This window comes from Streptomyces sp. NPDC058307 (genome assembly GCF_042880295.1).
In the GTDB taxonomy this organism is placed as follows: domain Bacteria; phylum Actinomycetota; class Actinomycetes; order Streptomycetales; family Streptomycetaceae; genus Streptomyces.
Genome location: NZ_JBHVYZ010000031.1, coordinates 1 through 56,905 on the forward strand (window position 1 = coordinate 1; position 56,905 = coordinate 56,905).

The 56,905-nt window shown below is 70.6% G+C and carries 51 protein-coding genes and 1 rRNA gene (1 of these 52 cut by a window edge); 23 read left to right on the forward strand and 29 right to left on the reverse strand.

Features of this window, described 5'->3' with window-relative positions; translation table 11 throughout:
* Positions 1-94 precede the first annotated feature (94 nt).
* Positions 95-211 (forward strand): 5S ribosomal RNA (gene rrf / locus ACFVYN_RS22320).
* A gap of 84 nt (positions 212-295) precedes the next feature.
* Complete coding sequence (locus tag ACFVYN_RS22325) at positions 296-841, forward strand: GNAT family N-acetyltransferase (RefSeq protein ID WP_390001154.1); 546 nt, start codon at positions 296-298, stop codon at positions 839-841.
* Between the two features lie 36 nt (positions 842-877).
* Here ACFVYN_RS22325 and ACFVYN_RS22330 read toward each other — a convergent pair whose 3' ends face one another.
* From ACFVYN_RS22330 to ACFVYN_RS22365, 8 genes are all read right to left on the reverse strand, one after another.
* Entirely contained in the window at positions 878-2,416 is a 1,539-nt protein-coding gene (locus tag ACFVYN_RS22330; protein WP_390001155.1) for a type IV secretory system conjugative DNA transfer family protein, read from the reverse strand.
* 14 nt (positions 2,417-2,430) lie between these two features.
* Positions 2,431-3,840 (reverse strand): ATP-binding protein, encoded by a 1,410-nt coding sequence (locus ACFVYN_RS22335; protein WP_390001156.1) that lies wholly within the window; start codon positions 3,838-3,840, stop codon positions 2,431-2,433.
* Positions 3,841-3,850: 10 nt separating this feature from the next.
* Positions 3,851-5,410 carry an SCO6880 family protein gene (locus ACFVYN_RS22340; protein WP_352391645.1) on the reverse strand — a complete coding sequence of 520 codons (1,560 nt, stop codon included), beginning with the start codon at positions 5,408-5,410 and terminating at the stop codon, positions 3,851-3,853.
* Complete coding sequence (locus ACFVYN_RS22345) at positions 5,407-6,735, reverse strand: hypothetical protein (protein ID WP_390001158.1); 1,329 nt, start codon at positions 6,733-6,735, stop codon at positions 5,407-5,409. The genes ACFVYN_RS22340 and ACFVYN_RS22345 overlap by 4 nt, the downstream gene beginning before the upstream one ends.
* Positions 6,725-7,558 (reverse strand): hypothetical protein, encoded by an 834-nt coding sequence (locus ACFVYN_RS22350; RefSeq protein WP_390001160.1) that lies wholly within the window; start codon positions 7,556-7,558, stop codon positions 6,725-6,727. Before ACFVYN_RS22350 ends, ACFVYN_RS22345 begins: the two co-directional genes overlap by 11 nt.
* A gap of 253 nt (positions 7,559-7,811) precedes the next feature.
* Complete coding sequence (locus tag ACFVYN_RS22355) at positions 7,812-8,120, reverse strand: hypothetical protein (RefSeq protein WP_007383036.1); 309 nt, start codon at positions 8,118-8,120, stop codon at positions 7,812-7,814.
* A gap of 479 nt (positions 8,121-8,599) precedes the next feature.
* On the reverse strand, positions 8,600-9,943 hold the full coding sequence (locus ACFVYN_RS22360) for a peptidase S8 (RefSeq protein WP_390001162.1): 1,344 nt from the start codon (positions 9,941-9,943) through the stop codon (positions 8,600-8,602).
* Positions 9,944-10,251: 308 nt separating this feature from the next.
* On the reverse strand, positions 10,252-10,866 hold the full coding sequence (locus tag ACFVYN_RS22365) for a TetR/AcrR family transcriptional regulator (RefSeq protein WP_390001164.1): 615 nt from the start codon (positions 10,864-10,866) through the stop codon (positions 10,252-10,254).
* Between the two features lie 90 nt (positions 10,867-10,956).
* Between ACFVYN_RS22365 and ACFVYN_RS22370 the strand changes: the two genes are divergently transcribed.
* Positions 10,957-11,874 carry an oxidoreductase gene (locus ACFVYN_RS22370; RefSeq protein ID WP_390001166.1) on the forward strand — a complete coding sequence of 306 codons (918 nt, stop codon included), beginning with the start codon at positions 10,957-10,959 and terminating at the stop codon, positions 11,872-11,874.
* Between the two features lie 78 nt (positions 11,875-11,952).
* Here ACFVYN_RS22370 and ACFVYN_RS22375 read toward each other — a convergent pair whose 3' ends face one another.
* A complete protein-coding gene (locus tag ACFVYN_RS22375; RefSeq protein ID WP_390001168.1) occupies positions 11,953-12,852 on the reverse strand; it encodes an alpha/beta fold hydrolase in 900 nt (299 codons plus the stop codon).
* Between the two features lie 129 nt (positions 12,853-12,981).
* On the opposite strand from ACFVYN_RS22375, the gene ACFVYN_RS22380 reads away from it, so the two are divergent.
* The 3 genes from ACFVYN_RS22380 (at position 12,982) to ACFVYN_RS22390 (ending at position 15,718) form a co-directional block, all read left to right on the forward strand.
* On the forward strand, positions 12,982-13,692 hold the full coding sequence (locus ACFVYN_RS22380) for a trypsin-like serine peptidase (RefSeq protein ID WP_390001170.1): 711 nt from the start codon (positions 12,982-12,984) through the stop codon (positions 13,690-13,692).
* Positions 13,693-13,842: 150 nt separating this feature from the next.
* Positions 13,843-14,850: an NlpC/P60 family protein gene (locus tag ACFVYN_RS22385; RefSeq protein WP_390001171.1), complete on the forward strand. Its 1,008-nt coding sequence runs from the start codon at positions 13,843-13,845 to the stop codon at positions 14,848-14,850.
* 169 nt (positions 14,851-15,019) lie between these two features.
* Positions 15,020-15,718, forward strand: a complete 699-nt coding sequence (locus ACFVYN_RS22390) for a phosphatase PAP2 family protein (RefSeq protein WP_390001172.1) — start codon at positions 15,020-15,022, stop codon at positions 15,716-15,718.
* Positions 15,719-15,746: 28 nt separating this feature from the next.
* Here ACFVYN_RS22390 and ACFVYN_RS22395 read toward each other — a convergent pair whose 3' ends face one another.
* Positions 15,747-17,303, reverse strand: coding sequence for an FAD-binding oxidoreductase (locus ACFVYN_RS22395; RefSeq protein WP_390001173.1), 1,557 nt, complete (start codon positions 17,301-17,303; stop codon positions 15,747-15,749).
* Between the two features lie 306 nt (positions 17,304-17,609).
* On the opposite strand from ACFVYN_RS22395, the gene pstS reads away from it, so the two are divergent.
* The 4 genes from pstS to pstB all read left to right on the forward strand — a co-directional run bounded on the left by pstS (position 17,610) and on the right by pstB (position 21,728).
* Positions 17,610-18,734 carry a phosphate ABC transporter substrate-binding protein PstS gene (gene pstS / locus ACFVYN_RS22400; RefSeq protein ID WP_390001175.1) on the forward strand — a complete coding sequence of 375 codons (1,125 nt, stop codon included), beginning with the start codon at positions 17,610-17,612 and terminating at the stop codon, positions 18,732-18,734.
* A 116-nt stretch (positions 18,735-18,850) separates the two neighbouring features.
* Entirely contained in the window at positions 18,851-19,855 is a 1,005-nt protein-coding gene (gene pstC, locus ACFVYN_RS22405) for a phosphate ABC transporter permease subunit PstC (RefSeq protein WP_390001176.1), read from the forward strand.
* Entirely contained in the window at positions 19,852-20,913 is a 1,062-nt protein-coding gene (gene pstA, locus ACFVYN_RS22410; protein ID WP_390001178.1) for a phosphate ABC transporter permease PstA, read from the forward strand. Before pstC ends, pstA begins: the two co-directional genes overlap by 4 nt.
* Before the next feature lie 38 nt (positions 20,914-20,951).
* Positions 20,952-21,728 (forward strand): phosphate ABC transporter ATP-binding protein PstB, encoded by a 777-nt coding sequence (pstB, locus tag ACFVYN_RS22415; RefSeq protein WP_355744575.1) that lies wholly within the window; start codon positions 20,952-20,954, stop codon positions 21,726-21,728.
* Positions 21,729-21,841: 113 nt separating this feature from the next.
* Here the strand turns inward: pstB and ACFVYN_RS22420 are convergent, their stop codons facing one another.
* The gene (locus ACFVYN_RS22420) at positions 21,842-22,840 is read right to left on the reverse strand and encodes an anion permease (RefSeq protein ID WP_390001180.1); all 999 of its coding nucleotides are present in this window, start codon (positions 22,838-22,840) and stop codon (positions 21,842-21,844) included.
* A gap of 8 nt (positions 22,841-22,848) precedes the next feature.
* Positions 22,849-23,469, reverse strand: a complete 621-nt coding sequence (locus ACFVYN_RS22425) for a DUF47 domain-containing protein (RefSeq protein ID WP_390001182.1) — start codon at positions 23,467-23,469, stop codon at positions 22,849-22,851.
* Positions 23,470-23,668: 199 nt separating this feature from the next.
* Here ACFVYN_RS22425 and ACFVYN_RS22430 point away from each other — a divergent pair, with 199 nt between their 5' ends.
* Positions 23,669-24,007, forward strand: a complete 339-nt coding sequence (locus tag ACFVYN_RS22430) for a metal-sensitive transcriptional regulator (RefSeq protein ID WP_390001184.1) — start codon at positions 23,669-23,671, stop codon at positions 24,005-24,007.
* A 37-nt stretch (positions 24,008-24,044) separates the two neighbouring features.
* Here ACFVYN_RS22430 and ACFVYN_RS22435 read toward each other — a convergent pair whose 3' ends face one another.
* The 8 genes from ACFVYN_RS22435 to ACFVYN_RS22470 form a co-directional block, all read right to left on the reverse strand.
* Positions 24,045-24,221 (reverse strand): hypothetical protein, encoded by a 177-nt coding sequence (locus ACFVYN_RS22435; RefSeq protein ID WP_390001186.1) that lies wholly within the window; start codon positions 24,219-24,221, stop codon positions 24,045-24,047.
* A 98-nt stretch (positions 24,222-24,319) separates the two neighbouring features.
* Positions 24,320-25,156 carry a hypothetical protein gene (locus ACFVYN_RS22440; protein WP_390001187.1) on the reverse strand — a complete coding sequence of 279 codons (837 nt, stop codon included), beginning with the start codon at positions 25,154-25,156 and terminating at the stop codon, positions 24,320-24,322.
* 297 nt (positions 25,157-25,453) lie between these two features.
* Complete coding sequence (locus ACFVYN_RS22445) at positions 25,454-25,888, reverse strand: NUDIX hydrolase (RefSeq protein ID WP_390001189.1); 435 nt, start codon at positions 25,886-25,888, stop codon at positions 25,454-25,456.
* A 31-nt stretch (positions 25,889-25,919) separates the two neighbouring features.
* A complete protein-coding gene (locus ACFVYN_RS22450) occupies positions 25,920-27,005 on the reverse strand; it encodes a CHAD domain-containing protein (protein WP_390001190.1) in 1,086 nt (361 codons plus the stop codon).
* The gene (locus tag ACFVYN_RS22455; protein WP_390001192.1) at positions 26,986-29,355 is read right to left on the reverse strand and encodes an RNA degradosome polyphosphate kinase; all 2,370 of its coding nucleotides are present in this window, start codon (positions 29,353-29,355) and stop codon (positions 26,986-26,988) included. The genes ACFVYN_RS22450 and ACFVYN_RS22455 overlap by 20 nt, the downstream gene beginning before the upstream one ends.
* A gap of 333 nt (positions 29,356-29,688) precedes the next feature.
* Entirely contained in the window at positions 29,689-30,660 is a 972-nt protein-coding gene (locus tag ACFVYN_RS22460; protein ID WP_390001194.1) for a hypothetical protein, read from the reverse strand.
* Positions 30,657-31,574, reverse strand: a complete 918-nt coding sequence (locus ACFVYN_RS22465) for an ABC transporter ATP-binding protein (RefSeq protein ID WP_390001195.1) — start codon at positions 31,572-31,574, stop codon at positions 30,657-30,659. The genes ACFVYN_RS22460 and ACFVYN_RS22465 overlap by 4 nt, the downstream gene beginning before the upstream one ends.
* Positions 31,571-31,963, reverse strand: coding sequence for a GntR family transcriptional regulator (locus ACFVYN_RS22470; protein ID WP_390001303.1), 393 nt, complete (start codon positions 31,961-31,963; stop codon positions 31,571-31,573). Before ACFVYN_RS22470 ends, ACFVYN_RS22465 begins: the two co-directional genes overlap by 4 nt.
* A 122-nt stretch (positions 31,964-32,085) precedes the next feature.
* On the opposite strand from ACFVYN_RS22470, the gene ACFVYN_RS22475 reads away from it, so the two are divergent.
* From ACFVYN_RS22475 to ACFVYN_RS22520, 10 genes are all read left to right on the forward strand, one after another.
* Entirely contained in the window at positions 32,086-32,628 is a 543-nt protein-coding gene (locus ACFVYN_RS22475; protein ID WP_390001197.1) for an RNA polymerase sigma factor, read from the forward strand.
* A gap of 58 nt (positions 32,629-32,686) precedes the next feature.
* Positions 32,687-33,514 (forward strand): zf-HC2 domain-containing protein, encoded by an 828-nt coding sequence (locus ACFVYN_RS22480; protein ID WP_390001199.1) that lies wholly within the window; start codon positions 32,687-32,689, stop codon positions 33,512-33,514.
* Complete coding sequence (locus ACFVYN_RS22485) at positions 33,511-34,374, forward strand: ABC transporter ATP-binding protein (RefSeq protein WP_390001201.1); 864 nt, start codon at positions 33,511-33,513, stop codon at positions 34,372-34,374. Before ACFVYN_RS22480 ends, ACFVYN_RS22485 begins: the two co-directional genes overlap by 4 nt.
* Positions 34,371-35,918, forward strand: a complete 1,548-nt coding sequence (locus ACFVYN_RS22490; protein ID WP_390001202.1) for an ABC transporter permease — start codon at positions 34,371-34,373, stop codon at positions 35,916-35,918. Before ACFVYN_RS22485 ends, ACFVYN_RS22490 begins: the two co-directional genes overlap by 4 nt.
* Positions 35,905-36,621 (forward strand): ABC transporter, encoded by a 717-nt coding sequence (locus ACFVYN_RS22495; protein ID WP_390001204.1) that lies wholly within the window; start codon positions 35,905-35,907, stop codon positions 36,619-36,621. The genes ACFVYN_RS22490 and ACFVYN_RS22495 overlap by 14 nt, the downstream gene beginning before the upstream one ends.
* A 93-nt stretch (positions 36,622-36,714) precedes the next feature.
* Positions 36,715-37,191: a hypothetical protein gene (locus ACFVYN_RS22500; RefSeq protein WP_390001205.1), complete on the forward strand. Its 477-nt coding sequence runs from the start codon at positions 36,715-36,717 to the stop codon at positions 37,189-37,191.
* Entirely contained in the window at positions 37,188-37,796 is a 609-nt protein-coding gene (locus ACFVYN_RS22505; protein WP_390001207.1) for a hypothetical protein, read from the forward strand. Before ACFVYN_RS22500 ends, ACFVYN_RS22505 begins: the two co-directional genes overlap by 4 nt.
* Positions 37,796-39,565 (forward strand): WXG100 family type VII secretion target, encoded by a 1,770-nt coding sequence (locus ACFVYN_RS22510; protein ID WP_390001209.1) that lies wholly within the window; start codon positions 37,796-37,798, stop codon positions 39,563-39,565. The genes ACFVYN_RS22505 and ACFVYN_RS22510 overlap by 1 nt, the downstream gene beginning before the upstream one ends.
* Positions 39,562-39,969, forward strand: a complete 408-nt coding sequence (locus ACFVYN_RS22515; protein ID WP_390001210.1) for a hypothetical protein — start codon at positions 39,562-39,564, stop codon at positions 39,967-39,969. Before ACFVYN_RS22510 ends, ACFVYN_RS22515 begins: the two co-directional genes overlap by 4 nt.
* Positions 39,966-42,362, forward strand: coding sequence for a type VII secretion system-associated protein (locus tag ACFVYN_RS22520; protein ID WP_390001211.1), 2,397 nt, complete (start codon positions 39,966-39,968; stop codon positions 42,360-42,362). Before ACFVYN_RS22515 ends, ACFVYN_RS22520 begins: the two co-directional genes overlap by 4 nt.
* A gap of 4 nt (positions 42,363-42,366) precedes the next feature.
* Here the strand turns inward: ACFVYN_RS22520 and mshD are convergent, their stop codons facing one another.
* Positions 42,367-43,293, reverse strand: a complete 927-nt coding sequence (mshD, locus tag ACFVYN_RS22525) for a mycothiol synthase (protein ID WP_390001213.1) — start codon at positions 43,291-43,293, stop codon at positions 42,367-42,369.
* Between the two features lie 146 nt (positions 43,294-43,439).
* On the opposite strand from mshD, the gene ACFVYN_RS22530 reads away from it, so the two are divergent.
* Complete coding sequence (locus ACFVYN_RS22530) at positions 43,440-45,254, forward strand: bifunctional metallophosphatase/5'-nucleotidase (protein ID WP_390001215.1); 1,815 nt, start codon at positions 43,440-43,442, stop codon at positions 45,252-45,254.
* 544 nt (positions 45,255-45,798) lie between these two features.
* Entirely contained in the window at positions 45,799-47,583 is a 1,785-nt protein-coding gene (locus tag ACFVYN_RS22535; RefSeq protein ID WP_390001217.1) for an ABC transporter ATP-binding protein, read from the forward strand.
* Positions 47,584-47,599: 16 nt separating this feature from the next.
* Here the strand turns inward: ACFVYN_RS22535 and ACFVYN_RS22540 are convergent, their stop codons facing one another.
* The 8 genes from ACFVYN_RS22540 to ACFVYN_RS22575 form a co-directional block, all read right to left on the reverse strand.
* On the reverse strand, positions 47,600-48,247 hold the full coding sequence (locus ACFVYN_RS22540) for a Uma2 family endonuclease (RefSeq protein ID WP_390001218.1): 648 nt from the start codon (positions 48,245-48,247) through the stop codon (positions 47,600-47,602).
* Positions 48,248-48,384: 137 nt separating this feature from the next.
* The gene (locus tag ACFVYN_RS22545; RefSeq protein ID WP_390001220.1) at positions 48,385-50,148 is read right to left on the reverse strand and encodes an immunity 49 family protein; all 1,764 of its coding nucleotides are present in this window, start codon (positions 50,146-50,148) and stop codon (positions 48,385-48,387) included.
* Between the two features lie 77 nt (positions 50,149-50,225).
* Positions 50,226-52,271 (reverse strand): pectinesterase family protein, encoded by a 2,046-nt coding sequence (locus ACFVYN_RS22550; RefSeq protein ID WP_390001222.1) that lies wholly within the window; start codon positions 52,269-52,271, stop codon positions 50,226-50,228.
* An 80-nt stretch (positions 52,272-52,351) separates the two neighbouring features.
* Positions 52,352-53,209, reverse strand: coding sequence for a hypothetical protein (locus ACFVYN_RS22555; protein WP_390001224.1), 858 nt, complete (start codon positions 53,207-53,209; stop codon positions 52,352-52,354).
* 133 nt (positions 53,210-53,342) lie between these two features.
* A complete protein-coding gene (locus tag ACFVYN_RS22560; protein ID WP_390001225.1) occupies positions 53,343-54,806 on the reverse strand; it encodes a sensor histidine kinase in 1,464 nt (487 codons plus the stop codon).
* Positions 54,803-55,540: a response regulator transcription factor gene (locus tag ACFVYN_RS22565; protein WP_390001227.1), complete on the reverse strand. Its 738-nt coding sequence runs from the start codon at positions 55,538-55,540 to the stop codon at positions 54,803-54,805. The genes ACFVYN_RS22560 and ACFVYN_RS22565 overlap by 4 nt, the downstream gene beginning before the upstream one ends.
* 108 nt (positions 55,541-55,648) lie before the next feature.
* Positions 55,649-55,843: a hypothetical protein gene (locus ACFVYN_RS22570; RefSeq protein WP_390001229.1), complete on the reverse strand. Its 195-nt coding sequence runs from the start codon at positions 55,841-55,843 to the stop codon at positions 55,649-55,651.
* A gap of 29 nt (positions 55,844-55,872) precedes the next feature.
* Positions 55,873-56,905 carry the 3' portion of a S1C family serine protease gene (locus ACFVYN_RS22575; RefSeq protein ID WP_390001230.1) on the reverse strand. Its footprint extends 176 nt past the window's final position, so 1,033 of the gene's 1,209 nt are visible here — the last part of the coding sequence; its start codon lies beyond the right edge, outside the window — the gene reads right to left on this strand; it ends in the stop codon at positions 55,873-55,875.

The following is a 56,905-nucleotide window of genomic DNA, read 5'->3' on the forward strand; positions in this document are numbered from 1 at the left end:
CTAATAGGCCGAGGGCTTGTCCTCAGTTGCTCGCGTCCACTGTGTTAGTTCTGAGGCAACGACTGTGCTTTTTCCGGTCGTAACTTCATAGTGTTTCGGTGGTCATAGCGTGAGGGAAACGCCCGGTTACATTTCGAACCCGGAAGCTAAGCCTTACAGCGCCGATGGTACTGCAGGGGGGACCCTGTGGGAGAGTAGGACACCGCCGAACAATTTGTGAGAAAACCCCCGTGCCATTCGGCACGGGGGTTTTCTGCGTTTCACGTGATACCCGGCCGGCATTACTGTGGCCCGTATGAGCTATGTGATCCGGTCCGTCCGCGCCGATGAGTGGTCCGCCGCGAAGGAGCTCCGGCTTGCGGCACTTCAGGATCCGGTCGCGCCCCTCGCCTTCCTGGAGACCTATGAGGAGGCCGTCGCACGGCCCGATTCCTTCTGGCAGGAGCGGACGGCCAAGGGTTCCGAGGGGGCGGAAGGGGCTCAGACGGTCATCGCCGAGGCACCGGACGGGCAGTGGGTCGGGACGGTGACGGTGCTGATGGAGGAGCCCGGGACCACGGACTGGGCAGGGTTTCCGGTCGAGCGGAAGCAGGGGCATCTCGTCGGGGTGTTCGTACGGCCCGAGGAGCGCGGGAGTGGGCTCACCGATGTGCTGTTCGACGCCGCTGTGGAGTGGGCGTGGGCACATGGTGCCGAGCGGGTGCGGCTGATCGTGCACGAGGACAACGGGCGGGCGCAGCGGTTCTATCGCAAGGCCGGGTTCGAGCCCACCGGTGTGGTCGTGCCGCTGGGGTCGGCTCCGGAGGAGTCGGAGCTGGAGTTCGCGCTGGAGCGAGTCTGACGTCAGTGCGGTCGGTCAGGAATCAGCACCTGAGCCCTACGCCGGGAACTCCGCGTCCGGCCATCGGGTGCGTGCCTGTTCGCGGGACCGGAGCAGGGCCAGGGTCGGTAGTCCCCGGTCCGCTCCGGCGGCCAGCAGCTCCGGCAGGTGGGGAAGGGGAGCCACGGCTGCGACGTCGTCCAGGACCAGCGTCAGTGGTGGGTCGAGGCGACCGGAGGATGACCGTTCGGCCATGCGCCGGCCACGCTCGACCACGCTTGAGGTGAGGGCTGTCAGAAGGGGCATCGCACCCGGATGGGTCCTGGGGTCCTCGATGGATTCACCCACCACATAAAGCGTGCCCCCTTCGTCGACGAAGGAATCCAAGGCGAGGGCATCATTTCGGTTGGGAGTGCATGCCTCGCGGATGTTGACCGTGAAGAGGGCCGAGAGGGCTCGGCCGGCCAACTCCTGCGCGATGTCACGGCGTTCCGGGTGCGCGGTGAGAGCGGCCTCGAGTTCGCCCGCGGAGCCCGGAGCGGCCTTGGGGTGGGTGCGAAGGGTCCGCACCGCGTCCTGGATCTGGGTGCCCTGGCACCAGCGGTGGACGTGACGGATGGTGCGGGCCTCTATGGCCGCCGCGTGGAGGTAGCTGCGCAGGAGCGTTTCGGCTACGTCGGCCACGGCCTGGTCGATCTTCGCGGTGGGGCGGACCGGGGCGAGGAGGGCGGCGGCTCTGGCCTTCGCCGTCTCCTTGGTCTCACAGCCTGCGGTGGGGGACCAGTGGAGGCGGGCCGGGGTGTCGCAGAGGTGGGTGGGGTCGTAGACGTGGACCGGACCCAGTTTGGCTCGGGCGTCCTTGGTGTCCTGCCAGACGGCTGGGTTCGAGGTGACGACAAGGGCGGGGCCTTCGGCGTCCCTGATGGCCTGGGTCGCGGTGGGGTGGCGGGTCGCGGGCGGGCCGTAGTGCACCACGCCCTCGGCGCGAGGGGTCTCCCAGCCGCTCACCGGTGCGCCATGCGTCACCGGGTGCGGGTTCCGCTCGGTGGGCCGGCTCACCGTGACCGGCAAAGGCTGCGGCGACGGCAAGGGCTGGGTTTGCGGTTGTGGTTCCGGCGTCGGTCTCGGGATCGCCACCTCGTGAGCCGGTACCTCGTGGACCGGTGTCTCCCGGGCAGGTTCCGGTTCCGGACGTCGTTCCCGTGCCGCCAGTTTCTCCGCTCGCGTCTTCGCGCGGACCGCCCTCCAGCGGGCCAGTGTCCCCATCACGAAGATCGTCAGGACGATGAGGATCAGCAGCTGGCCGATGAACAGGCCCCAGACCAGGCCGTAGCCGGAGAGTTGGCCGGAGGGGGTGTCTGGCCAGGCGCCGGGGATGTCCTGGGGGTGGCCGATGAGGTGGCGCATGGCCGGCGGGGTGCGGGTGAAGGTGACGCCGCTCGGCCAGTCCCCGTGGGCGAACAGCCCCGCGAGGCCCGTCGCCGTCCACACCAGCAGGGTCATGCCGAGGAGGAAGGCGAGTATGCCCACCAACAGCCCGTCAGGGACGCCTCCCTGGCCTCCCTGACCGCCCCGGTGGCGATCGTCCGGTCTCACCACTGCCCGCCCTCCTACGCCACCGTCGACTCGGAGTCGCCCATGTGCTGTTCCACGAAGGCCGCCGCCCGCTCCTCCGCCTCCAGCTCGGCGGCGCGCAGGGCGTCGTCGGCGAGATCGCTGGAGGACTCCGTCATCGCGCGGTCGGTGAAGACCAGCGGGCGTTCGGTCTCGGTGACCAGGTGTTTGACCACCTGGACATTGCCGTTGACGTCCCAGACGGCGATGCCGGGGGTGAGGGACGGGATGATCTCGACCGCCCAGCGCGGCAGGCCCAGGACGCGGCCCGTCGCTCGGGCCTCGTCGGCCTTCTGGGCGTAGATCGTGCGGGTCGAGGCCATCTTCAGGATGGCCGCGGCCTCCTTCGCCGCCGCTCCGTCCACCACGTCGGACAGGTGGTGGACCACCGCCACGAAGGACAGGCCGAGCCGTCGGCCGAACTTCAGCAGCCGCTGGAAGAGCTGGGCCACGAAGGGGCTGGCGATGATGTGCCAGGCCTCCTCGACCAGGAAGATGCGCTTCTTCCGGTCGGGGCGGATCCAGGTGTGTTCCAGCCAGACCCCGACGATCGCCATCAGGATGGGCATGGCGATGGAGTTGCGGTCGATGTGGGACAAATCGAAGACGATCAGCGGCGCGTCCAGGTCGATGCCGACCGTGGTCGGGCCGTCGAACATGCCCCGCAGGTCACCGTCGACCAGGCGGTCGATGACCAGGGCGACATCGAGGCCCCACGCGCGGACGTCCTCTATGTCGACGTTCATCGCCTCGGCCGACTCGGGCTCGGGGTGCCGTAGCTGCTCCACGATGTCCGTGAGGATCGGCTGGCGTTCGACGATCGTCTCGTTGACGTAGGCGTGCGCGACCTTCAGCGCGAAGCCGGAGCGCTCGTCGAGGCCGTGGCCCATCGCGACCTCGATGATGGTCCGCAGCAGGGCCAGCTGGCCGGTCGTGGTGATCGCCGGGTCGAGCGGGTTGAGCCGGATCCCCATGTCCAGGGCGGCCATCGGGTCCAGGCGGATGGGAGTTATCCCCAGCTCCTGCGCGATGAGGTTCCATTCGCCGACGCCGTCCTCGCCCTGGGCGTCGAGGACGACGACCTGGCGGTCCCGGAAGCGCAACTGGCGCAGCACATACGTCTTCTCGAGGGCGGACTTGCCGTTTCCGGATTCGCCCAGGACCAGCCAGTGCGGTGCCGGGAGCTGCTGGCCGTAGAGCTGGAAGGGGTCGTAGATGTAGCCCTTGCCGGAGTACACCTCGCGGCCGATGATCACGCCGGAGTCGCCGAGGCCGGGCGCGGCGGTCGGGAGGTAGACCGCCTGCGCCTGGCCGGTGGAGGTGCGGACCGGCAGGCGGGTCGTCTCGACCTTTCCGAACAGGAAGGACGTGAAGGCGTCGCTGAGGACGGACAGCGGATCCCGCATGCTTGGTCCCCTACTTTCGGATGCCGGTGGCGAACGGAAGCGTGTTCACGAAGGCGCGATGGTGCTCGCGGTCGCACCACTCCAGTTTCAGATACGACTTTCCGGCCGAGGCCCGGATGGTCCGCTTGTCGCGGGCCAGGGCCTCGGGGTTGCGGGAGGACACGGTGATGTAGCCGACGAGGTTGACGCCGGCCGCGCCGCTCGCGAGGTCCTCGCCGCGCTGGTCCAGGCGGTTGTGGGAGGCGACGTCGCGAGGGTCGACGGTGCGGTTCATCTTGGCGGCGCGGGAGGCCTCGGCCTCGTCGTTGGTCTTTTCGGTCAACATGCGTTCGATGGCTACCTCGGTGGGCTCGAGGTCCATCGTCACGGCGACCGTTCGGATGACGTCCGGGGTGTGGACGAGCAGGGGTGCCAGGAAGTTGACGCCCACCGGGGTCATCGGCCATTCCTTCACCCAGGCCGTGGCATGGCACCAGGGCGCGCGGGTGGACGACTCCCTCGTCTTCGCCTGGAGGTACGTCGGCTCCATCGCGTCCAGCTCGGCCGGCCAGGCGTTGCGCTTGGTCATGGCCTGGATGTGGTCGATGGGGTGGTCCGGGTCGTACATGGAGTGGATCAGGGAGGCGAGCCGGCCCTGGCCGAGGGGCTGGCGTACCCGGATGTCGGCCTCCTGGAGGCGCGAGCAGATGTCGGTCAGCTCGCGGGCCATGACGACCGCGAGGCCGGCGTCCTTGTCCAGCTTGCGGCCGGACTGGGGGCGGGCGGCGCGGGCCATCGCATGGGCCTCGGCGGCCAGTTCACGGGTGTAGTGCATGCAGGCGACGAGATAGGCGCGGTGCTGCTCGCTGCTGGTCGACACCATCGACTGGAGCTGGTCGTACGACGACTGCAGCCACGGCAGGGCCCGGTCGTCCCCGCGCATGGCGACGTCCTTGGCGTGGGCGTCCGGGTCGGCGGGGAGGGTGCGGGCGAGCATCTGGATGCGGGTGACGAAGCCGTCGCCGTTGGCCACGTGCTTGAGGAGGGTGCCGAAGCGGTCGACGAGGGCTTCCTGGTCCTCGGAGTCGCGCAGGCCGACGCCGGGGCCCTCGATCTCGATGGCGGCGGTGACGGTACGGCGGTCCGCGTGGAGCAGTACGGCGATCTCGTCGGGCCCGAACGGGGCGGCGAGCCAGTTGATCCGGCCGATGCCGGGGGGCGGGCCGACCTCGACCTCGCGGCCGTCGACGTGGGTGCCGGCCTCCATCACGGAGGAGCGGTAGGTGGTGCCCTGGCGCAGGGTGCGCTTGTAACTGCGGTTGATCTCGAACCACTTGTAGAAGGTGCGGCGCTTGTAGGGCACGTAGACCGCGGCCAGCGCGAGCAGGGGGAAGCCCATCAGCAGGACGATGCGCAGGGACAGGACCGGGACGAGGAGCCCGCACATCATGCCGAGGAACGCGCCCACGATGATGAGCGCGATCTCGCCCGACTCACGGTTGCGGCCGACGATCGCGTTCGGCCGGGCGCGGCCGATCAGATATGTACGGCGGGGCGTGACCGTATGCGACACGTGGGACTCGGTCGTCAACGCCCGTCACCTCCTGTGCTGTTGCTGCCTGCGTTGCGGTTGCCGGCGTGCGGGGTGTTCACCGCGTTGCCCGCGCGGGGAGCGGGAGCGGCGGAGGGGACAGATCCGCCGCCTCCGTTCGGGGTGCGCGAGCTGTGGGCGGCGACTCCGCCGGACACCGGGTTGCTCGGGCGGGCGCCCGAGCCTCCGGAGGCCTGACCGTTGTTGTCGGCCCGGGAGCTGTGGGTCTTGATGCCCTGGGCGACCAGGGTGGCCGGGGAGCTGATGACCGCGGCGGCCTTGCCCTCGGCGTTCTGCATGATGCGGTTGTTGCGGGAGCCGGCGATCTCGTCGCCGAAGCCGGGGACGAAACGGTAGATCATCGCACTGGCGAAGATGGCGAGCAGGATGATGGCGAGCCCGGAGACGACGGCGGAGAAGGCGTCGGGGCCGTCGTCGGAGGAGAGCGCGCCGGCGAGGCCGAGGACGATGACGATCACCGGTTTGACCAGGATGACGGCGATCATGATGCCGGCCCAGCGGCGGACGTGGCCCCAGAGGTTCTTGTCGACGAGGCCGGCGTAGACGACGGTGCCGAGGAGGGCGCCGACGTAGAGCAGGGCGGCGCGGATGACGAGCTCCAGCCAGAGGACTCCGGCGGCGAGGATGCTGACCAGGGAGACGACGATCAGCATGATGGGGCCGCCGCCGATGTCGTTGCCCTTCTCCAGGGCGCCGGAGAAGGTGCCGAAGAACGTGTCGGTCTGGTCGCCGGTGGCCTTCGCGAGGACCTCTGAGACGCCGTCCGTGGCGGAGACGACGGTGTAGAGGATGAGGGGGGTGAAGGCGGACGCGAGCACGGTCAGCCACAGGAAGCCGATCGCCTCACTGATGGCGGTGGTGAGGGGGACGCCTCGCACCGCGCGCTTGGTGACCGCGAGCAGCCACAGGACGAGGGTGAGGATGGTCGACGCGGCGAAGACGACGGCGTACTGCTGGAGGAACTTCTGGTTGGTGAAGTCGACGTTCGCGGTCTCCTTCACGGCCTCGCTGAGCTTGCCGATGGTCCAGGCAGCGGCTTTGGCGCAGCTTCTGGCGAGGGAGGACATGGGGTCGAGGGTGGAGGTGGGGTCGTCGTTGATCGACCCGCCGCGCTGCTTGCTGTTGCGGTCGCTCTCGCACAGCTGCCGTGCGGCGCCGGGGATCAGGCTGCAGGCATCGTCACTCGTGGAGGGAGACGGTGTGGGTGTCGGAGCCGCGAAGGCCCGGGCCGCCAGGAGCACGGTCGCGGTCTGTACGGCTGTGACCGCAGCGGCGGTCTTGAGTACGTAGCGATTACCGCGCATAGGTGAACCCTCCGTACTCGTCGACGGCCTTGGCCATCTCGTCGGCGCTGGAGGCCGGGTCGTCGCCTGGGACGGGCGTCGGGCCTTCCTTCTGGGACTGCGTGACGACCTTCCAGTCGCCGGCCGCCCACTCGAGCTTCATGGTGATGGTGAACCAGCTGTTGGTGACGGGGTTCGTGGAGTTCTCGCCCGCCATGCCGAGCAGGCCGCTGCACCAGACCTCGACGGTCATGTTGTTCTGGCTGGACTCGGTGACCTTGGTGCCGACGGGATTCGTACGGGACACGAAGGTGTAGCCGGCCGGTGTGGAGCCGTCGTCGTTCAGGCCGACGGCCTTGTTGAAGGCAGGGGTGTAGGCGCTGTCCAGGGTCGACTGGAACTCGGCCACGCGCGAAGGGACGACGATGGCCTGGAGAGTGGCGTCGCGCTGGGTCTTGTCGAACATGCCGGTCGAGCCCAGCGCCACCGCGTAGTTCGCCGCCGCGCTCTGCGCCCCCTGGGCGTCGTGCGCGTACCCCGTGGGGATGGTGCCCGGGGTGGACTGCACCGGCTTGGTGCCGCTGGGGGCTGTGGTGGTGGCGTTCGGCTGGCCGCCCGTGCCCTGCGCGGAGGATGAGGAACCGTCACCTCCGCGGTTCGCGAAGGCGATCGCGGCGATCAGGAGGACGACGACGCCGACCACGGTGACCAGGCTTCTGGAGGACGAGCGGCCGGAGCGGCGGGCGCCGCCGTACACGTCCGTGGTGCCGCCCGGCAGGTGTGTGCGGGTCTGGCCGGTGCCGCCGTAACCGCCGGAGCCCTCCTGGTCGTCTCCGAGACTCATACCGCTTACGCCCCCTCGACGTGGTGCGGAACAGCGCGGGAAAACGCGTAGGAGTACGACGGTAGCCGTGCTGGTTCCCGCGCGGGCGCGGTGTGGTGACTCGGCATCAGAGTCATCGGAGTCATCGAGGAGATCGGAGACATCGGAGACATCGGGGGAACGCAACCTCAGCCGGTGGGCACTGCGGACGGGTGGGGTAGGGGATACCGGGCGCGCCCGGCCGGGCCGGAGGTGCGTCGACCGGACGCGGCGGCTATACGGCCATGCCGTACACGATGGTGAAGAGCGTGCCCAGGGAGCCGATGATGAAGACACCGGTCAGCCCCGCGATGATGAGGCCCTTGCCCTGTTCCGCGCTGAAGGTGTCCCGCAGGGCGGTGGCGCCGATGCGCTGTTTGGCGGCACCCCAGATGGCGATGCCCAGGCAGAGCAGGATGGCGACCGCCATGACGACCTGGATCATCGTCTTCGCCTCGGTCCCCAGCGCCCCGAAGGGGCCCCAGTCCGGCGCGATCCCGCCGATGATGGTGTTGATGTCTCCCTTGTCGGCCGCAAAGAGCATGTAAGTCACCGCCCCTGGTGGGTAGTTCCGTCTCCCCTGCGGGTGCGCAGAGGTCAGGCCTCATTGTCGCCGACAATTCCGCCGTCGTATGTCGACTTGGCGTCATCGGTTGGCGGGTTTCGTACGAATGACTGTCTGGTCACTCTGTGTATCACGGCAGGTAACGCCGGGCAATGAGGCCTGAGCGGAACCTGGCGTGTGGTTCCGTCGTTGACCCCTCTTACGGCCTGCGGCGCTTCTGGCACCGATGTTCTGCGGGTGAAGGCTAACCCGGAGGGCCACCGGCATGACGAACGGGCCGCGGCAGGGGCGGTCGGCGGCCCGTTCGTTGACGGAGAGTCAGCCGGTGAAGGGCATGGCGAACGGGCCGCGACCGGATGTCGCGGCCCGTTGCCGTGGTGCCGCCGAGGGGACCCCACGTCCCCCTCTCGAGGGCGGCGTCCCCGTGACCCGACGGGGAGGACTCGGGAGGTGTCGGTTCAGCCGGTGAAGGCGGCCAGGCCCTGCGGAGTGCCCAGGCCGGTCGGCCCGTCGTAGCCCGACTTGGCGGTGCAGAAGTAGCTCGTCGAGCAGCTGCCGTTGTTGCCCGAGGTCACGTCGTTGAGGGCGGAGGTGTGCGCGTAGGGGAAGGAGGACGGGTAGGAGCCGCTGGACGGCGTACCGGCCAGGGCGTACACCGACGCGATGATCGGGGAGGAGGCGCTGGTGCCGCCGTAGGTGTTCCAGCCGGTGCCGTCGGAGCCGTAGGAGTCGTAGACGGAGACGCCGGTGGCGGGGTCGGCGACGGCGGAGACGTCGGCGATCATGCGCTTGGTGCAGCCGGTGTCGGTCTGCCAGGTGGGCTTGGCGTCGTACGCCGAGCAGCCGGAGCCGGTGCCCTCGGTGGAGCTGGTCTTCCAGACGGTCTCGGTCCAGCCGCGGCTGGTGGAGGAGGTCTTCAGGGCGGTGCCGCCGACCGCGGTGACGTACTTGGAGGCGGCCGGGTATTCGGCGCCGTAGCCCGCGTCGCCGGCGGAGACGGTGATGGCGACGCCGGGGTGGTTGAAGTACGAGGAGTCGTAGGAGGTGTCCGAGGAGGACTCGGAGCCGCCGTAGGAGTTGGAGACGAACTTGGCGCCCAGGGTGACGGCCTCGTTCACCGCCTTGCCCAGGTTGGCCATGGACGACGAACTCGCCTCCACCAGCAGGATCTTCGCGTTCGGGGCGATGGCGGAGACCATGTCGAGGTCGAGGGAGATCTCACCGGCCCAGCCGCTGTCGGCGGTGGGGAGGGAGGTCGTGGAGCCGGTCTGGCTGACCTTCTTGAAGCAGCCGTTGGCCGTGGTGCAGGCCGGCAGGCCGTAGTACGAGCGGTAGGTCGCCAGGTCGGCCGCGGCGTTCGGGTCGTCGTAGGCGTCCACGATGGCGACGGTCTGGCCGGAGCCGTTGTTCGCGGCCGCGGAGGTCAGGCCGTACGCGGACTGGAGGTCGCTCGGGCCGTAGCCGGTGGGTGTGGCGGAGGAGGCGTTCGGCTTGAGCGTCCTGGCGGTCACGCCCTTCAGCGCGGCCTGCTTCTCCATGTACGCGGTGGTGCCGCCGGTGACGCGCAGGGCGTTGCAGGCGGCGTAGCCCTTCTTGGGGGTGGCGTCGCACGCGCTCTCGTACTGCACGTGTGCCTTGGCGACGGCGGTGGCGACGGCCTTGGCGCTCACGTGGTCGGGGGTGGCGGCGGTCGCGTGGACGGCGGTGCCGAGTCCGGCGAACACGAGGGCGGAGGTGGCCACGGCGGTGGAGCCGGCCCGGCGCCATCTGCCGGATATGCGGGGGGAACGGGAGGTACGCAACGTACAGCCTCCTGGGAGTGGTTGCAGAGGCCTGCGGTGGGGGACCACCGGTGAGGTTCCCGGTGGGGGCGGCGACCCGCGAAGACCATCCCCTTGTTGAGTACGTGACAACAAGACAGGCGGTGGAATCCTGACTTCCGCCTTACTCAAGGGCGTTGGGGGATTGCTGATCAATGGCCGGCGGATGGGCGGGGGATGGTCACGGCTTGACCATCTACACGCGTCGCACACAACTCCCGGGTGGCTGGAGGCTGTTAGCGTCTCCGGGTCTCCGGGTCTCCGCGTCTCCGCGTCTCCGGGTCGGTGGGTCAGCGGGGCTCGAGGCCGTGCATCAGGTGGTGGACCAGTTCCGGCACGGTCTCCATGGCGGCCTCGGTGGTGTACATGCCGGTGACGGCGAAGGACGCCAGGCCCTGGAGGGCGGTGCCCACGACGAGGGTGAGCTGCTCGGGGTCGCCGTCGACGATCTCGCCGTGCTGCTGGGCGGCGGCGACGGCCCGTGCCAGGGCGCCCACCGTGCGGTCGACCCCGGCGGCCATCTGTTCGGCGGTGGCGGGGTCGTGCTTGCGGGCGTACATCAGCGCCAGGAGCTCGGCGTTGTCGATGGCGAAGCCCAGATAGGCCCGGGCGAGGACGGTGAGGCGGCCCCGCAGGGCGAGGCCCGGTTCGTCGGCGGCCTCGAGGGCCTCGGCCATGCGGTCGTAGCCGACCAGGGCGAGCGCGTTGAGCAGGGCCTGCTTGTCCTTGAAGTGCCGGCCGGGGGCGGCGTGGCTGACGCCGAGGTCGCGGGCGAGTTCCCGCAGGGAGAGGGAGGCGCTGCCCTTGTCGCGCAGGGTGCGCTCGGCGGCGACGAGGAGGGCGGAGCGCAGGTCTCCGTGGTGGTAGGGGCGGGTCTCGGGCTTCTCGGCTGGCATGGGCGCCATCGTATCCGGATGTAGGCGATGGCAGCATTGTGGACATTGCCATCATTGTTGTCATTGACAGCATTGTTGGCGGCGTCTACATTCGGGTGTATGGCTACGGACAAGCGGCAGAAGTGGAACGCGACCCGGATCCCCGACCAGACCGGCCGCACGGCGGTGGTCACGGGGGCGAACAGCGGGATCGGACTCCGGGCCGCGCAGGCCCTGGCCGAGGCGGGCGCGCACGTCGTGTTCGCCGTACGGGACGCTGAGCGCGGTGAGGCGGCCGCGAGGACCGTGAACGGCAGCACCGAGGTCCGGCGGCTGGATCTGGCGGACCTGTCGTCGGTGCGGGAGTTCGCGGCGGACTGGGACCGTCCGCTGGATCTGCTGATCAACAACGCGGGCGTGATGATGATCCCGCAGCAGCGGACTGCGGACGGCTTCGAGATGCAGTTCGGTACGAACCATCTGGGCCACTTCGCGCTGACGAACCTTCTGTTGCCGTATGTCACCGACCGGGTCGTGACGGTGGCCTCGGGCGCGCACCGCTGGGGCGACCAGCGGATCCAGTTCGACGACCTGAACAGGACGTCGAACTACGACCCGAGGGGCGTCTACGGCCAGTCGAAACTCGCGAACCTGCTGTTCGTGCTGGAACTCCAGCGGCGGTTGACGGAGTCCGGCTCCAAGGTCCGCGCTCTGGCCGCCCACCCCGGCTACTCGGCCACGAACCTCCAGAGCCACGCGGCCAGTCCGGCGGCCCGGGTGTTCATGCAGTTCGGCAACAGGTTCCTGGCGCAGGACGACCGCGCGGGCGCCCTGCCCACGCTGTACGCGGCGACGCAGGAGCTGCCGGGGGCGAGTTACGTCGGACCGGACGGGCTCGGCGAGATGAAGGGTGCGCCGACTCTGGTGGGCCGGAGCACGGCGGCGAGCGACCCTGCCGTGGCCCGGCGCCTGTGGACGGTGTCGGAGGAGCTGACGGGGACGCGTTTTCCCCAGGGTGTGCAGACGCGGGCCACCTGATCGGAAACACGCGCCGGTGACGCAGCCGGCGTTCGCCCAGACGCGTGGCTGAGCCGTTCGCTCGTGCCCCCGACGACGTCAGGACTGCTCGGTCCCGGTCAGGTGTCCGGCATTCGCCCAGAACGCGCACAGCGCGCCTACGAGCTCTTCCGGGGCCTCCTCGGCCATGTGGTGGCCGGAGTCGATCGGGGCGCCCTCCAGGTGGGCGCCCGCCCAGTCGCGCCAGACGGCCAGTACGTCGCCGTAGAGGTCGGTCATGTCGTCCCGCGTGGCCCACAGGACCTGGAGCGGGCGGTCGATGCGCCGGCCGGCCCGCCGGTCGGCGTCGTCGTGGTCGCGGTCGACGCCGAGGCCGGCCCGGTAGTCCTCGCACATGGCGTGCACGGTGGCCGGGTCGTGGATGGCCTGCCGGTAGTCCTCGTACGCCTCGGCGCCCATCGGCTCGGGCTTCGCCGTGTACCAGGCGTCGGGGTCGGCGTTGATGACGCGTTCGGCGGGCTTGTCCGTCTGGCCGAGGAAGAACCAGTGCCACCAGCTCGCGGCGAAGCCGGCGTCGCAGCGGCGCAGGGCCTCCCCGATGGGGACGGCGTCCAGCACGCTGACGGCGGACACCGCCTCGGGGTGGTCCAGGGCGAGGCGGGTCGCCACGTACGCGCCCCGGTCGTGCCCGACGACCGCGAACCGCTCGTGTCCCAGCCGGCGCATCACCGCGAGGCAGTCACCGGCCATCGCCCGTTTGGAGTAGGGACGGTGGTCCGGGTCGGTGGCGGGCTTGTCGGAGCGGCCATAGCCGCGCAGATCGGGGCAGACGACGGTGTGGCCCGTCGCGGCCAGCAGCGGGGCGACACGGTGCCAGGTGGCATGCGTACGGGGATGCCCGTGCAGGAGCAGTACGGCGGGGCCGCTGCCGCCGTGCCGCACGCGCAGCCGGACGCCGTCGTCGCCCTCGCACCGCGTCAGTTCGAATCCGTCGAACACGCCGGCCTCCCGGGTCCCCGCCGTCGAGGCTCGGCTGCCCCGGGGCGCGGGGATCCACACCGTCGACCAGGGCTGTCCCGAAACCTGCGCTTGATGCGTTTCTCATCTTCGTGCGGAATGCTTTCTTCCGTGAAGCGCACGCCACGTCTCGCCCTCCACGCCGCCGCTGTCCTGCTCACCGTCACCTCCGCCTCCGAGGCGGCCGCCGACGACGGGGCGGGGCCCTTCGGGGTGACGACGGTCGCCGCGGCGAACTCGCCGGCCGCCCGCGTGGGACCGCTGTTCAACGGCCGAAAGCACCACTGCACCGCCTCCGTCGTCCGCAGCCCGCACCGGGATCTCCTCGTCACCGCCGCGCACTGTCTCGACGGCGACGACGACCTCGTGTTCGTGCCCGGATACCGGGACGGCGTGGCGCCGTACGGGATGTGGAAGGTGACGAAGCGGTACCTGCCCGAGGGGTGGGCCGAGGGGCAGGACGAGGACAGCGACGTCGCCTTCGCCACGGTGGAGGGGAAGGTCCAGGACCTCGTCGGCGGGAACGGTTTCGCGGTCCGCACCGCCACCGGGGCGACCGCCGTCACCGTCATCGGGTACCCCTCCTCCCGTGACGTGCCGATCAGCTGCACCAACAAGCCGACCGCGCACAGCCGCACGCAGCAGCGAATAGCGTGCCCCGACTTCACGGGGGGTACCAGCGGCAGTCCCTGGGTGAACGGGGACGGACGGGTCGTGGGGGTGGTCGGCGGGCACGAGCAGGGCGGGCTGACGCCCGACGTGTCGTACAGCGTGGTGTTCGGGGCGGAGGCCGCCGCGCTCCACCGGGACGCGGTCCGCTGAACTCTGCGCCCCCGCACGCGATTGCGCCCCCGCAGCGCGATCCTTGCGCCCCCGCACCGCGATCTTTGCGCCGACCCGGCCGAGTACCCCGGCTTCCTCCGGGGAAGCTCCTAGACTGGCGCGGGCGGACTCCCGGTCGGCGAGGGGCGGTTGACGGTGCGTAAGGCGTGGCTCGTTGCGGGCGCCGTTCTCGGGGCGGGGCTCAGCTTCGTGATGCTGCTCGTCGTGGGGGTCTACGTCGTCGCCGGCAACCTGGCGGGCGGGGTCGGCGGGGCCACCAGGGCGCTGGCCGAGGGGGCTGTGCCGACCGCCTATCGGAAACTCGTGCAGGAGTCGGGCAACCTCTGCCCCGCCATCAACCCGGCCCTGCTCGCCGCCCAGCTCTACCAGGAGAGCGGGTTCAACCCGAGGGCCCAGAGCGCCGCGGCGGCGCAGGGAATAGCGCAGTTCATCCCGGGGACCTGGGCCACGCACGGGGTCGACGGGGACGGCGACGGCGACAAGGACGTCTGGGACCCCAACGACGCGATTCCCTCGGCGGCCTCCTACGACTGCTCGCTCGCGTCCTATGTGAAAAACGTCCCGGGGAACATCACCGAGAACATGCTCGCCTCCTACAACGCGGGCGCCTACGCGGTCATCAAGTACGGGGGCGTGCCGCCGTACAAGGAAACCCAGAACTACGTGAAGACCATCCTGACACTGGAGAAGAGCTTCGCGGCGCCCACGACCCGGGTCGACCCTTCCAGGCAGGCCGCCGGTGCCATCTACTACGCGCAGAAGAAGCTCGGGACGCCTTATCTGTGGGGCGGGACCGGTACCGCCGAGCAGGGCGGGCGCTTCGACTGTTCGGGGCTGACACAGGCCTCGTACGCGAGTGTGGGCGTCACGCTGCCGCGCGTCGCGAACGACCAGTACAACGCGGGCCCGCATCCGGCCAGAAGTGAACTGCTGCCGGGGGACCTGGTGTTCTTCTCCAAGGACCTCAGCAATTCGCGCGCCATCCACCATGTCGGGATTTATGTGGGCGGCGGATACATGATCGACGCACCGAGAACAGGTGCTGTGATCCGGTTCGACCCGATCGACAACTCTGAGTACTTCGGCGCCACCCGCGTCACCGAAGATGGCGCGAAAGCGTTGCCCACCACGGTGTGACCGAGCGTGAAACCCACCCCCTGAGCTGCGGCGATGTGTCTCTCTTCGATAACGTCTGCGTGATCATTCAGTGGAGTGTGGAACGTATTAACGGGAGCCGTGCGTTCCTGGGGGCGTAGCCGAGCGCACATGGGTACGCCGGGAAAGACGACGAAGGGGCCGCAGCACCATGGCTGTTCTCGCCGAATCCGGGTCGAACCCCGACGTCGACCTGCTCTACGACATCAACGGCCTGGCCAAGCACGCCCCGCACTGGTTCGACCGGGCCATGGAGTACGTCGGGGAGTACGGCATCCTGCTCGGGATGGTGCTGCTCGTCCTGTGGTGCTGGTGGCTGGGCCGCCGGCGCGCGGGTGAGGACGCCGCCTCCTCGGTGGCCGCGCTGCTGTGGGCGCCGCTCGCCGCCGCGCTGGCCGTGCTGGTGAACGTGCCCATAAGGGGGTTCGTCGAGCGGCCCCGGCCGTTCCGGACCCATGAGGGGCTCGAGGTCCTGGTGGCCGGGAAGACCGACTACTCCTTCGTGAGCGACCACGCGACGATCACCATGGCGATGGCTGTCGCGCTGTTCGTCGCCAACCGGAAGTTCGGGCTCGTCGGGATCGTGCTGGCGCTGCTCGAAGGGTTCTGCCGGGTGTACATGGGGGTGCACTACCCGACGGACGTCATCGGCGGGTTCGCGCTCGGCACGGCGGTGGCTCTGTTGCTGTCGCCGCTCGCGATGGCTCTTCTCACCCCCTTGATGAAGGCCGTCGAGCGCTCGTCGAAGGGGGCGTGGATCGTGCGCGCGCGAGACGGTGGACGGGGTGCCTCGGTGATTTCCGGAGCCCGCCAGGAGACCCCGGCCTCCCAGCGGGACCTGGCCGCGTAGCCGACGAAGACTACGGCTACGGCTACGGCTACAGCGACTGCGGGTAGCTGAAGAAGCCCTGCGGGTCGTACTGCTTCTTCACCTTGGCGAGCTTGGTCACCGCGTCGCCGTAATACGCCTTCCGCCAGTCCTTCAGCGTCGGGTCCGGGTAGTTCTGGTAGGCCGCTCCCGAGGCGTACGGCTTCATCGCGCCGTGGGCTCCCGTCAGCCAGGACTGGGCCGTCGTACCCGTCGTGCCCGACCTCCAGGACGCTATGTACTGGGCCAGCATGCGAGAGCGGCGGTGGACGAAGGCCGTGGCCGTGGGGGAGACGCGGTTGACCGCTCCGCCGAGGGCGGTCAGGGCGATGCTGCCCGAGCCGCCCCGGGCCGAGGCGATCTGCCGCAGCAGCGCCTGGATGCCGGCCGCCGGGAGGGAGCGGTCGAAGAAGTCCGAGCGGGCCGCGTAGGTCTCGCGGCCGAGGGCGCCGTGCGGGTCGCGGTTCGGGGTGGAGCCGGGCAGGTGGCACTTGGCGTCCGTGGAGAAGGACGAGCAGCCCGCGTACGCCTCCATCGCGCTCTCGTAGGAGTGCCGCCGCAGTGAGACGCTGCGGGCCGGTGCGCCGACCCGGTCGGCCAGGCGGTCGAGGGCGTTCTGGAGCTCGCCGTAGGTGCCCAGGGAGAACGCCGCGACGGCCACGGACGGCGAGCCGCCGTTCTCCAGATGGCAGGAGGACCAGATCTCGTCGGGCTGGCCGGGACCCCACTCCTGCCAGGCCCGCACCACGGCGGCGGCCCTGGACCACGGCCAGGTCGCGTACGCGGTCACGCCCTGGGGAGCCGGGTGGGTCCTGAAGTGCAGTTCGCTCACCACGCCGAAGTTGCCGTTGCCCGCGCCGCGCAGCGCCCAGAAGAGGTCCTTGTCGGTGGACGCGTCGGCGGTAAGTTCCCTGCCGTCGGCCGTGATCAGCGTCGCCCGGGTGAGGCTGTCGCAGGTCAGGCCGTAGGCCCGGGAGGCCACGCCGTGGCCGCCGCCCAGCACCAGGCCGGAGATGCCGACGGTCGGGCAGGAGCCCCCCGGGATCGTCACGCCCTTCGCGGTCAGGGCCCGGTAGACGTCGATCAGCTTGGCGCCGGCGCCGACCACGGCGGTGCCGCCCGAGGCGCGGACGCGGTTCAGCCGGGAGACATCGACGATCAGCCGGTTGTCTCCCGAGGACCAGCCGGCGTAGGAGTGGCCGCCGTTGCGGATCGCCACCCGGACGCCGTGGGCGCGGGCGTAGGCGAGCGTGGTGCGGATGTCGTCGGTGTGCGCCACGTACGCCACCGCCGCGGGCTTCAGCGAGTCGAAGCGGGTGTTGTAGAGCTGCCGGGCGGTCGCCCAGTCCGCGTCGCCGGGGCGGACCAGGGTGCCGTCCAGGTCGCGGCCGAGGGCGGTCCAGTTCGCGGCGGTCACGGCCGCCGTGGCGGGCGTACGGGCGGAGAGGGAGCGGCCGACGGTGCTGGGTGCGGTGCCGGCGCTGTTGCTCGTGCCGCTGTCGCAGGCGGCCGTGCCGATCGCCGCGATCGCAGCCGCGCCGGCCCCGATGAACGTACGCCGTTCCATGTGTCCGTGCCTTTCGTCGGCCGCGTCGGCCTCGTGGGCTTCCGTGGAACGAGACGAGGCTGTGCGGGTGAGGGTTCCCTTACGGGTTCCGGAATCACACCGTGCCCTCGACGTAAGCGTTCCGTGACCTCACCGCACCTTCTGCAGGGGTTCACTCCCCGTTCACTTCCGGCCATGAACGCCTTCACCTGATCTGCCTAATTTCGGTCTTACGCGATGTGTGGTGCGCCGTGAAAGCGCATCCGCATCTCCCAGACTTCGCGCACGCCGCCGGATTCAGGACGGCGGCACCCGGAAGGAACTCAAGTGAAGCTTCAGCGCATGAACCGGCGGGCCCTCGCCTTCGGTGCTCTCGCCGTCTCCGGCGCCCTGGCCCTCACGGCGTGCGGCTCCGACGACACCAGCGGCGGCGGCAGCGGCAACGCGTCCGCCACCGCGGCCGCGGGCAACATCAAGTGCGACGGCGCCAAGGGCCAGCTGCTCGCCGACGGCTCCTCCGCGCAGAAGAACGCGATCGACGCCTGGGTCAAGCAGTTCACGCAGGCCTGTGGCGTGCAGATCAACTACAAGGGCAGCGGCTCCGGCGCCGGCATCACCGCCTTCACCAACGGCCAGGTCGCCTTCGCCGGTTCCGACTCGGCGCTGAAGCCGGAAGAGGTCACCGCCTCCAAGAAGGTCTGCTCCGGCGGCCAGGCCATCGACCTCCCGATGGTCGGCGGCCCGATCGCGCTCGGCTACAACGTCCCGGGCGTGGACAAGCTCACGCTGGACGCCCCGACGCTCGCGAAGATCTTCAACAACAAGATCTCCAAGTGGAACGACGCGGCGATCAAGAAGCTGAACCCCGACGCCAAGCTTCCCGACCTCAAGATCCAGGCGTTCCACCGCTCCGAGGACTCCGGTACCACGGACAACTTCACCAAGTACCTGATCGCCACCGCCAAGAGCGACTGGCCCTACTCGGGCGGCAAGGCCTGGCAGGCCGAGGGCGGCCAGTCGGCGTCCGGCTCCTCCGGCATCGCCCAGCAGGTCAAGCAGACCTCCGGCGCGATCGGCTACATGGAGCTGTCGTACGCCAAGGACGGCATCAACCCGGTCAGCATCGACACCGGTGCCTCCGCCCCGGTCGAGGCCAGCGTGGACAACGCCACCAAGGCCATCGCCGACGCCAAGGTCGTCGGCACCGGCTCCGACCTGGCGCTCCAGCTGAACTACGCCACCAAGGCCGAGGGCGCCTACCCGATCACCCTGGTGACGTACGAGATCGCCTGCGACAAGGGCAACAAGGCCGACACCCTGGCCGCCACCAAGGCGTTCCTGCGCTACATCGCCTCCGAGGACGGCCAGAAGGTTCTCGCGGACAACGACTACGCGCCGATTCCCGACGACATCATCGCCAAGGTCCGCACCACCATCGAGGGCCTGAGCTGACCTGAGCGTGTGGTCGGACCGGGGCCCGCATCCAGGGACCCGGTCCGGCCACACCGTCCGGTGCACCGCCGCCAGGAGCCGCACATCGCACGCGGCTCCGCAGACCGGAGAACCCGATGGACACCACACAGATAACCGACACACCTCCACCCGCCCCCCAGCCGACCGAGGCCGAGCACAAGCGCGCGGCCCGTGGCGCCACCCGGCCCGGTGACCGGATCTTCCTCGGTCTCTCCCGCGGGTCGGGCATCCTGCTGCTGGCGATCATGGCCGCGATCGCCGTCTTCCTCACCTACCGCGCCTCGATCGCGATCGGCAAGGACGACGCGAACTTCCTCACCACCTTCGAGTGGAACACCGGTCTGATCCCGCCGAAGTTCGGCATCGCCGTCCTCGCCTTCGGCACGGTCGTCTCCTCGATCATCGCCATGGTCATCGCGGTCCCGATCGCGGTCGCCATCGCCCTGTTCCTCACCCACTACGCCCCACGCAGGCTGAGCGGTCCCATCGCCTACGTGATCGACCTGCTCGCCGCCGTGCCGTCCATCGTCTACGGCCTCTGGGGCGCCCTGATCCTCGTCCCGCACATGAACGGCCTCTACGGCTGGCTCGACGACTACCTCGGCTGGACCGGCATCTTCGACTGGCAGGGCGGCGCGCCCCGCTCGATGCTCACCGTCGGCATCCTGCTCGCGATCATGATCCTGCCGATCATCACCAACGTGAGCCGCGAGGTCTTCCGCCAGGCCCCGCAGATGATCGAGGAGGCGGCCCTCGCCCTCGGCGCCACCCGCTGGGAGGTCATCCGCATGGCGGTGATCCCCTTCGGCCGCTCCGGCGTGATCTCCGCGTCGATGCTCGGCCTCGGGCGCGCGCTCGGCGAGACGATGGCCGTGGCCACCGTGCTCTCCCCGACCTTCACCATCCAGGCCAGTCTGCTCGACCCGGGCGGCGGCACCTTCGCCCAGAACATCGCCAGCAAGTTCAGTGAGGCCAGCGACCTCGGCCGGGACGCCCTCATCGCCTCCGGTCTGGTGCTGTTCGTCATCACCCTGCTGGTCAACGGCGCGGCCCGCATGATCATCGCCCGCCGCAAGGAGTACTCGGGGGCCAACGCATGAGCAACGCCGTCATCGCCGACAAGCCCCGCAGCACGCTGCGCGGCGCCCGCCTCCCCAGGTGGAGCCCATACGCCATCGCCGCCGGCTCGGTCGCCCTCGGCCTCGGCATCAGCGCGGCCGCCGGCCTGAACAGCAGCATCCAGTGGGCCCTGATGGCCGCGGTCCTGTTCATCCTCGGCTCGTACGTCATCGCGTCCCGCGTCGAGGGGCGCCGGCAGGCCAAGGACCGGGTCGCGACCGCCCTCGTGTGGGTCGCCTTCCTGCTCGCCCTGGTCCCGCTGGTCTCCCTGGTCTGGACGACCGTCGTGCGCGGTGTGAAGGTCCTCGACGTCTACTTCCTGACCCACTCGATGGGCCTGGTCTCCGACACCGAGCCGGGCGGCGGCATCTACCACGCCATCCTCGGCAGCCTGGAGCAGGTCGGCCTCGCCACCGTCATCGCGGCGCCGGTCGGTGTGCTCACCGCGATCTACCTCGTCGAGTACGGGCGGGGCAGCCTCGCCAGGGCCGTCACGTTCTTCGTCGACGTGATGACCGGTATCCCCTCGATCGTCGCGGGCCTGTTCATCCTGTCGATCATGCTGATGTTCGACATGCAGCCCTTCGGCTTCGCCGGCTCGCTCGCGCTGGCCATCCTGATGATGCCGGTGGTGGTCCGCTCCACGGAGGAGATGCTCAAGCTCGTCCCGAACGAGCTGCGCGAGGCGTCCCTGGCGCTCGGTGTCCCGAAGTGGCGCACCATCCTGAAGGTGGTCCTGCCGACCTCGATCGGCGGCATCACGACCGGCATCATGCTGGCGGTCGCCCGTATCGCGGGCGAGACCGCGCCGGTGCTGCTGCTGGTGTGGGGCAACTCGCTCATCAACACCAACCCCTTCGAGGGTGCGCAGCAGTCGTTGCCGCTGTTCATTTACCAGCAGTACGCGAACAGCGCGGGTTCCGGTGCGGCGTACGACCGAGCGTGGGCGGCGGCGCTGACGCTGATCGCCTTCGTGATGATCCTCAACCTGGTGGCTCGCGGCATCGCCCGCTGGAAGGCACCGAAGACCGGTCGCTGACGCGGCCTCCCAGCGACTGATCTGGAAGTGAAGTAGTCATGGCCAAGCGAATCGACGTCAGCGGGCTCACCGCCTACTACGGCTCCCACAAGGCGATCGAAGACATCTCGATGACGGTCGAGCCGCGCTCGGTGACGGCCTTCATCGGCCCCTCCGGCTGCGGCAAGTCGACCTTCCTGCGCACGCTCAACCGGATGCACGAGGTCACCTCGGGCGGCCGGGTCGAGGGCAAGGTGCTCCTCGACGACGAGGACCTGTACGGCCAGGGCATCGACCCGGTGTCCGTCCGCCGTGAGGTGGGCATGGTCTTCCAGCGCCCGAACCCCTTCCCCACCATGTCGATCTTCGACAACGTGGCGGCGGGCCTGCGCCTGAACGGCTCGTACAAGAAGAGCGAACTGTCGGACGTCGTCGAGAAGTCCCTCAAGGGCGCGAACCTCTGGAACGAGGTCAAGGACCGTCTGAACAAGCCCGGTTCGGGTCTCTCCGGCGGTCAGCAGCAGCGTCTGTGCATCGCCCGCGCGATCGCGGTGGAGCCCAAGGTGCTGCTGATGGACGAGCCCTGCTCGGCCCTGGACCCGATCTCCACGCTCGCCATCGAGGACCTCATCGGCGAGCTGAAGGAGCGCTTCACGATCGTCATCGTGACGCACAACATGCAGCAGGCGGCGCGGGTCTCGGACCGTACGGCCTTCTTCAACCTGGCCGCGGTCGGGCAGCCCGGCAGGCTGATCGAGATCGACGAGACCGAGCGGATCTTCTCCAACCCGTCGGTCCAGGCCACGGAGGACTACATCTCCGGCCGCTTCGGCTGAGCCGGAGCCGCCGTACCAAGACCCCTCGCGGTGCTGCATGGCGGTGCCACCGCGAGGACACGAAGGGCCCGCCCCCGGAATCCGGGGGCGGGCCCTCTCTCGGTGTACGGCCCCTACAGGAACGCCAGGTTCACGATGCCGTAGGCGCAGGCGGCCACGATCGCCGCGGCCGGCATGGTGATGAACCAGCCGAGGACGATGTTCTTGGCGACGCCCCAGCGGACCGCGTTGACCCGCTTGGTGGCGCCGACACCCATGATCGCCGAGGTGATGACATGGGTCGTCGAGACCGGCGCCTTGAACAGGTAGGCGGTGGTGAACATGATCGCCGCACCCGTCGTCTCGGCGGCGAAGCCCTGCGGCGGATCGAGCTCGATGATCTTGCGGCCCAGGGTGCGCATGATGCGCCAGCCGCCCGCGTAGGTGCCCAGCGACAGCATCAGAGCGCAGGCGATCTTCACCCAGACCGGGATCGGGTCGCTGTACGTCTCGTGGCCCGAGATGACCAGGGCCATCACCACGACACCCATGGTCTTCTGGGCGTCCTGGAGGCCGTGTCCGAGGGCCATGCCGGCCGCGGACACGGTCTGCGCGATCCGGAAACCCCGCTTCGCCTTGTGCGGGTTGGCGCGCCGGAAGATCCACAGAATCGCCGTCATCACCAGGTAACCGACGACCAGGCCGACGACCGGCGAGATGAACATCGGGATGACGACCTTGTCGAGCACCCCGCTCCAGATCACCTCGGTGCCGCCCGCCAGTGCGGCCCCCACCATGCCGCCGAACAGCGCGTGCGAGGACGAGGAGGGCAGCCCGAAGTACCAGGTGACCAGGTTCCACACGATCGCGCCGACCAGTGCCGAGAAGAGGATGGCCATCCCCCGCGAGCCCGTCGGCGTCTCGATCAGGCCCTCACTGACGGTCTTGGCGACCCCGGAGCCGAGAAAGGCTCCCGCCAGGTTCATGACCGCCGCCATCGCCAGCGCCGCACGCGGCGTGAGAGCCCGCGTGGACACCGAGGTCGCGATCGCGTTCGCCGAGTCGTGGAAGCCGTTGGTGTACGTGAAGAAGAGCGCGACCAGGATGGTCACGACCAGAGCGAAGGTGTCCATGGAAGGGCTCAGGACTCCTTGACGGCGATGGTCTCCACCGTGTTCGCCACGTGCTCGAACGCGTCCGCGGCCTCTTCGAGGACGTCCACGATCTGCTTGAGCTTGAGGACCTCGATGGCCTCGTACTTGCCGTTGAACAGCATGGCGAGCAGCTTGCGGTGGATCTGGTCGGCCTGGTTCTCCAGCCGGTTGACCTCGATCCAGTACTCGGTGAGGTTGTCCATGGTCCGCAGGTTCGGCATGGCCTCGGCGGTGAGCTCGGCGGCCCGCGCGAGCACCTCGACCTGCTGCTCGACGCCCTTGGGGAGATCCTCGACGTTGTAGAGGACGACCAGGTCGACGGCCTCCTCCATGAAGTCCATGATGTCGTCGAGGGAGGAAGCCAGGTTGTAGATGTCCTCGCGGTCGAACGGCGTGATGAACGAGGAGTTCAACTGGTGGAAGATCGCGTGCGTGGCGTCGTCACCGGCGTGTTCCGCGGCCCGCATACGCTCTGCGATCTCGGCCCGGCCGGCGGTGTCCGCGCCGAGCAGTTCCATCAGGAGCTTCGAGCCCGTGACGATGTTGTCCGCGGAGGCGGCGAACATGTCGTAGAAGCTCGTCTCCCTGGGGGTCAGACGAAAGCGCACAAGGGGTCCTCGGGGTGCATCGGTTTCGGTCAGGGTGATGCTAAGTGCATCATCCGGCCACGGCTAATGGGCCGTCCCCCAGTGTCGCCCATCGGGCACAGTGGTTGGCACGGGGGCCGTCCGCAGGTCCTGTACCCGGGAAACTTCGGTACGATATACCCAGGAGGGGTATAGGAATGCCCCTGGTTGTGAGGACGCGATGACGACGACCGACACCGGCGCCACGGCGCCCTCCGAGGCAGTGGCCGAAAACGTCACGCACGGCTACCACAAGCAGAAGGACGAGCACCTCAAGCGCCTGCGCCGGATCGAGGGCCAGATCCGGGGTCTGCAGCGGATGGTCGACGAGGACGTCTACTGCATCGACATACTCACGCAGGTGTCCGCCTCCACCAAGGCCCTGCAGTCCTTCGCCCTGCAGCTCCTGGAGGAACACCTGCGGCACTGCGTGGCGGACGCGGCCGTCAGGGGCGGCGCGGAGATCGACGCGAAGGTCGAGGAGGCCACGAAGGCGATCGGCCGTCTGCTGCGGACCTGATCCGGCCTCCTCCTACGAAAGGACGGGCGCCCCCGGCTCACCTGCCGGGGGCGCTCGCGCGTTCTTCGGCCACTCTCAGCACCTCGTCGATGCTCTCCAGGCTGAGCCGGTCGTCCGCGGCCGAGGCCGCGATGATCAGCTCTCCGCACAGCTCGATCTCGGCGAGGGCCACGTGGTCCTGAACCGCCGTACCGCCGACCGGAGCCACGCGCATCACCTCTTCTCTGCCGTTACCGACTTCCTAGAGTAGGGAGCGGCCTACACACCGCGCATGGCACGGACGGGCTAGTCCTTGACGCCCGGCACGGCCGCTCACCCCTCGGCGATCCTGCCGGCGTAGATGTCCCGGGCGGCCGGCAGACGTACGTCCGTGGCGATCCCGAAGTCGTACAGCAGGGTCGTCGAGGCGACCGCCACGGTGCCGTGCCGCTGTCCGTTGACGAAGCTGAAGCGGTGGCGGACCTTGCGGATACGGCCCTGGTCGTCGAGGTAGACGTCGAAGGGCACCGCCGCCGTGGCGAACCCTTTCGCCGCCGCTGCCAGGACCCCCTTGTCGGCGCTCGACGCGCCCTTGGACGCGGCCACCAGGTCCGCCGTGCCCCGGTAGTGCCGCACCTCGGTCCCGGCGAGCTCGGTGGCGCCCACGTACGTCGCCGTCCTGGTCCCGCGCAGCACCTCGGCGGCCACCATCGGATCGGTGGCCCCGCCGGTGACGAGGTTGCCGTCGGTCAGGGTCGCGGTGTCGACGCGCACCCACTTGTCGGCGGGCACACCCGCGCCCCGGTTCTTCATGAACAGGGCGCCCAGGGCGAGGAGTTCGGTGATCGGCCGGTGCTCGCTGGTGCCGGCCGGGTCCTGCGGCAGCATCACCTTCAGCCGGCCTAGGCGCTCACGGTAGTCGTACACGCCCTCGCCGCGGATGGTGACCAGGGTGCCGCCGGTGGCCATCTCCATGGACGTACGGGCCTTGGAACTGCCCGCGTCCACCAGGGCGTCGGCGGCCCGGCGCAGGGTGCCGACCGGGTCGGCCGCGCGCGCGTCGTCCAGGGCGGCGCCGCTTCCCGAGCAACTCGTGGCGCAGGCGCAGGCCATGAGCACCGCCGCGACGACGACCGACCCGCCGGCCCGCCTCTGCTGCCGCTCCGTCATCGCCGTCTACCCCCAGCCGATACGTCCGTCAAGGACCCGTGTCGTTTCGCCTAACGACGGCCGGGTGGGGCCCGTCACGCGTACACCGGCCCTTTACCCGGGGTGGGTAACGTTGTCGGCGTGGCGCAGCAGGACAGGATCCCCCCACCTCCCTCCGACCGACCGGCCCACCACACGCAGATGGTCGAACAAGGCCGTTTCTGCCTGGCCCGGTGCACCTGCGGCTGGCGCGGACCGGCGCGCAGAGCCCGCAGCCAGGCACGGGCGGACGCGGCGGGACACGCGGAGGGCTGAGGCCTACGCGTCGTGCTCGGTCACGCGCACCAGGAGCTCGTCGACCAGGGTCCGGTCCTGGAGCTGGGTGAGCCGGTTCCTGGCGGCCGCCGGGGAGAGCCACAGGACGCGGTCGACCTCGTCGTTCGGGGTGAAGGCGCCGGTGACGGCCTCGGCCGCCCAGTAACGGACCTCCTTGGGGCGGCCGCCCGCGTAGTACTTCACGGTGGACAGCGGGGCGCCCGGCAGGGCCCGGTGACCCGTCTCCTCCCCGACCTCGCGCAGGGCGCCGGCGAGGGCGTCCTCGCCGCGCTTCAGCTTGCCCTTCGGGTGCGACCAGTCGTCGTACTTCGGCCTGTGGACCAGGCAGACCTCGAGCCCGCCGTCGACCGGGGAGCGGCGCCACAGGACGCAGCCGGCTGCCTGGACGGGGGCCTGCGGGGTGTCGGTGTCGGTCACGGGAGTCGCCGCCTTCTTGTCGCCGCCTTCTTCAGGTACCGACCGTCTGCTTCTGCCAGCACTGCTGGAACGCGAACCGGGCCGCCTCCACCTCGTGGCGCTGGTCGGCGTGCAGGACACCCAGGGCGTAGGCGGTGGCCGGGGCTATGCGGGGGGTGCGGGCCGCGGCGGCGGCGTCGGCGGCCGCCTCCGCGGCGTCCCGGTGGCGGTCCAGGGCCTGGCCCGCGGTCAGGAGCCGTACCTCCACCGTGGGGTTGTGGCCGTCGAGGACCTCCCTCGCGTAGCGGTGCAGGCGCAGGAGAAGACGGACCTGGTGCCAGGGGGCGTCCTGGGGGTGCGGGGAGGAGGGGTCCGGAGAGAGACCGTGGACGAGGGCCTCGGCGTTGTAGGGGCTGCCCGCGGTGATCAGGGGGAGGGCGGTCACCGCGGCTTCGAGACGTTCCTGGGCCGCGGTGGCCAGCGGGTGCAGGTCGGTGGTGACGGCCGTTCTCGTCAGCGGGACCTCGCTCGCCAGTACGGCGATGCTGTCGGCGACCGCGTGGAAGCGGGAGGAGCCGAGGGCCTGGAGGGCGGTGGTGTGGGCCCGGGTACGGGCGAGGGTGAGCCGGCGGTCCAGGAGGGCGCCCGCTTTCGCCGCGCCCACCGTCAAGGTGCCGCGGTCCGGGGCGGGCAGGGCCGCGGGGGGTGCAGCGGTGCCCACGGCCGCACCCGTCGGTTGTGCCGGGAACACCGCCCCCGAGAGCCTGTGCAGCGCCAGCAACAGCCGCTCCAGCCGGGACTCGTACGCGTGCTCCATGCCCAGGGTCCCGGACAGCCAGGCCAGTTCGGGGCGCAGGGACTCCGACCAGTCGGGGTCCAGGAGGGGGCGGAAGGTGTGGAGGCAGGCGCTGATGCGGCGGACCGAGCGGCGCAGGGCACGGGCCGCGTCGACCGGGTCCTGCGCGCCCGCCGCCGTAGCGCCCGCCGCCGTACCGCCCGGGTCGCGGTACCGGCGCAGGGCGCGGAGGAACTCGGTGGCCTGGGAGCGCAGATGGCCCGCGAGCGCCTCTCCGGTGGGGCCCGGCGGCCCGACGTGCCCGGACCGGGGATCCGTCGGGTCAAGGTGTTGCTGTGCCACGCCGGCGCCTCCGGGCGTCTATGAGCATCTCCTGGACGTTGCGCAGGGGTTGGCCGTCCGCGTCCGTGGCGTGCCGGGTCCACTCGCCGTCCGGGCCGAGGTGCCAGGACGCGGTGGTGTCGGACATCCCGGTCTCCAACAGGCGGTTCAGGGCTGCCCGGTGGGCCGGGTCGGTGACCCGGACCAGTGCCTCTATCCGGCGGTCGAGGTTGCGGTGCATCATGTCGGCGCTGCCGAACCACACCTCGGGTTCGCCGCCGTTGCCGAAGGCGAACACCCGGGAGTGCTCGAGGAACCGGCCGAGGATCGAGCGGACCCGGATGTTCTCGGACATGCCCGCGACGCCCGGGCGGATCGCGCAGATGCCGCGCACCCAGACGTCGACCGGCACGCCCGCCTGGGACGCGCGGTAGAGCGAGTCGATGAGCGCCTCGTCCACCAGCGAGTTGACCTTGATGCGGATGAAGGCCGGACGTCCTGCGCGGTGGTGCTGGACTTCCTTGTTCACGCGGGAGATGAGGCCGTCGCGCAGGGACTTGGGGGCCACGAGGAGGCGGCGGTAGGTCTCGCGGCGGGAGTAGCCGGACAGCCGGTTGAACAGGTCGGACAGGTCGGCGCCCACCTGCGGGTCGGCGGTGAGCAGGCCGAGGTCCTCGTAGAGCCGCGCGGTCTTCGGGTGGTAGTTGCCGGTGCCGACGTGGCTGTAGCGCCGTAGCGTGTCGCCCTCCTGACGGACCACCAGGGACAGCTTGCAGTGGGTCTTCAGGCCGACGAGGCCGTAGACGACATGGCAGCCCGCCTCCTCCAGCTTGCGCGCCCACTTGATGTTGGCGTGCTCGTCGAAGCGGGCCTTGATCTCGACCAGGACGAGGACCTGCTTGCCGGCCTCGGCGGCGTCGATGAGGGCGTCGACGATCGGGGAGTCGCCCGAAGTGCGGTACAGGGTCTGCTTGATGGCCAGGACGTCCGGGTCGTCGGCCGCCTGCTGGAGGAAGGCCTGCACGGACGTGGAGAAGCTGTCATAGGGGTGGTGCAGCAGGACGTCACGGATGCGCAGGGCGGCGAAGATGTCCGGCGCGGACGCGGACTCGACCTCCGCCAGGTCGCGGTGGACGCCCGCGACGAACTTGCGGTACTTCAGCTCGGGGCGGTCCAGGCCGGCTATGCGGAAGAGGCCGGTGAGGTCGAGGGGGCCGGGCAGCGGGTAGACCTCCGCCTCGGAGATCTTCAGCTCGCGCACGAGGAGGTCGAGCACATCGCGGTCGATGGACTCCTCGACCTCCAGACGGACCGGCGGACCGAAGCGGCGCCGCATGAGTTCCCGCTCCAGGGCCTGCAGGAGGTTCTCGGCGTCGTCCTCCTCGACCTCCAGGTCCTCGTTGCGGGTGACCCGGAAGGTGTGGTGCTCCAGCACCTCCATGCCCGGGAACAGCTCCTCCAGATGGGCGCCGATGACGTCCTCGATGGGGACGTAGCGGCCGGGGGAGGACTCCAGGAAGCGGGACAGCAGCGGTGGGACCTTGACCCGGGCGAAGTGGCGGTTGCCGTTGACCGGGTTGCGCACGATGACGGCCAGGTTCAGGGAGAGGCCGGAGATGTACGGGAAGGGGTGCGCCGGGTCGACCGCGAGGGGGGTCAGGACCGGGAAGATCTGGTGCCGGAAGAGCGTGAAGAGCCGAGCCTGCTCCTTCTCCTGCAACTCGCTCCAGCGGACCAGGTGGATGCCCTCCTCCGCGAGAGTGGGGGCGACGTCCTCGTGGTAGCAGGCGGCGTGCCGGGCCATCAGCTCGCGGGAGCGGGCCCAGATCATCTCCAGCACCTCGCGCGGCTGGAGGCCGGAGGCGGAGCGGGTGGCGACGCCGGTGGCGATACGGCGCTTGAGTCCGGCGACCCGGACCATGAAGAACTCGTCCAGGTTGCTGGCGAAGATCGCGAGGAAGTTCGCGCGCTCCAGCAGGGGGGTGTTCGGGTCCTCGGCGAGTTCCAGGACCCGCTCGTTGAACGCGAGCCAGCTGCGCTCCCGGTCGAGGAAACGGCCCTGCGGGAGCTGGGCGGCACCGTCGACCGGGATCTCCTCGTACGCGTCGAGATCGGCGTCGAGGTCGGGCTCCAGATCGGAGACGGTGGCCGACACGGTGTGCGGTCGGTGCGCGGCTATGGAGCCCACGGAGGGCTGCATGTGCTGGACCTCTGCCTGGGCGTTCGACTGGCTCATGGCCCCATTCTTCCGCGCCAGGAGCGAAACGGGCGCGTCGGAGGCGGCGAGCGGGAGCACGGCGGCGACCGGGGCGTCCCCGTTCCCTGCGGATCCCTCGGGCGGCGGCGAAGGCTCTGGCACAGCGGGCTTCATTCAGTGAGCCTCGCAAGCCTGTCTGAACCGACGGTTACGGCGACATGGCGTTCGGGATATCGGGGGAGGGCTCGCGGGGGTCTGCGGATGGGGGGCGGGGGTTTCTCACGGGGGTGGGGTGTGGGGCGGAGGGGGGTGAGGGGGTGCCAGCTGGTGCGGGGTGCGGGGTGCGGGGTGCGGGGTGCGGAAGGCGGTCGTGGTCGTGGTCGCGGTCGTGAGCGTCTGAGGCTGGGCGCCCCAGGCCCCGGCCTCCAGGCTCCAGGCCCCGGGCCCCGGGCCCCAGGCCCCGGGTCTCGGCGGGGGCGTGGTGGCGTAGGGGCAGTGCGGTCGTGTTCAGCCCGTCGCCGCCCGTCTGCGCAGGAGAGCGAACGCGAGGGTGACCGTGAGTGCGGTGAGGGTGAGCAGGATCCCGGTCTCCAGGAGCTGGCGGGGCCAGTAGTCGGGGGACGGCAGGTACTCGCGGGTGAAGCGGACGACGTCGTGCTCGGCGAGGCAGGCCTTGTTCGTGTAACACCTCGGGTCGCCGATCTCGGTGCCGCTGGAGGTGACCGCGTGGCTGCGGGAGGACAGCTCCGGCTGCTGGTAGCGGCCCTGGAAGGGCCAGTGGTTGCCGCGGAAGGAGTAGACCAGGAAGTACGCGAAGCCGCTGAGCGTGAGCGCGGGCAGGGTGCGGCGGACGGCGAGGCCGATCAGGGAGCCGAGGGCGAGTCCCAGCAGGGGCGCGGCGACGGTGGCAGGGCCGAGGGAGAAGTAGAGGGAGCGGGGGCCGATGCCGGCGATCAGCAGGTTGCCGTGGGCCGACCACAGCTGCCGGTACAGCAGGGTGAGCAGACCGGTGCCGACGACGATGAAGGCGGCCGGCACCGCGAGCTTGGCGGTGAGCCAGCGGGCCGGGGAGACCGACTGGGTCCAGGCGAGCTGTGCGGTCCCGCTCTCCAGCTCGCGGGCGATCAGCGGGCCGCCGGCGAACAGGGCCACGGCGAAGGAGGCCAGGGTGATCAGGGTGTCCGGGTCGTAGAAGAGGTCGTTGTACGCGCCAGAGGTGAAGTAGAAGCGCGTGTCCTGCGTGTACGCGGTCTCCATGACCCCGCCGCCGTAGCCGTACCTCTCCAGCTGCCGTGCGGTGGCGTCGGCGCCGGGCCCGGTCAGCCACAGCAGCAGGCCGGCGGTGAACGCCACGAAGGCGAGCCAGATCCACAGGGCGGTGCGGTGCAGGCGCAGCACGGTGCGGACCAGGCCGCCGGGTGCCGTCCTCGACGCGGAGACGGAGGCGGAGGATGTCTCGTCCAGGGTCGCGGTGCTCATGCCGTCACCGCCTCGGCGGGCGCCGTGGTGCCCGGGGTGAGCAGCGCGGGGGCCTCGGGGGCGCGGAGGTGGGCGAGCAGCAGTTCCTCCAGGGAGGGCTCCTCGGTCGCCCAGCCCTCGCCGACCGGGCCGTCGCGCCGGATCAGGGCGGTCAGACCGCGGCCCGCCGTACGGGACTCGATCACCGTGTGCGGGGCCAGGTCTGCCGGGGTGCCGCGGCCGGTGACCACGGTGTGCGCGGCGAGCAGGTCGTCGATGCCGCCGCCGAGCCGGACCCGGCCGCCGCCCAGGAGCAGCAGGTGGTCGCAGGCGTCGGCGAGCTCGGCGACGATGTGCGAGGACATCAGCACGGTGGTGCCGTGCTCGGCGGCGTCCGCCATCAGGGTTCCCATCAGTTCGTGCCGGGCGAGCGGGTCGAGGTCGGCCAACGGCTCGTCGAGCAGCATCAGCTCGGGTCGCTTGCCGAGCGCGAGGGCCAGCGCGACCCGGGTGCGCTGGCCGCCGGAGAGTCCGCGGATGCGGGACTTCGGGTCGAGGCCGCCCTGCTCGACGATCCGGGCGGCGCCGGCGGCGTCCCAGCCGGCCGGGTTGAGCCCGGCGCCCATGCGCAGGGTCTCGGCGATGGTCAGCTGGGGGTAGAGCGGCTTGTTCTGGGCGAGGTAGGCGATCCGGTCGCGGGCCTCTCCGGGCGCCACACCGAGGACGGTGAGCGTGCCGGAGGTGGGCCGCAGCAGACCGGCGGCCAGGGCGAGGAGGGTGGACTTGCCGGCGCCGTTGGGGCCGACCAGCGCGCTGATGCGGCCCGTGGGCAGCCGGAAGGAGCAGCCGTCGAGGGCCGGGGCCCGCCTGCCGTACCGCTTGCCCAGGCCGGACGCCTCCAGGGCGACGGCCGGGGTGGTCCTGGTGGAACTCACTGGTCCCCCTTCGGGAAGTGCTCGTCCAGTACGGCGGTGAAGAGCGCGTCGACGTCCTCGCGCCCGAGTCCGGCCGCCCGGGCCCGCCCGGCCCAGTCGCCGAGTTCGGCGCGCAGGGGGGTGTCGGCGGCCTGGACACCGGCGCCGAGCGTCCTGCGGACGAAGGTGCCGAGACCGCGGCGGGCCTCGACCAGGCCCTCGCGTTCCAGTTCGCGGTACGCCTTGAGCACGGTGTTCGGGTTGATGGCGGTGGCTTCCACGACCTCGCGGGCGGTGGGGAGCCGGTCGCCGGGTTCGAGGAGGCCCAGCCGCAGGGCTTGTTTGGTCTGCTGGACGATCTGTACGTAGGTGGCGACGCCGGAGCGCCGGTCGATGCGGTACTCGACCACGCGGACGACCACCCTTTCACTATTTGAGTAGTGAAAGGCTGGTTGAAGGGGGTGGTGAAAGTCAAGCGGGGATTCTTCGCAGCGGGGTGAACCGGTCGGCGGGGGTCGTCCGATGAAGGGGCGTGAGGGAAACGAGAAGCGACGGGGATCTGCTGCGGGCCATCGCAGCGGACGGCGACCGGCGCGCCTTCGAGGAGCTGTACCGGCGGTACGCGCCCTGGCTGCTGGCCCGGCTGCGCGGCCGGAGCGCCGACGCGGGCCTGGTCGACGACGTCGTACAGGAGACGTTCCTCGCGGTGTGGCGGGGGACCGCGCGCTACCGCGAGGAAGGCGATGTGGCCGGGTGGCTGTGGCGGATCGGCTCGCGGCGGCTGATCGACGCGCTGCGCGGTGACGGGGCGCGGGGGCGGCTCAGGCAGGCCCTGTCCCGGCTGCGGCACCGGGACGAGGTGTCCGCGGAGGAACGCGTGCTCGCGGGGGTGGAGCACGGGGACCTCGCGGGCGCCCTCGTCCGGCTGTCACCGGAGCTGCGGGCGGTTTTGCAGGCCACGGTCATCGACGGCCTGACCACCCGCGAGGCCGCCGTCCTGCTGGGCATCCCGCCCGGCACGGTCAAGACCCGCGCGATGCGGGCCCGCAAGCAGCTGAGGGAGGCCCTCGCATGACCAACCGCGCACGACCGCAGGGCCCGGCACGGGAACGCACTCGAGGAGGTGGGGCGGCATGACCTGGCATGTGGCCGAAGAAGATCTGCGGGCGTATGCCCAGGGCGAGTTGGCCGCCCCCCTGCTGTGGTCCGCCGACACCCATCTCGCCGCCTGCGCCGAGTGCCGGGGGCTGCTCGCCGGGGTCAGCGACCCGGTGGCGCTGGACGCCGGGTGGGAGCGGCTGGACGCCGAGCTGGACGCGCCCCGGCCGGGGTGGTTCGAGTCGCTGCTGACGCGGGTCGGGATCGCCGACCACACCGCGCGGCTGCTCGCGGCCACGCCGGTGCTCAGGCGCTCCTGGCTGGCGGCCGTGGTGTTCCTGCTGCTGGCGACCGTCGGCGCGGTGCGTACCACCGAGTCGCCGACCCTGTTCCTCGCCCTCGCCCCGCTGCTGCCGCTCGCCGGCGTGGCGCTGTCCTACGGCCCGGTGCTCGACCCGACCTACGAGATGACGGTCGTCGCGCCCACCCACGGCTTCCGGCTGCTGATGATCCGCACGCTCGCCGTGCTGGTCGCGGGCCTCGGTCTCAACGGGCTCGCCACCCTCGCCCTGCCCGGCTACGGCCTGCGCGCCCTGGCCTGGCTGCTGCCCGCGCTCGCCCTCACCGCGACCGGCCTCGCGCTCACCCCGAGGCTCGGCCCGGTCCTCGCACCCTCCCTGGTTGGCGGCGCCTGGGTCGCCGCACTCCTCGCCGCGCAGGCCGCGCAGCAGACGGCCGCCGACCCCCTCGCGCCCTTCACCGCGGCCGGGCAGGGCGTGGCCGGGGCGGTGGCCGGGCTCGGCGCCGGGCTGCTCTTCCTCCTCCGTGACCGCTTCGACCTCTTCAACGGGAGCGCCGAATGACCGCCACCGTCTCCGCCTCCGGGCTCCGTCTCCGCTACGGCGGCACCCGCGCCCTCGACGACGTGTCGCTGCGGCTGACGCCGGGGGTGACCGGGCTGCTCGGGCCCAACGGAGCCGGGAAGACCACCCTGTTGCGGGTGCTCGCCACCGCTGTGCCGGCCGACCGGGGCTCCTTCACCGTGCTCGGCCATGACCCGGGCAGCTCGCGCGGACGTCAGCAGGTCCGCCGTTCGCTCGGCTATCTGCCGCAGGCCCCGGGGTTCCACCCGGACTTCAGTGCCTTCGAGTTCGTCGACTACGTGGCGATCCTCAAGGAGCTCACCGACCGCACCGCACGCCACCGCGAGGTGCGGCGGGTACTGGAGGAGGTCGACCTCGGGGACGTACGCCGACAGCGCATCAAACGGCTGTCCGGCGGGATGCGGCAGCGGGTCGCGCTGGCCGCCGCCCTCGTCGGCGACCCCGGCTTCCTCGTCCTCGACGAGCCGACCGTCGGCCTCGACCCCGAACAGCGCATGCGGTTCAGGGAGTTGATCGCCCAGGCGGGAGAGGGGCGGACCGTGCTCCTGTCCACCCACCAGACCGAGGACGTGGCGATGCTCTGCCACCGGGTGCTCGTCATGGCCCGCGGCCGCATCCTCTTCGAGGGCACCCCCGCCGAACTGACCGCCCGCGCGGCCGGCCGCGTGTGGAGCAGCACGGAACGCGCCCCGGATGCCAAGGCGGGCTGGCGCACCGGCACCGGCTCCTTCCGCAACGTCGGCGACCCGCCCGCCGGTGCCGAACTCCTCGAACCCACCCTGGAGGACGGCTACCTGCTCACCCTCGACGACGTGGACGCCGAGGTGGCGGCCGCGTGAGCCTGGCGACGCAGACGGTGGCCGAGCCCGCCGCCGTACACGAGGACGATCCGCGCCGACGAGCCTGGGCCGCCGTGTTCGCCCTCGCCCGCTTCGAGGCACGCGACCTGCTGCGGTACGTCCTGGTGCTGGCGACCCTCGTGCTGTACGTCGGATACACGGTCTGGACGCTGTTCCACGAGAAGGACGGCATGGAGGCCTTCCCGGTGCTCCAGGACGCCGACCGCGACACCCAGAACGGGCCCCTGCTCCTGGGCATCGCCCTGTTCGTGTGCGTCAACCGCTGCACCCTGCGCTCCCGCAGGCGCGGTACCGACCGGCAGTTCGACGTGCTGGTCATGGAGCCGTGGCGGCGGACGGTCGCGCATGTGCTGTCGGTGGTGCCCTTCGCCGCCGTCACCGCGCTCGTCGTGCTCGGCGAGTTCACCCGGCAGGCCCTCAGGCCCGGCGCGGTGGGCCACGGCTCACCCGCCGAACTGGCCGTCGGCCCCCTGTACGTGCTGCTGTGCGGCGCGCTCGGGGTGCTGCTCGCCCGGCTGGTCCCGTCCACGTTCGCGGCACCGGTCGGCATCGTCGCACTCTTCGTCGCCAGCGTGTTCCTCTCCGCGGGCACCAGCGGCGCGGAGTGGACGCGGTGGCTGTCCCCGATCGTGGGCGAGACCAGCGGCAACACGGTTCTCCCGTCGGACCTCGTCGGCCGCCCGGCGGCCTGGCACGCGCTGTACCTGACAGGGCTGATCCTGCTGCCCGCCCTGTGCGCGGTCCTGGTGAGCGGCGGCCGGGCGCTGCCGCTGAAGGCGGCCACGGCGGGCGCGCTCGCGCTGACGCTGGCCGGCGCGGTGGGCCAGTCCGGGGGCGTGTCACCGGAGTTGGCCGCCGCCCGCGAACGGGCCTCGGTCTCCCCGCAACGCGACCAGACCTGCGTCGAGCACGGCACCTCGACGTACTGCGCCTTCCCCGAGTGGACCGGCCGCGCGGGCACCTGGGCGGGGGTCGTGGACCGCGTCCAGTCCCTGGCCGGCGGTACGGCCGCCCGGCAGCCCCTTCTCGTACGGCAGCGGGTCGAGGCCCGGTACGGCCTGGGCGGCGACACGGCGCTCGATCCGCTCACCACCCCGCACCAGGTCACCGTCGGCACGCGGTGGGGCGGAAACCGGGTCCCCGAGTTCGCGGTCGCCGTCGGCTATGTGCTGGTCGCCGGTGACGAGGCGAAGGGCGGCGAGCTGTGCGACGGACGGGTGGTCACCGCGATGTGGCTGGCCCTGGGCGGGGACTCCCACCCGATGACCTCCTTCACGAACGTCCGCCTCGACGACAGCGTCACCGGGGCGGCGTATGTCCTCGCCCCGACCAGCGGGCTGTCCATGACGGCCGAACAGACCGATGTCGTACGGGAGTTGCTCCAGCGTCCCCGGAGCGAGGTGACGGCTTCCGTCAAGCGGCACTGGAGCGAGCTGACCGCGTCCGGGGTCTCGACGGCCCAGGTGGCGCGAGTGCTGGGGACCGAGGTGCCGAAGGGGGCGAAGGACTGTGCGCAGGGGTGACGGGGGTTCCCGCGGGGCGCTGGTGGCGGCCGTGGCACGCACCCTGCCGTGGCGCGCTGTCGGCGCCGGGGCGGTCGTAGGGCTGCTGGTCGTCGCGCTGCCACGGCTGGTGTCAGGGCCGCCCGACGCGTGGCTCGGCCTCACCCTTCTGCGGGCCGCAGCCCTCGTCTTCGCCCTGGGCCTGGCCTTCCTCCAGGACGACCCGGCCCGCCGGCTCACCACCCCCGTCCCCACCCGGCGTTGGGTCCGCACCGGGCTGCGGGTCGCGCTGGTCGCCCCGGTCGCCGCGCTGTGGTGGACGGCCGTACTGGTCCTCGTACCGGAGCAGGCGCGCCCCCCGGTCGGCGCGATCACCCTGGAGGCGGCGAGTACGGCCGCCCTCGCGCTGGCCGCCGCGGCGGTGGCGGTCCGCCTCACCGACGAACCCGAACCCGGCCCCTCGGTGGCGTCCGGCGTCCTGACCCTCGCCCTCCTCGCCCCCCTTCTGCTCCCCGCCCGCTGGGATCTGTTCGTTCCGGCGGAGGACCCCCACTGGGAGGCGGCGCATGTGCGGTGGGCGGTGGTGCTGGTGGCCGCGGCGGCGGTGTTGATGGCCTGTGGCCCGGAGCCCCTGCGGAGAAGGGTGTTGAGGAACCGACCGCAGCCGGGGCTCGCCCTGGAGCGGGGTTCCCCCGATTCACCGGGGTCGCAGTCGTCGATCTAAGATCGCTTTGCTCATGCGATGCAGCCGCAGTTCGCCATGCCTGGCATGCGCTGAAGTCGTGTCAGATCAAGGCGGCCGGGGGTGCGGAGCCGGATGGGCGGGGAGCCGTCGACAGGGACGGCGGAACTGCGGGCGCAGATGGGCGCGTTCCAGCATGGTGAAGGGGACCCGCAGGCGCTGGTCGAGGCCGTGCGCGGCGCGGAGCTGCTGCTCCCGCTGCTCGGCGAGGGCGCCGTGTGGAGTGGGGAACTGGACGACATCCGCTGGCTGTTCGCGTTCACCGGCACCCGCGAGATGCACACCTTCCTGCAGCAGAAGTGGGAGGCCGCCGAGCCCGGCGAACTGCCCGCCGAACTGGCCCGGTACGCACGCTACGTCGCCGTGAACGGTGAGGAGCTGCTGCACGAGCTGCTTCCCGCCTGGGTGGGGCGGGACCGGGTCCCGATGGGGATCGTGGTGGACGTGTCCTCCCCATCGCGCGCCTTCCTGCCACCGGTGTCCGGGATCGTGCCGGACGGGATCGCGCTCGACAAGCAGTCCGTCACCGATGGGGAGGTTGCCGCGTGGTGAGCGGTGGTGGTTACGGGGTCGACCCGCAGATCCTGAAGCAGGTGTCCAAAGGCATCAACGACGCGTTGGACGAGCTGAAGAAGATCACGGACGCGACCGGGGCGACCACGGGTCAGGGCTTCTCCGATCTGTCCGTGCCCCCCAACGCGATGGGCCACTCCGCCGCCTCGCAGAGGCTGGACGACTTCGCCGAGCGCTGGGGCTGGGAGGTCCAGGCGCTCCTGGACGAGGGCAACGAGGTGGCCGGGACGCTGGATCTGAACGCCGGCTACTACCACGAGGCGGAGGAGTACGGCATGGGCGTCCTCAAGGACGTCGCGCTGTCCGCGACCGCCGACCCGACGCTGACCTCGCAGGACGCGGAGAAGATGTCCTGGAGCCAGGTGGGGGACAAGGCCGGGGACACCTACCGCCCCGACTACTCCATGGCCGGTTTCGAGGACGCTTCCGAGGAGAGCCGGAAGAACCTCTCCGCCACCTGGACCGACGTCACTGAGACCGGCTATGCCGGCGGTGAGATCGGTGTGGTGAAGGCCGCCGGTTCCATGGCCTTCGGCGGTGACGACGACGGACAGGGCTCCGGCGTCGCGGCGAAGGGCAAGTGATGGGCTTCCTCGACGATCTGGACGGCGCCACCCAGGGCCTGCGCGACACCTTCGCCGACGGGGTGCAGACCGTCACCCACGGCACGTCGGAGCTGCTCGACGCGGCCGGCGCACACGGCTGGGCGGACAAGGCCGACGGAGCCGGCTCCTGGATGGCCGACCAACTGGGTGCCCGCACCCGCGAGCTGGAGCTGGACGAGACCGACGACCCGGCCCTGCTGGTGCACGGCGACGCGAGCGCGATCCGTGAGTCGGCGGCGCAGTTGAGGAAGCTGGGCGCGGCCTTCGAACGGACCGGCCAGGCGCTGCGGAAGATGGACCCCGAGGACTGGCAGGGACAGGCCGCCGACCGCTTTCGCGAGAAGGTGCGGACCCATCCCAGGCGCTGGCTGAAGGCCGCCGACTCGTTCGAGGACGCGGCCGCCGCGATGGACCAGTACGCCCACACCGTCGAGTGGGCGAGCAAGCAGGCCCGCGAGGCGGTCGAACAGTGGAAGCAGGCCCGGCAGCGGACCGAGGCCGCCTCGGAGCAGTACCGGCGCGAGGTCGACGACTACACCCGGCGGGCCCTCGCGTTTCAGGTGGCGGGCCTGTCCGGCACCGAGGACGGGCAGCGGCCTCCGCAGGAGCCGGGCCCGTTCCAGGACCCCGGGGCCGAGGGACGCAAGTCGGCGGAGCACCTGCTCAAGGCGGCTCGCAGCGAGCGCGACAGTTCGGGCGCCCAGCTGGCCGAGAAGCTCGCCCGCGGCACCGACCAGGCCCCCACCGAGCCCGAGGGCCTGGACCGCCTCAAGCGCGAACTCGGCAACACGTTGAAGAACCAGCTGGTCGGGGCCGAGCACAAGCTGGGCGGCGTCCTCAAGACCGGCACCTCGATGCTGCGCCTGGCCCGCACGGTCAACCCCATGGACCCCTACAACCTGACCCACCCGGCCGACTACACCACCAACCTCACCGGCGTCGCCCGCGGCCTGGTGCACACCGCCAACCACCCCACCGAACTGGTCAAGGGCCTTGTCGGCGAGGGCTGGAGCACCGACCGCAACCAGGCCATGGGCGCCTTCGCGACCAACTTCATCGGCGGCGGGGGTGCCGCGGGCAAGATCGGCGCCAGGTCCGTCGCCCACAGCGTGGAGGGCGCGGTCGCCAAGGACACCACCAAGACCGTCGGCCAGAGCCTCACCGACACCGCCGCCGGAGCCGTCAAGCACGTCGACGACGCCTCCGAGGCGGTCGGGAAGCTGGACCCGGACGATCCGCGCAGCCTTCCCGCGGCCGTCGAGAAGAACATCGACATCGACGGCATGAGGCACCAGCCGGTGTGGCGCGAGAGCCACGAACCGCTGTACCGCAACGACAACCGTCATCCCACGGAGATCTTCGAGCAGGGCTTCCACCCCTGGGACTCGTCCAACAACGACCTGTTCGGCTATGTGGAGGGCAACCACAAGTCGGCCTTCGTGGGCACCACCACGGATCCGGACGCGAACTGGGTGAAGGACTACCGGTACGAGATCGACGCTCCCGGCGGGATCGACGTCAACCAGACGCTGCCGAACAACAAGTACGCCGATACCGACAAGGAGATCGCCTTCGCCGGCGGCATCGACCGCAAGCACATCAAGGGAGCCTGGGAGATCTCTCGTGACGGGACCAAGGGAGAATGGATACCGAACCCCCACTACGAGCCGCACGTCCCCCGAACTCCCACCGCTCCCAGCCCTGAACCACCGCCCGCAAGCCGACTGCCCCAAGGATGGACCCGATGAGTCCCCTTCCCGACCACTTCGAGGTCCTCGCCTACAACGGCGCCTGGCAGACCGACGCGGTGCTGCGCTGGGAAGGCGACGACCGCGACCACGACTACACCGTGACCGCCGAAGGCCCCTGGGGGCGGTTCTCCGGCAGGGCGGGTGACTGCTTCGAGGCGCTCATCCGCGTCCGCGAGCAGCTCGAACCCCTGGGGTGGTTCCTGGGTGTCAACGGTTCCCGACGCGACACCTGGCCTTCCGGGATGTGCCGTGGCATGGGCGGCTTCCTCGTGTACCACCTCACCCCCTTCGTACGTCTCACCAGCGCCGACCGCATCGAGACGTTCCTCCCCGCACCCCGCGAGACGCTGGCCACCATCGCCGACCAGATCGCCTTCGAGAAGTACTGGCAGTCCACGTGACCCCTCCGCCCGGCTCCGCGCCCGCCGTCCCTCCGGTCACCCCGGCCCTGCGCGCCCAGGCCGCCCGGCAGCGCGGCGGCTACGTGTACGCGATCGACCCGTACTTCGACCCCGCCGGCGCGGTTCCCCCGTACGGCATCGTCGGCGGCTGGTCCGTCGACCACTCCGGGCAGCTCGTCTCCTTCACGCACAACCCGAAGTACCGCCCCTCGCCGGTCGCGCTGGAGTTCCCCGCTCCGCTCACCGCCCTGGACGCCGCAGTGCAGCGAGCGGTCACCGGCTACGGCAGCGAGGCGGAACTGCTCGCGGCCTTCCGCGACGCCACGCTCATCCTGTTCGCCCAGGAGGGGCAGGACGGGCTCTACACGGTGGCCGAGGACGACGGCAGCCGCTACATCCCGGCCTTCACCCACCCCGACCACACCCCCGACACGTGGTACCAGTGGCGGCAGACCACCGGCGACCTCCTCGCGGCCGCCGGTCTCCCGGTCCGGCTCAACCCAGGGCACCGCATCAGCCTGACCATCCCGGCCCAGGCCGGGAACGGAGCCGGTGCGCAGAACGCAGGCCCCGGCTCGTCGTCTGCCACACCGTCGCCCCCCACCTCGTCCCCCGACCTCCCCGAGGCCCCCGTAGGTGCGCCGCTGCTCGCCGCCGGCCTGCTCGCGGCGCTCGGCCGCCGACGCCGTACGGCCCTGTGGGAGTCCGCGATGAGCGCCGAGGGCCACCGCACCCCGGAGCCTCCCCAGCCGACGGGTGCCGCCGCCGACACCCGGGACGCGCTGGTCGTCGACGCCGACCCACAGGCCGTACGCGATCTCGACCGTGCCCTGCGGGGACTGGCGGCCGCTCTGACCGCGCAATCCCGCAGCCTGCCGTCCGTCCGCGCCGCCTGGCTCACCGACAGCGAGCTCACCCTTCAGCTCGCTCAGCCGGCGCAGCAGCCCCCGGCGCCCTGGCGGCCCGGCCAGAACGACACGTTCTGGCGTGTCCACCTGGCCGACGTCCCGGCACACGAGACGGACACGGACGCTGCCGCCCCCTACCCCGGCCTGGTCAGTCTCGGCACCCGCGGCCGTGCGCGGCTGCTGCTGAACCTCGAAGCCCTGCCCGGACTCGTCTCGCTGACGGGCGCTCAGGCGGACCGGACGGCGGTCCTCGCATCGATCGCCGCGGAACTCGCCACCAGCGCCTGGGCGGACCGGATGACCCTCACCCTCGTGGGCCACGGCGCGGAACTCGCCGAGCTGGCCCCCGCCCGGGTCCGCCAGGTCGACGACATCGGCGAACTGCTGGAAGGCATGGCGGCCGAGACCGGCCGGCGACGCGATGCCCTCGCCATGGCGGGCCACGACTCGGTGCTCACCGGGCGCACCGGCCTGTCCCGGGACACCTCATGGGAACCCCACCTGGTTCTGTTCGCCGCCCGGCCGAGCGAGGACCAGGCAGCGAAACTCGCCGAACTCGCCGCGGACTCCGGCCGACTGGGCATCGGCTACCTGGCCGCCACCGGGGACAAGGGCCTGCCGGACACCTCCTGGGAACTCGAAGCCACCTCCGACGGACGCCTCCTCGCGCCACCGCTCGGTCTGGACCTCCGGGCACAGCGGCTACCGCAGGACCAGTACGAGGCCGTGGTCCGGCTCTTCGCCGACGCCGTGTCCGACGCCGACCGCGCCCCGGACCCCGGTCCCCCGCCGTTCCGGGTCGACCTCACCCCCAGTGGACAACCCGCGGTGTACGCACGGCTGGTCGGCACCTACGAGATCATCGGTCTCGACACATCCGACGCCGAGCACGGCCCGCTGCTCCACGAGGCCCTGGCCATGCTCCTGCTCCACCGCGAGGGAGTGCATCCGCGGGTTCTGGCGTCCGGCCTGTGGCCCCGCGGCGTGACCGATGACGTCCGGGACGCCTTCATCGCACACCTGCGGACCTGGCTGGGAACCGATCCCGACGGCAGCCCGCGGCTCGGCATCGGTACCACCGGGCGGCTGACCCTCGCGCCCTCCGTCGTCTGCGACCTCGACGTGCTGCGCACGCTCCACCACGAGGCCACCGCGGGCAGCGGACCGGGTGACGCACGCATACGGGAACGCCTGCTCGACGACGCCCTGGCCCTGGTTCGCGGCCCCCTTCTCACCGACCGCCCGGAGGGCCGCTACACCTGGCTCTCCCACGAGACCATCGAGGTCCAGCTACCCCTGCTGGTGGCAGACGTCGCACTGGCTCTGTCCGCCCACCACCTGGAGGCCGGCAACCCGGCACCGGCGCTCGACGCCCTCAACACGGCCTTGGCCCACGCACCGACGGACGAGCGCCTCCGGAACGAACTCCTACGCACCGAGGCCCTCCTCGACGAGCTCCAGCCGTTCTGGCGTGACGCCCGGTAGTGCTTCACGTCTCCGTGCGGTACATCAGGTCCGTCTCGTACGTCGTGAAACCGAGCCGTTCGTAGACCGAGACCGCCGCCTTGTTGTCGGCGTCGACGTACAGCATCGCGGTCGGCAGGCCCTGCGCGGCGAGGTGGCGCAGGCCGATCGTCGTGAGGGCCTTGCCGAGGCCGCCGCCCTGGGTGCCGGGGCGGACGCCGAGGACGTAGACCTCGCCGAGCTGTTCCGCCGCGTGGACCTTGGTCCAGTGGAAGCCGATCAGTTCGCCGTCCCGGAAGGCCAGGAAGAAGCCCTCGGGGTCGAACCAGGGCTGTGACGTGCGGTCGTCGAGGTCGCGCTGGGTCAGGGAGCCCTGCTCGGGGTGGTGGGCGAACGCGGCCGCGTTCACCGCGAGCCAGGCGGTGTCGTCCTCGCCGGGGACGAAGGCACGGACCGTCACGCCCGCCGGGAGCACCGGGTCGGGCAGCTCCAGGCCGGTCAGGGGGCGCCGCATCTGCCGTAGCTCACGGAAGAGGGTGAGTCCCAGGACCTGGGCGAGGTGGCGGGCGGCGCTGTGGCCGCCGTGGGCCCACACCCGCAGCCGCTTGCCGGAGGCGGCGAGGAGTGCCGTGCCCAGGGCGCGGCCGTGGCCGTGGCCGCGGTGGTCGGGGTGGACGACCAGCTCCGCCGCCGGTGCCTCCACCGGGTCGGTGTCCTCCAGCTGGGCGTAGCCGGCCAGTTCGGCGCCGACGTACAGGAGCAGATGGGACACGCCCTCGCGGGCGCCGCCCCGCAGCTGCAACCTGCCCTGCTCGGACACCGCTTGCCGGCCGTCGGCCTGCGCGGCCTCGGCGAGGAGCCCGAGGACCGCCTCGGTCTGCTGCGGCGAGAGCACCGAAAGAGTGTCGATAGAGCGGGAGATGCCGGGGCGTGCGATGTCGTCGCTGGTCATGGCTACGAGGGTAAGGGCAGGTCCGGGCAAAGCGGCGGCAAAGAAGCAACCGGGATGTAACCATGAAACCCCTGTCGCGCTACGCGCGTTGACCCTAGGCTGCGCCGGACGGGGGCCACTCTCACATCCGGATCACAGGGGGGCGTATGCCAGCCATATCCCAGTCGCAGCAGGCTCAAGCCGTCCGTCGCAGACGCCGTACCTACCGTCTGCTCGCCGCGGCCGCCGGTCTCGCCACCGTCGGCGCCCTTGCCGCCGCGATGCCCGCGGGCGCGCACGACAACAAGCACGGCAAGCCGCTGCCGAGCCGCTACCAGGACGTACAGCTGCTGTCCTTCAACGACCTGCACGGCAACCTGGAGCCGCCGTCCGGTTCCTCCGGCCGGGTCACCGAGCTCCAGGCGGACGGGACGACGAAGACGATCGACGCGGGGGGCGTCGAGTACCTCGCGACCCATCTGCGCGAGGCCCGCAAGGGCAACGCCTACTCCGTCACCGCGGCCGGCGGTGACATGGTCGGCGCGTCACCCCTGATCTCGGGTCTGTTCCACGACGAGCCCACCATCGAGGCGCTGAACAAGCTCGACCTGGATGTGACGAGCGTCGGCAACCACGAGTTCGACGAGGGCGCCAAGGAACTGGCCCGGCTGCAGAACGGCGGCTGTCACCCCACCGCCGGCTGCTACACCGACAAGAAGTTCAAGGGCGCCGACTTCCCCTACCTCGCAGCGAACGTCCTGGACGAGAAGACCGGCAGGCCGATCCTCAAGCCCTACTGGGTGTGGAAGAAGAACGGCGTCAAGGTCGGCTTCATCGGCGTCACCCTGGAGGACACCCCGGGTGTCGTCTCCGCCGAGGGCGTCAAGGGCCTGAAGTTCAAGGACGAGGTCGAGACGATCAACAAGTACGCGCGCGTGCTCCAGAAGCAGGGCGTGAAGTCGATCGTGGCGCTCATCCACGAGGGCGGGCAGCCGGCCTCGGGCTCGTACAACTACAACTGCGACTCCCCGGGCGCCGGTGACGGCATCTCCGGTCCGATCGTCGACATCGCCAAGAACATCTCGCCCTCGGTGGACGCGCTGGTCACCGGCCACACGCACGCCGCGTACGTCTGCACGATCCCCGACCCGTCGGGCAAGCCCCGCATGGTCACCTCGGCCGCCTCCTTCGGCCGCCTCTACACGGACACGACGCTGACGTACGACCGCTTCACCGGCGACATCGCGCGTACGGCCGTGAAGTCGGCGAACCACGTGGTCACCCGGACCGTCGCCAAGGCGCCCGACATGACCGAGCTGATCGGCAGGTGGAACACCCTCGCGGCGCCCATCGGCAACCGTGCGATCGGCTACATCTCCGCCGATGTCCCGAGCACCGGCACGGAGTCCCCGATGGGTGACCTGATCGCCGACGCGCAGCTCGCGTCCGGCAAGAAGCTCGACCCGGAGACCGACCTCGCGCTGATGAACCCGGGCGGGGTGCGGGCGGGCCTGACCTACGCGGCCAAGGGGACCGAGGGCGACGGCGTGGTGACGTACGCCGAGGGCTTCACCGTGCAGCCCTTCTCCAACACCGTGAACCTCCAGGACTTCACCGGCGCACAGCTGGTCAAGGTGCTCCAGGAGCAGGTGAGCGGCTCGAACACGGCCTCGCCGAAGATCCTGCAGCCGTCGGCGAACCTCACCTACACGCTGGACCTGACGAAGACCGGCGCGGACCGGATCGTCGTGGACTCCGTGAAGCTGAACGGGGCGGCCATCGACCCGGCGGCCACCTACCGCGTCGCGACCAACAGCTTCCTCGCGGGCGGCGGCGACGGCTTCACCACGCTGGGCCAGGGCACGGGTGACCTCGTCGGCGGCGACGACCTCGCCGCGCTCGTGGACTACCTGACCGCCAACTCCTCGGCGACCAGCCCGATCGCACCGCCGGCCACGAACCGGATCGCGGTCGTTCAGTAACTCTTGAACCGGGTCGCACAGACCCGGAGCGAAAAGCCAAGGCCCCGCCGATCACGGCGGGGCCTTTTCATTGGCCCATAAATTCTGTGTCAGCCTTTCGATTCTCAGGTGATGCACATCCTTTCTTATTGAGGTCTAAGGCGGAATGGCCTTTTCTCCCGCGGGAATGCCGTAGTGTTTTCCATGTCGAGATCGAACGACGCAAACGCAAAGGGAAACACAAGAAGCACGCGCCGAAGCGCCGCCCGGTCGCCCGCAAGGGCTGACACAGGATTCACCGAAGTAAATCAAATTCATTCACAGGTGAGGATTCAGACATGAGCTTCCACAAGATCGCCCCCGTCAAGAAGGCCCCCAAGCCCGCTCCGGCCCCCAAGAAGAAGGCGCCGAAGAAGCACACGCCGAAGCGTCGCCCGGTCGCGCACAAGGGCTGAGCCGGCACGCCACGAGGCGGGGTCACCGGTCAGCGAGCGCGTCTCGCACCGGGGCCCCGCCTCGGCCGTCTCCGCCCCCTCGCGACCGCCGCACACGAAAGGGAGTCGTCATGAGGGAAGTCCGCGAGGCCTTCCACCGTTTCTGGCCGCTGACCCGCGGCGACCGCAAGTGGCTCGCGGCGATCGTCGCGTGCGTGGTGGTGTCCGCACTCGCCGAGACCGCCGCGATCCTGCTGTTCGCGGAACTCACCGACACCGCCCTGAAGGCCGGTTCGCTCTCCGCTTTCTGGGGCCCGGCCGGCGCCTGGCTCGCCGTGGCCGCGCTCGGCGCCCTCGTCGGCTACTTCGGCAACTCGCTCGCGACCTGGACCGCGGAGAGATTCGTGCTGCGGCTGCGCGCGAAGGTCTTCCGGCACATCCAGGACCTGCCCCCGCACTTTTTCCAGAAGCACCGCCAGGGCGACCTGGTCGAACGCCTCACCGGTGACGTCGAGGCCATCGAGCAGATGGTCGTGTCCGGAGTCGTCGGCACGGTCGCCGCCGCCTTCTCGGCCGTCTTCTACTCCGCGGCCGCCCTGTACCTGCGCTGGGACCTCGCCCTCGCCACCTTCGTCCTCGCGCCCCTGTTCCTGGTCGCCGCCCGCCGCTTCTCCGGCCGGATCAGGGAGGCCTCGCAGGACGAGCGGGACGCGGACGGCGCGATCACCTCCGTCGTGCAGGAGTCGCTCGGCAACGTCGTGCTGACCCAGGCGTACAACCGCCGCCGCGACGAGGAGCGGCGCCTGGACCGCGAGGCCCGCGCCTGGATGAAGGCGTCGGTGCGCGGGGCCCGGCTGAGCGAGATGTACGAGCAGTTCGTCGAGGTCGTGGAGACGCTCTGCGTGCTCGCCGTGATCGGCATGGGCGTCTGGGAGATCTCGGCCGGTCGTATGACGCTGGGTCAACTCCTCGCCTTCGCCGCCTTCATCGGCTATCTGTACCCGCCCGTCCGCAACCTCGGCCAGCTGGGCCTGACCCTCACGGCGGCCACCGCGGGCGCCCGGCGCCTGAACGAGATCCTGGACGCGAAACCGTCGGTCGGCGACCCGGCCGAACCCGTCCCCGCCTGGCCGGTCCACGGCTGGGTCGGCTTCCACGGCGTGCGCTTCCGCTACCCCGACGCCCCCAGCGACTCCCTCACCGGCGTGTCCTTCACCGCCGCCCCCGGCGAACTGGTGATCATCACGGGCCCGAGCGGCGCCGGCAAGTCCACCCTGTCCAAGCTCCTCACCCGCTTCTACGACCCTGCCGCGGGCGTGATCACCCTGGACGGAGTCCCGCTCACCCACATGGGCCTGGAGTTCCTGCGCGAGCAGATCGCCCTGCTCCCGCAGGAGACGCTGATCCTCAACGGCACGATCCGCGAGAACATCGGAACGGGCCGGCCGGGCGCGAGCGACGCGGAGATCGAACAGGCGGCCCGGTCGGCGGCCGCCCACGACTTCATCTCCGCGCTCCCCGAGGGCTACGACACCGAGATCGCCCCTGGCACAGCCGCCCTGTCCGGCGGCCAGCTCAAGCGGATCACCATCGCCCGCGCGATGCTCCGGGCCGCGCCCGTCCTCATCCTCGACGAACCCACCGCCGGCCTCGACTCGGTCGCCGCGCGCCAGGTCGTTCAGCCCCTGCGCCGCCTGATGTCCGGCCGCACGACCATCATGATCACCCACGATCTGAGCCTGGCCCCGGACGCGGACCGCATCCTGGTCGTGGACGGCGGCCGCCTGGTGGAAGCGGGCACCCACGCGGAACTGGTCGCCCGCCAAGGCCTCTACGCCCGCCTGCTGGGCCCGCTCCCGGAGGACACGATGATCCTGCGGAAGCTGCCCGACGACACGACGACCCTGCGCCGCTGAACCGACTCCGCCCCCGTCAGCCCCGCTTGGGCCCCGTGATCGCCTCACCGATCACGAAGCCCTTGGCGGGGCCTTCGCCGATCGTGACATCGGTGCCGTAGGGGACACGGTGGATGTCCTCCCAGTCGGCCTTCTCGGGGCGGGGGCCGGTGAAGAGGGTGACGGCACCCTGACCGTCGTAGTCGTCGATGAGGACGTACACGGGGATGCCGGCGCGGGCGTACTCGCGGCGCTTCTTGAGGCGGTCGCGCTTCTGGTTGCGCTTGCCGGGGGAGACGACTTCGACGACCACGTGGAGCACCTTGGCCTCTACGCCTACGCCGTCCTCGTCCGTGTAGGGCTCCAGGTCTTCCGGGGCGACGAAGACGTCCGGGATCCAGGTCCGGCGTTTGTGGATGACGTTGGTGTCCTGGTGACAGGCGTACTCGCTGCCGTCCAGGAACTTGTCCAGCGCCCGGCGCAGACGATTGGCGATCTGTGCATGGGGCACACGACCGGTCGGTGACACCTCGATGGCTCCCTCGATGATCTCGGCGCGGTAGCCCTCGGGGAGTTCCAGGGCCTTCCATGCCTGCCACAGGACCTCGTCCAGGTCGGGTCCGTTCAAGGATTCGGGCTGAGCCTCGGACATGGTCTTAGGCCTCTCATGCGCGAGAGCGGTCAAGGGGGCACCTCCTCATCAAGTGTGGGCTGGGCGTGCGCGGGGCACAAGCAACGCGATCACCGTAGGCAGCGCTGTAGGGCTGACCAGCGGAAACAACCCCAGTTCACCCGTTCGAGGGAGATTCACCCGGCACGTCCTCAGAACGGCTCCGCCGCCCCCACGATCCGCTCCGGCAGATACGGCGAGCTCACCCTGATCTCCCAGCCCCGCCGCCGCGCGTGGCAGACGAGGGCCAGGATGTCGAGGCTGAGGGCGGCGTCGGGGTCGGAGGGGCGGTCGGCGACGGCGTAGTGGTCGCGGTGGGCCGTCAGGGCGTCCAGGAGGGCCAGGTTGAAGCTCTCCTCGTCGCCCTCGACGAGCTGGGAGAAGAGCACCACGGGCGGCGGCAGGAACCCCTGGTCGCGAGCCTTGCCCGCGTCCCGCAGGGCCTGGTCCGTGGTGGGCTCGGGGTCCTCGCCGCGCAGGTAGGCGTGCAGGGCCCGGCGGTAGGAGGCCGACACGGAACGGTCCGGGCCGACGCGCTCCGGCCCCGCCAGGACCAGTGGCGCCAGATGCTCCCGCCGGCCCGTGACCAGCGCGAGGTGCACCGCCCGGTGCCAGGCCCCCGGCCCGGCGTCCTCGTCCCGGCAGGCGGGGTACGTCACGGTCCTGCCGTCGATCGTCACCGGCACGTCGGTTCCGGGCTCCGCCAGCGTCGTACGGAACAGCGCGGCGCCCAGCTCCGCGGCCAGCCGCAGGTTCTCCAGCTGGGCGTCGCTCGCGTCGGGCGTGTGCGCGGCGCGGGTCCGGAACAGGAGCTCCTGGTAGGTGACGGCGTAGGCCAGCTCGAAGGTGGTGAGCGACTTGCCCGGCACCGGGGTGACGGCGTCCCGGGTGTACCGCTCGAACTGCTCCTCGCTGTCCGGATCCAGCGGACGCGGCTCCAGGCACCGCCCGAACTCCACCACCCCGGCCGCCAGTTCGGCCACCGCGTCCGGGCGGCGGTCCCGGCCGTAGGGCCCCACCCGCGGCGGTGTGGCCTTGAACCCGGTGACCAGCGCGTCCGGCAGATAGTCGCTGTCGACGGCCGGCGGCCAGCCCTCGTCCCGGTACGCCAGCGCCGTCAGGGCGATCGGCAGGAGCGGGAGGAGGCTGCCCGGGCGCGCACCGGGACCGGGCGTGCGGGTCAGCGGCTTCAGCAGCCGTACGACCGCCTCGCCGAACCCCTCCCGGTCGCCCGAGGTCAGTGCGCGCAGCGCCTGCAGCCCGATGCCGTACGGCTGGTCGGTGAGGTGCTCGCCGGTCTCCGACTCCCGTGCCCGGACCCGGTCGAGCGCCGCGTCGAGCGCGGTGAGCTTCCGCTCGCGGGAGGGCGGGCAGTCGGCGTCGTCGTCGGCGGTGTCGCCGATGACGTACGCCATGAAGCCGTTGACCAGCTCGGCGTCGGGGTGTCCGGAACGGCCCTTCAGCGGGGCCTCGCGGGCGAAGTGGAAGGCCTCGCCGTGCCATTGGGTCTTCTCGACGAGGATCGCCAGGCAGAACGCGTCCAGCCACCTCGCGGCGGTGACCGGCTCCGGGGTGCCCCCGGGCTCGCGGTCGTAGACCAGGCCCCAGTTCGGGTAGGTGAGGAACACCTCGAAGTGGTCGCGCGGGAAGTACGCCGCGTACGCCACCGCGCCTGCGGCCGCCTCGGCGGCGTCCTCCAGGACCGCCTTCGCCTCGGGGGAGTGGAGATCGGGGGTCTCCACCGAGAGCGCGCCGAGGTACTCGACGAACTCCTGGGCGATCAGCCACCACTCCCACGCCGTCACCGGGCCGGCCTTGGACAAGGAGTGGACCTGCGAACCGATCCTGTTCGCGAAGTCCTTCCGCACCGCCGAAACGGCCGCCTCGCCGACCCGATGCCTTTCGATACGCACCATTGTTCCGCTCCCCCGTCAGTCCCTCTTCAGCTGCACAACCAGCCTAGAACGAGGCACTGACACAGCAGCGGAGCAGATCAGGCCGCGCTCGGCGTCCAGTCGCCCAGCCAGTCCGCGACCTCCTGGCCGGTCGCCTGGGCGTCGGTCAGCTGCGGCCGGTCGGAGGACGCGGCACCCGAGCCCGCGCCGGTGTTCTTGTACTCCGCGAACCGGTCGTCCTTCCAGGAGAAGCCGCTCATGTCGGTCCACGGCGTGGTCCTGATCGCCGCGCTCAACGACGTGTTGCGGACCGTGGTCTGCGGGTCGAGGCTCGCGTCACCGCCCGCGTGCCAGGGGCGGCCCAGGTAGAAGCTCGCGGACGAGACGTCCCCGTTCACCGTCGAGTTGGCGATGAGGATGCCCTTGCGGTTCGAGGCGGTGCTGGGCGCGGTGACGTAACCGGCCGAGGTGCCGTTCCAGCGCTTCTTCAGCGTGATGACGGACTTGTCGATCACCGCGGTGGCGCGGCCGAAGATGAAGTCGACGTTGCCGACGACATAGGAGTTCTTCATGTAGACGCGGCCCAGCTTGTCCTTGGCCGCGGTGTCCACCAGCAGGGTGTCCTGGTCGCCGCTGACGACGACCCCGTCGAGGAACACCTTGTCGGCGGCGGTGCGCAGGGCGACGGCCTGCTGGGCGATGCTCTGGTTGGCCTTCTCGTCGAAGTCGTTGGAGATCGACAGATTGCGGGCCTGGAAGTCGTCGGCCTCCACGGCGACGGTGGCGCTGCCGCCGGTGCCGTAGGTGCCCGAGCCGTCGGGCTTGGGCGTGCCAGAGGCGTTGTTGTAGACGATCACCGTGTCGTTGCGGCTGGATCCCGTGCCCTGGATGGTCACGTGCGGCTTGTTGGACGGCACCTTGACCAGTTCGCGGTACGTCCCCGGCTTCACGGAGATCACCACGCGGGAGGGGTTGTTGGCGGGTACGGCGTTCACCGCGGCCTGCACGGTCGAGTACTGCCCGCTGCCGTCCTTGGCGACGGTGAGGGTGGTGGCCGCCGCAGCTTTGGTGGTCGTGGTGGTGGCCGTCGTACCGATCGAACTACGCGGTCCGGCGCCCGACTTGAGCAGGGCGGGTACGTCGGCGGTCTTGTCGAGCGTGTAGGCGTAGTACGTCTTCGGGTCGAAGGCGGTTCCCCCGCTCTCGTTCCTGCCGCTCGTGCCCACGAAGGTGTTGCCCTTCTGGACGATGCTCGCGGTGGCGTCCTTGATGACGGGGTTCTTGAAGCCCTGGAAGAAGGAGTTCTCCAGGACCATCCTGGTCGCGCCGCGCGAGTAGTTGCCGTAGGAGGAGTTGATGTCCGTCCCGGCCACGTCCTCCAGGAAGTTGTTGTAGAGGTGTGCGTGGGCGGCGTTGTCGGTGGACGGGTTGCGCTGCTCCGTCTCGCGGATCCAGTTGTGGTGGATGGTGATGTCGGTGACGACGTTCTCCGTCCAGCCGATGCCGAACGCCTTGTTGTCCTGGCTGAGTTTGTTCCAGGACACCGTCACATAGGTGCTGTCCTTGCGGACGTCGATGAGTCCGTCGGCCATGTGCCGCAGGTCGTTGTGGTCGATCCACACGTGGTGGGCGCCGTCCATCTGGATGGCGTCGAAGTCGTGTTCCTTGTCGTTCCAGACACCCTGGTAGGCGTCCCGGATCGTCAGGTTCCTGATGATCACGTTGTGGACGCCGGAGCCGAGGAAGAAGCCGCCGCCGACGATCTGCCCGGAGGTCCCGGCCCCGACGATGGTCTTGTTGCTCTGGACCTTGATCTCTTTCCCGACCGGGTCCATGGTGATCGTCGCCGCGACGACGATGACGTACGGCTCGCTCGCGGTCGCGTACTTCTCCAGGTCGGCGAGCGTCTTCACGGTCACGATCTGACCGTCCCGCCCGCCGTACGTCCCGTTCTGGCCGAGGGCGTTGACCGAGGCGAAGCCGTCCGCGGTGGCGGTGGCCCAGGCGGGGGCGGCGGTGGTGGCGGCGGAGGCCTGGGGCTGGGCGCCCGGGAGCAGACCGTAGGCCAGGCCTCCGGCGGCCGTCAGGATGAGCGGAACACCGAGGGCGAGAGCGGTGGTTCGGCGTCGGCGATGCTGGGCCATGGGGGGCATCCGTTCCGTGCGGGGATGGGGACCGCAGAGCAGTCGCCGCCCCCGCACGGAAGGTTGCCGCGTGAACGCGCCTACTTGGCGCAGGACTTCGGGTCGAGGTTCTCCTGCCACTTGTCCTCACGGCCGTCCGGCTGGCCGTTGGGCAGGAGCTTGTCGGAGATGCCGTCGATGTAGTAGCCGTACGAGTAGATCGTCTTCCAACTCGCGTCCCGGCCACGCCAGTTGTGGGTGGTGACCTCTCCGTCGCCCTTGTTCCACTGGTAGTCCTCGACGTAGAACACCGGGTTCACGCGGACCACCCGCTGGTACGGCGTCCAGGTGGTCGCCACCTGGGTGCACGGCGGTATCGACTTCTCGCTGCGCCGCTCGAAGGACGAGGACTTCTCCCAGCCCCACTCGTAGCCGGCGCTGCCGCCCACGGTGCCGGAGAAGATGCTCTTGGCCAGCGAGAGGCTGATGTTGGCGCCGACGCTCTTCTTGGCGAAGGTCTTGGTGCTGTACCCGCTGACGAAGGTCACCTTGTCCTCGGTCGTGCCGTGGTTGCCGGTCCACTCGGAGGTGCGGACGGGCTCGCCCTTCACGGACCAGGTCGAGGCCTGCGCGTACCCGCACCAGCCGCGGAACAGCTCCCACGGCCCGGCGGGCATCCACAGCCCGAACACGTCCCGCAGGTACTCGTCGCGGGTCTTGAACTCGCCGGTGTCGACGTTGAGCGCGCCGTAGACGCCGGTCAGGCTGGTCTCCTGGCTGCACAGCCGGTCCAGCATGACGTCGGTGTTCCCGGGGTCCACGCCCCGGACGTTCTGGGCACCGCCGGGACCGGCGGCCTGCGCGGTGCCCGAGCCTGCCAGCAGCGCGGTGACGGCGAGGGCCGCGGACGCGGCGGCGAGGGCGCTCTTCTTCAGAGTCGATCTACGAAACAGACGCATGGGGGGTTCTTCACTCCTGAGTGCTGAGGACAGATGCGTGGGGCACCTGTGCGACACCTCAGGAAGCTGGCAGAGAACCCGTGAGTAGGGTCGGGAACGCGTGAGACTTGACAGGACATCGACAGCTTGGCGGTCACTGCGCGGCGGCGGGAGCCTCCGGTGGCGGAGTCGGCGCCCCCGGCAGTCGTACGGTCGCGACGGTGCCGCCACCCTCGGCGTGGCCCAGGGTGACCTCGCCGCCGGACTCCTGGATCGTGCGGGCCACGATGGACAGGCCGAGGCCGGAGCCGGGCAGCGCGCGGGCGCCGGGGGAGCGCCAGAAGCGGTCGAAGACGTAGGGGAGTTCGTCGGCGGGGATGCCGGGACCGTGGTCCCGGACGGTCAGCACACCGTCGCTGAGCCGCACCTCGACGGTGCCGGCGGCGGGGCTGAACTTCACCGCGTTGTCGAGGATGTTGACCACGGCGCGCTCCAGCGCGGACGGTTCGGCTCGCGTGTACCAGGGCTCCAGCGAGGCGTCGATGGTCAGCTCCGGGCCCCGCAGCCGCGCCCGGCGCAGGGCGGACTCGACGGTGTCCTCCAGGGACACCACCTGGACCCGCTCCCCGCGCTGGCCCTCCGACCGCGACAGCTCCTGCAAGTCTCCTATCAGGGCGGCCAGTTCGGTCATCTGTGCCTTCACCGAGGCGAGCAGCGCCTTGCGGTCGGCCTCGGGGAGGGGACGGCCGGTCTCCTCGCTGCGGGTGAGGAGTTCGATGTTGGTGCGCAGGGAGGTGAGCGGGGTGCGCAGCTCGTGCCCCGCGTCGGCGATGAGCTGCTGCTGGAGTTCGCGCGAGCTGGCGAGGGAGCTCGTCATCGAGTTGAAGGAGCGGGAGAGGCGGGCGACCTCGTCCTCGGCGTCCTCCTCGACGGGGATGCGGATGCCCAGGTCCTCGGTCCTGGCCACGTGCTCGACGGCCTCGGTGAGCTTGTCGACGGGCCGCAGCCCTGCCCGGGCCACGAAGAGGCCGGCGGCACCGGCACCGAGGACTCCGACGCCGGAGACGAGGAGGAGGATCAGGGCGAGGTCGTTGAGCGTCTTCTCGGTGCTGTTCAGCGGGAGGCCGACGAGAATGGCAGCCTTGGAGATGGCCCCCGTCTGGTTGTCCCTGACCCTGGATCCCGACAGCGCGAGGACACGGACACTGTTGCCGTCCGCGTCGGTGCTGTCGTGGAAGACCCCTTGACCGTCCTGCCCGTTCTTGATCAGGTCCCTGTCGGTCTGGGTGACCTTGACCGCGCCGAGGGAGTACGGGAAGACACAGGTCTTGCCGCTCTCCGTGACCACCTGGAAGTAGGTGTTGCGAGGGGCGTCGGTGTTCTGCGGGGAGGTCTGTGTGGTGCAGTCGGCGACCGCGGCCTTGGCCTGACCTTCGAGCACCGGCCCCCGCACTGACGTCTGGAGATCGCTGTCCACCTGGTCGTACAGCTTCCCCTGCACGATGAACCAGCACGTCACCGACACCGCCGCCACCGCGAACGCCACCGCCGCCGCCACCAGCAGCGCCAGCCGGGACCGGATCGGCAGGGACCGGTAGCGCCGTACGAGCCTCTTCACTCCGCGCCGCCCTGCCGCAGGACGTACCCCACGCCCCGCACGGTGTGCACGAGCCGCGGCTCGCCGCCCGCCTCCGTCTTGCGGCGCAGGTACATCACGTAGACGTCCAGCGAGTTGGAGGACGGCTCGAAGTCGAAGCCCCACACCGCCTTCAGGATCTGCTCCCGGGTCAGCACCTGGCGTGGATGTGCCATGAACATCTCCAGCAGGGTGAACTCGGTCCGGGTCAGCTCCACCGGCCGCCCCGCCCGGGTCACCTCACGCGTCGCGAGATCCATCCGCAGGTCGGCGAAGGTGAGCGCCTCGTCGTCCGCGGCGGAGGCCGCCCCGGCCGCTGCCGCGTAGGAGCTGCGCCGCAGCAGCGCACGGACCCGGGCGAACAGTTCGTCCAGCTCGAACGGCTTGACCAGGTAGTCGTCGGCGCCCGCGTCGAGCCCGGTGACCCGGTCGCCGACCGTGTCGCGGGCCGTCAGCATCAGGATGGGGGTCGTGTCGCCGGCGCCCCGGATGCGGCGGGCGGTCGTGAGCCCGTCCATGCGGGGCATCTGGATGTCGAGGACGACCAGGTCGGGCCGGTACGCGGTCGCCTTGTCGAGCGCGTCGGCGCCGTCCACGGCGACCTCGGTGTCGTAGCCCTCGAAGGCGAGGCTGCGCTGGAGTGCTTCGCGCACCGCCGGCTCGTCGTCGACGATCAGGATGCGCTGGGGGTCACGGTCGCCTTCGGCGGGGCTCATGGCTGGGATTCCTCGGGTGCGGTGGGGAGAACGGGCAACTGAAGGTAGTGAACGCTTTCAGCCTCGCACGATTCCCCGGTGGCGCTGCGGGACGTGTTCTCTCAAGGGTCAGCCGCGTACGGTACGGCGGCGGCCGCGGGCGGCGCTCACCCCGCGGCGGGCCACCGCCGTGGACGCCACCGCCGTGGACGCCACCTCGGGCGCCCGGGGCGCCGGGACGTGCACTGCGTACGCCACCTCGAGGGCCAGGGCGAACCCGGCCGGGTCGGTACCGGCCACCGTGTGCGGAACCTGCTTGATCATGGCGTACTCCTCGGGAGGGTCGAAGGGGGTCAGCTGTCCGCGCCGCCGGCCCGCAGCGTGGCCAGGTCGGACTTGACGGTGTTGATCGGGATGGAGAAGCCGAGACCCGCGCTGCCTGCCGTGGACGAGTCCGAAGTGGCCGAGTACATCGCCGAGTTGATGCCGATGATGTTGCCGTTCATGTCGATCAGGGCGCCGCCGGAGTTGCCCGGGTTCAAGGACGCGTCCGTCTGGATCGCCTTGTACGTCGTCGTGGACGAGCCGGTGTCGCCGTTGAACTGCCGGCCGCCGAACTCGAACGGCCACTGGCCGCTGCCGCCGTTCTGGCCCTGGTTCTGGCTCTGGCCCTCGTCGGTCGCGACGGTCACGTCCCGGTTGAGGGCGGAGACGATGCCGCTGGTCACCGTGCCGGTCAGGCCCTCGGGGGAGCCGATCGCCACGACCTCGTCGCCGACCTGGACGCCGTCGGAGTTGCCGAGGGTGGCCGGGCGCAGGCCGGAGGCGTTCTCCAGCTTGATGAGGGCGAGGTCCTTCTTGCTGTCGGTGCCGACGACCTTCGCGGTGTAGGTCTTGCCGTCGCTGGTGCTCACCTTGACGGAGGTGGCGCCGGAGATGACGTGGTTGTTGGTGATGATCTCGCCGTCGCTGGTGATGATCACGCCGGAGCCGGTGGACTGCCCGGCGTTCGAGGTGGCGTTGATCTCGACGATGCTCGGGCTGACCGCCTTGGCGACGCCGGAGACCGTGCCCTTGGCGGAGGACGGCACCACGTTGGTGCTGGTGCTGCTGGAGGCGACCGTGTCGTTGCCGGTCAGCTCCTGGATGCCGTAGGCGGTGCCGCCGCCTATCGCCGCGGCGACGATCGCCACGGCGGCGAGGAGGGCGAGGGTGCCGCGGGTGCGCCGCTTCGGAGCGGGAGCGGGTGCTCCCGGCTCCGCGGGGGTCGCGGTGAGGAGAGCGGTTCCGCCGCCGTTGCCGTCACCGCCGTACGAACCGGCACCCCCGGAGGCGAAGGCGGCGGGCCGATCCTGCGGGCCGCCCGGCCACACGGTCGTCGGTTCG

Bases quoted from the DNA above. Each gene is read 5' to 3' on its own strand.
- ACFVYN_RS22325 (WP_390001154.1), top strand. From the start codon at position 296: ATGAGCTATGTGATCCGGTCCGTCCGCGCCGATGAGTGGTCCGCCGCG.
- ACFVYN_RS22335 (WP_390001156.1), bottom strand. From the start codon at position 3,840: ATGCGGGATCCGCTGTCCGTCCTCAGCGACGCCTTCACGTCCTTCCTG.
- ACFVYN_RS22345 (WP_390001158.1), bottom strand. From the start codon at position 6,735: ATGCGCGGTAATCGCTACGTACTCAAGACCGCCGCTGCGGTCACAGCC.
- ACFVYN_RS22350 (WP_390001160.1), bottom strand. From the start codon at position 7,558: ATGAGTCTCGGAGACGACCAGGAGGGCTCCGGCGGTTACGGCGGCACC.
- ACFVYN_RS22355 (WP_007383036.1), bottom strand. From the start codon at position 8,120: ATGCTCTTTGCGGCCGACAAGGGAGACATCAACACCATCATCGGCGGG.
- ACFVYN_RS22365 (WP_390001164.1), bottom strand. From the start codon at position 10,866: ATGGCGCCCATGCCAGCCGAGAAGCCCGAGACCCGCCCCTACCACCAC.
- ACFVYN_RS22370 (WP_390001166.1), top strand. From the start codon at position 10,957: ATGGCTACGGACAAGCGGCAGAAGTGGAACGCGACCCGGATCCCCGAC.
- ACFVYN_RS22390 (WP_390001172.1), top strand. From the start codon at position 15,020: ATGGCTGTTCTCGCCGAATCCGGGTCGAACCCCGACGTCGACCTGCTC.
- ACFVYN_RS22395 (WP_390001173.1), bottom strand. From the start codon at position 17,303: ATGGAACGGCGTACGTTCATCGGGGCCGGCGCGGCTGCGATCGCGGCG.
- pstC (WP_390001176.1), top strand. From the start codon at position 18,851: ATGGACACCACACAGATAACCGACACACCTCCACCCGCCCCCCAGCCG.
- pstA (WP_390001178.1), top strand. From the start codon at position 19,852: ATGAGCAACGCCGTCATCGCCGACAAGCCCCGCAGCACGCTGCGCGGC.
- pstB (WP_355744575.1), top strand. From the start codon at position 20,952: ATGGCCAAGCGAATCGACGTCAGCGGGCTCACCGCCTACTACGGCTCC.
- ACFVYN_RS22420 (WP_390001180.1), bottom strand. From the start codon at position 22,840: ATGGACACCTTCGCTCTGGTCGTGACCATCCTGGTCGCGCTCTTCTTC.
- ACFVYN_RS22430 (WP_390001184.1), top strand. From the start codon at position 23,669: ATGACGACGACCGACACCGGCGCCACGGCGCCCTCCGAGGCAGTGGCC.
- ACFVYN_RS22435 (WP_390001186.1), bottom strand. From the start codon at position 24,221: ATGCGCGTGGCTCCGGTCGGCGGTACGGCGGTTCAGGACCACGTGGCC.
- ACFVYN_RS22440 (WP_390001187.1), bottom strand. From the start codon at position 25,156: ATGACGGAGCGGCAGCAGAGGCGGGCCGGCGGGTCGGTCGTCGTCGCG.
- ACFVYN_RS22455 (WP_390001192.1), bottom strand. From the start codon at position 29,355: ATGAAGCCCGCTGTGCCAGAGCCTTCGCCGCCGCCCGAGGGATCCGCA.
- ACFVYN_RS22460 (WP_390001194.1), bottom strand. From the start codon at position 30,660: ATGAGCACCGCGACCCTGGACGAGACATCCTCCGCCTCCGTCTCCGCG.
- ACFVYN_RS22480 (WP_390001199.1), top strand. From the start codon at position 32,687: ATGACCTGGCATGTGGCCGAAGAAGATCTGCGGGCGTATGCCCAGGGC.
- ACFVYN_RS22485 (WP_390001201.1), top strand. From the start codon at position 33,511: ATGACCGCCACCGTCTCCGCCTCCGGGCTCCGTCTCCGCTACGGCGGC.
- ACFVYN_RS22500 (WP_390001205.1), top strand. From the start codon at position 36,715: ATGGGCGGGGAGCCGTCGACAGGGACGGCGGAACTGCGGGCGCAGATG.
- ACFVYN_RS22510 (WP_390001209.1), top strand. From the start codon at position 37,796: ATGGGCTTCCTCGACGATCTGGACGGCGCCACCCAGGGCCTGCGCGAC.
- ACFVYN_RS22515 (WP_390001210.1), top strand. From the start codon at position 39,562: ATGAGTCCCCTTCCCGACCACTTCGAGGTCCTCGCCTACAACGGCGCC.
- mshD (WP_390001213.1), bottom strand. From the start codon at position 43,293: ATGACCAGCGACGACATCGCACGCCCCGGCATCTCCCGCTCTATCGAC.
- ACFVYN_RS22530 (WP_390001215.1), top strand. From the start codon at position 43,440: ATGCCAGCCATATCCCAGTCGCAGCAGGCTCAAGCCGTCCGTCGCAGA.
- ACFVYN_RS22535 (WP_390001217.1), top strand. From the start codon at position 45,799: ATGAGGGAAGTCCGCGAGGCCTTCCACCGTTTCTGGCCGCTGACCCGC.
- ACFVYN_RS22545 (WP_390001220.1), bottom strand. From the start codon at position 50,148: ATGGTGCGTATCGAAAGGCATCGGGTCGGCGAGGCGGCCGTTTCGGCG.
- ACFVYN_RS22550 (WP_390001222.1), bottom strand. From the start codon at position 52,271: ATGGCCCAGCATCGCCGACGCCGAACCACCGCTCTCGCCCTCGGTGTT.
- ACFVYN_RS22555 (WP_390001224.1), bottom strand. From the start codon at position 53,209: ATGCGTCTGTTTCGTAGATCGACTCTGAAGAAGAGCGCCCTCGCCGCC.
- ACFVYN_RS22565 (WP_390001227.1), bottom strand. From the start codon at position 55,540: ATGAGCCCCGCCGAAGGCGACCGTGACCCCCAGCGCATCCTGATCGTC.
- ACFVYN_RS22570 (WP_390001229.1), bottom strand. From the start codon at position 55,843: ATGATCAAGCAGGTTCCGCACACGGTGGCCGGTACCGACCCGGCCGGG.